Source organism: Solibacillus sp. FSL W7-1324 (genome assembly GCF_038008025.1).
GTDB lineage: Bacteria > Bacillota > Bacilli > Bacillales_A > Planococcaceae > Solibacillus.
This window is the reverse complement of record NZ_JBBOYH010000001.1, coordinates 934,045-991,715: the sequence shown is the minus strand read 5'-3', so window position 1 is coordinate 991,715 and position 57,671 is coordinate 934,045. Positions and strand designations below refer to the sequence as shown.

Sequence of the window (57,671 nt, the reverse complement as noted above, 5' to 3'; positions counted from 1 at the left end):
GCGTCAGCAGAGCGTCGTAACGCTTGACCAACGTAATTTATACCAAGCATCATTACTAAGATTAATATTGATGCAGGCAACCATACCCACCATTTACTCGATAAAATTATCGGGTTCATAGCATAACTTACTAAAGTTCCTAAACTTGGTGTTGACGGTGGTAAACCGAAACCTAAGAATGAAAGACCTGTTTCGATCCCAACATTCCCTGCAAAGCTTAATGTCACTTCCACAATAAGCAGTGAGCTTAAGTTTGGCAATAAACCTTTAAACATGATCGCGAAATCACTTGTACCCATTGTTTTAGAGGCACTAATGTAATCGCGTCGTGCTTCAGATAGCGCTTTGGAACGCACAAGTCTGGCCGTCGACATCCACTGAAATGCTGCAATAATTAAGATTAAATCTACTATTCCGTATGATGGAATGATTGTTACGACTACGATGATAATCATTGTAGTTGGTAGAGTGATAAAGAAATCAATAATACGCATGAAGAAATTATCGATGAAACCACCGTAATATCCCATAATAATACCAAGACCGATACCGACTACGTTTGCGATAATTGTGATCGCAATGGCAATCAGTATAGAGTTTTTCGCGCCAATGATTAGCTGGCCGAACATATCACGTCCGGCTTCATCGGCCCCAAGGATATATCCTCGGACACCTGGTTCAGTGAAACGCTCCAATAATTGGATTTTCATTACTTCCGTTTGATCAATAGTGAAGAATGCCATAATCATAATCGCGATCATTAGCAGGATACTTCCTATTAATGAGAACATTGCTAATTTATCTTTTTTAAACTCTCGCCATATTACTTGAATACCAGTTGGTGGAGAGCTTTGAGATTCTAATTTTTCTACTGTCTGTTCATTTTTGTTTTCCATGATTAAAATCACCTCTCCTTAGTCATTATTAATTGATTAGTCTATGCGAATTCGCGGATCCACTATACTTAAGATAATATCGGATAATAGACTACCTAATAATGCTAAGAAGCCATATAACATTACTAATGCCGTTATTACACTGTAGTCACGACTTGAAATGGACTCGACAAATAATTTACCCATTCCAGGATAAGCGAATACAGTTTCAATGAAAATTGATCCACCAAGTAAACCGGTAATTGTGAATCCTAAGAACGCTGCAATCGGTAACAGAGAGTTACGGAAGATATGACGGGAATACACTTTCTTCATCGGTATCCCTTTACTGCGTGCTGTTTTAACATAATCCATTGTTTTTGCATCAATAATTTCCGAACGTAAATATTGAATAACACCTGTCGTACCTAGCAGTGCATAGCTGGCTGCCGGTAACAGTAAATGGTAGAATTTACTCCAATAATAACTCCAGGTTCCCGGATCCATTCCTATTTCCACCGTACCACTTGTCGGGAACCACATAAGCCGGTAACCAAACACGAATACAAAAATTAAATACAGTACGAATGCAGGAATTGCATATGAGATAAAGCTGTAAAGTACAATCGATTTATCCAAGAATGAATCGTGGTAACGTCCAGCCAAAACCCCTAGAGGAATTGCCAGCACATAAAGGAAGAATACACTCAGCAATGAAAGTAATAATGTATTCATTGCACGGTCACCAATAATATCTGCAACCGGCTTTTTAAATGTATAACTCTGACCGAAGTCACCTTGTGCTGCATTTGCAATCCAGTTGTAGTATTGTACATACCATGGATCATAGAAGCCTGATTTAACACGTAATTCTTCAATTACACTCGGATCTGTTTCCGGTGTAATTAACCCTGTAAATGGATCACCAGGCATTTGTTTCGCTAATATGAAAATTAGGAGACTTAAAATAAATAGCTGCGGAATCATTATTAATACACGGCGAACTATCGTTTTCCACATACTATACACGCTCCTTTTCATCTTCAGACATTGCTACTCGATGTGAGTCTGAAATCGATTTTAAAGGATATACTTTTCCATCCTTGTCGTAATATTTATGTTGTTCCTGACGGTATGCTGCTTCAACTTTTTGACGCTCAACCTTACGTTCAATTCGCGTTTCAGGCTCGATATCAGGAATTGCAGAAAGCAGGCGATTTGTATAAATATGCTGCGGATTTGTGTAAATATCTTCTCGCTTACCTGTTTCTACGAATCTGCCTTTATACATGATAGAGATATGATCACACATATGGCGAACAACACCTAAATCGTGAGAGATGAATAAATAACTAATTCCATATTGTTCCTGAATATCCTTCATAAAGTTTAAAACTTGTGCCTGAACGGATAAATCAAGTGCCGAAACCGGCTCATCCGCGATAATCATTTTTGGGTTACATGCAACTGCACGGGCAATCCCTAGACGTTGCTTTTGCCCCCCAGAGAATTCGTGCGGATATTTAAGAAGTACGTCCTCTGACATCCCTACAATTGCGAGTAGCTCATTGATACGTTTGCGCTCTTCTTGCGGAGATAACTTCAAAAAATTACGAATTGGCTCTGCTAAAATATCCAATACACGTTTACGCGGGTTCATACTTGAATGTGAATCCTGGAAAATCATCTGTATATCACGGTTATATGCTGAATCACGTTTACGGCGGGAATTTGTTACATCTTCACCCTCGTAAAGAATACGGCCTGATGTAATTTTCTCCAGTCCGATAATTGCTTTACCGGTTGTCGATTTACCTGAGCCTGATTCACCTACAAGACCGTAAGTTTTTCCGCGCTCAAATTCCATCGTTACACCATCTACTGCATAAACATGATCAACTATTGTGTTAAAAAATCCACCTCGGATCGGATAGTGAACTTTTAAATCTTCTACTTGCATGAAACTCATTGATTTACGCTCCCTTCCTCATCCTCAAAATGGAATTCTTTCCAGCAAGTACAGCGTACAAGATGGCCAGGAGCAACTTCATGAAGCTGTGGGTTTTCTTCATGTGCTGATTGCGGAATCCAAGGAATACGTGATGAGAAACGGCAGCCTTGGCGAGGTAACTTCATTAAAGAAGGAACCATTCCTTGAATTATTTCTAATTTTTCTTCCTCACTGTTTGTTTGAGGAATTGATTTTAATAACGATCTTGTGTATGGATGCTTCGGATTTCTGAATAGCTCTACAACCGGCGCTTCCTCTATTACTTCACCGGCATACATTACAGCTACACGGTCTGCTACTTCAGCAACAACACCTAAGTCATGCGTAATTAAAATAATGCCTGATTGTATTTCGTCTTGCAGTGACTTTAATAAGTCTAAAATTTGTGCTTGGATTGTTACATCAAGTGCTGTTGTCGGTTCGTCCGCAATAATGATTGCAGGCTTTCCTGATAATGCGATCGCGATCATAACACGCTGACGCATACCACCCGATAACTGATGCGGGAATTGTTGTGCAACACGCTGCATATTCGGAATCCCTACTTGATCCAGTAACTCAATAACTCGTTTTTGACGTTGTTCTTTAGTTAATTTCGTATGATAAATTAACCCTTCCTCAATTTGCTCACCGATACGCATTAATGGGTTTAATGCAGAAAGTGGATCTTGGAAAATGAACCCGATGTCATTTCCTCTTAACTTATTAAACTGATCATCTGTCAATTTAACTAAGTTTTGATTGTTGTAAAGAATTTCCCCTTCAACTTTTGTAGTAACAGAATTGTGCAACCCGACTACTGATGTTGCCAAAGTACTTTTCCCGCAACCTGATTCACCAACAATTGCTAAAATCTCATTTTTGCGAAGCGTTAACGAAACATTGTCTACAGCTGGGTAGTATGTATCTTTAATTCGGAAACTCGTACGTAAATTTCGGATTTCTAATAATTCATTCGTAGACATTAAATAACCGCTCCTTTCTTCTTAAACATACAATCGACTCTGCTAAACTCGCTCTATATTAAATTTTTCCAAATAGATTAAAATACCCTTATCGAAAAAATTTAAACCTTGCTAATACTCAGTCTTTTTAAAATATTAACGTTTTGTTAATTTTTTGTACTACTTCGTAAATTATCCATAAAATTTATTTGCATGTCAATTATTAAACTTTCTAACTATTCTAATTTAACATTTTAAATTTATCAATAGCAAACTATTCTTTTAAATTTAAATTTTCCGATAATTACGCTCAAAAATTAACGCTTAGTGATTATAATTATGTCTTTTCAACATAAAAACATCTAGAAATACTTTTTTATGTAGTTTAATAAAATTCACTCTCATTAAACTTCAATATTAAAAAAACTGATAATTTGCATATTGGAATTATATAACTATAACAAAAACGTGTAAAGTATATTTTTGATAACTTCACACGTTTTTGAATATTTTTAATATTTTTTTATTTTATAAAAGCCCGAATGACGCGACTAAAAACCCGTGAAAGCCGATTCTCCCACGGATTAAAGTTTTACTTTATTTTAATTTTCCCGCTTTTAAGTCTTGATGCCAATTTTTCAGGAAAGGAATATCCTGTTCCTGAATTGCAGATGCTTCTTTTGCTGCGTCGATTAAGTAGTCGAAATTTGTCAATGAAACAAATTTAACGCCAGCTTCATTAAACACCTGATCCGCTTTAGGCAAATTATATGTATATACACATACGACACCTAACACTTCGCATCCTGCATTGCGTAATGCTTCAACGGCTGTAATGGACGAACCTCCTGTTGAGATAATATCCTCAATGACAACGACCTTTTGACCTTTTGCATATTTACCTTCAATCTGGTTTCCACGCCCGTGCTCTTTCGCTTTTGAACGCACATATACCATCGGCAACTGCATAATATCCGCAACCCACGCAGCATGGGGAATTCCAGCTGTAGCTGTTCCTGCCACTACTTCACAGTCTGAAAAATGCTCCTTGATTAATGATGACAGTCCATTGGCAAGCTGTTTTCGAATAACTGGATCCGAAATTGTTAAACGTGTATCACAATAAATCGGTGACTTAATTCCTGAAGCCCATGTAAATAAATCGGTTGGATTTAATTCCACCGCTCCTACTTTCAGCATTGCATGTGCAATTTCATTTTGTAATGTCATTTTAGTTAGCCTCCCATAAGTTACAAACTTCTTGATACGCTTTTACCGGATTGACGGCACCTGTAATGGCACGGCCTACAACAATCAGTGATGAGCCGTCCTTTTTCGCTCCATCAGGGGTTGCGATACGCTGCTGATCATGCGCTTCCCCACCAAGCATACGAATACCCGGTGTCACCCGTAAAAAGTCATCTCCGCATGCTTCACGGATTGCCTTTGCCTCATGAACAGAGCAGACTACGCCCTGGAGGCCCGCTTGTTTTGTCAGCTGTGCATAGTGTAAAACGGATTCTTTTAAAGATAGGGCAATTTTCTGCTCATCTTGCATTTGCTGTTCTGTCGTCGACGTCAGTTGTGTGACAGCAATTAATGCAGCTCTTTTAGCTCCGGCTGGTGTACCGGCCTCCAAACCTTCCAATGCACCTTCCATCATCTTAAGGCCACCTGCTGCATGCACATTCACTAAATCCACACCAAGCCCTGCTAAACCCTTCATCGCCGATTTCACCGTGTTCGGGATGTCATGAAGCTTTAAATCTAAAAATATATCATGTCCTTGATCTTTTACTTTACGTACAATACTAGGGCCTTCCTGCATATACAGTTCCATTCCGATTTTAACGAAAAGTTTCTCTTCGAATTGCCCTAAAAAGCCCATAACTTCTTTTTCACCGGGGAAATCTAATGCAATAATAGGTTTTGTATTCATATTAACGGTGGCTCCTTCCGATAAGTTCAGATATATGGTTCACATTTAACGTGTCCAGCAAGTCCGGTAATTCTTCAATAATGGTCGGGCATACGAAATGATCTACAAAGTTTGCTGTCCCGACTGCTACAGCCGATGCACCGGCAGACATGAAGTCGATTACATCCTGTGCACACGTAACCCCGCCCATACCGATAATGGGAATGTTCACCGCTTTATACACGTCATACACCATACGTATAGCTACCGGTTTAATGGCTGGACCTGATAAGCCACCTGTCCCGTTTGCAATGACAGGTTTTCCAGTACGCTCGTCCAAACGCATTCCCACAAGAGTATTAATCATTGTGATGCCGTCCGCTCCACCTGCTTCAACCGCTTTGGCAATGTCTACAATATTTGTCACGTTCGGAGAGAGTTTCACATAGACAGGGACACTTGAAACCGCCTTTACAGCCGCAGTCAACTGTCCAGCTGTTTCCGGATCTGTCCCGAATTGAATTCCGCCGCACTTTACATTCGGACAAGAAATATTCAATTCTAACGCTTTCACATTAGTGGCCTTTGAAATACGCTCTGCCACTTCCACATAATCCGCAACTTCCGTGCCGGCAACATTGGCAATAACCGGAACATCATAGCCTTCCAAAAACTTCAGCTCTTCTGCCATTACCTTTTCAATCCCCGGATTTTGCAGGCCGATCGCATTTAGCATTCCGGCCGATGTTTCGGCAACACGCGGTGTCGGATTTCCTTTACGCGTTTCCACCGTTGTTGCTTTGATCATGATGGCCCCAAGCTTTGATAAGTCATAAAGCTGGGCGTATTCGCGTCCAAAGCCAAAGCAGCCTGACGCGGGCATAATCGGGTTTTTCAATTCCAAACCTGGCAATTGCAAGTTTAAACGGCTCATAGTGCCACAACTCCTTTCGGGAAAACTGGCCCGTCCGAGCACACTTTCACATAATCTTTTCCGTATCCTTCAGTCGTATCGCATACACACGCAAAGCATGCTCCGATACCACAGCCCATCCGTTCCTCAAAAGATAAGTACCCTTCTTTTTCCGGGTAATAGCCTTCCAAAGCACGAAGCATCGGCAATGGCCCACATGAATAAAACAGATCGAATTCAGGCTTCACTTCATCAAATACTGTTGTAACAAACCCTTTCGTTCCTTTCGACCCGTCAACTGTTGCATAATACGTATCGCCCAGAGCATTGAACTGTTCCTCGTAGAAGCATACATCCTCTGATTGGAAACCTAGAACATGAATTGTTTTCACGCCGCGCGCATTCAGTTGTTTCGCTAATTCATGAAGTGGCGGTACACCAATTCCTCCTCCAACTAAAAGCGCTGTCTGGCCTGGTTTTGCCGCTTCAACAGGAAACCCGTTCCCTAACGGACCTAAAACATCCACGATTTCATTTTCACGGTTTGTTGCCAGAAATTTTGTACCACGACCTTCAGCACGGTAAATCATCGTAAATTCATTTTTTTCCTTATCTACATTGGCAATACTGATTGGTCGACGCAACAACGGTTCGAATGTATTTGACACTTTTACATGAACAAACTGGCCAGGCGACATGTCCTGAACCAGTTGTCCTTGTAGTGTCAATTCGAAAATGTTCGTCGCAATTTGCTTTTGTGCTACAACTGTCATCTTCTCTTGACGAATCATTTTAGTGTACAACCTCCGCTTTCGGCATTTCTTCTGCTGTAAATGTCATTGATTCAATTACACGCAGCATTGCTTCTGCTGTATCCAGTGAAGTTAGACATGGTACGCCGTTTTCTACCGATTCACGGCGGATACGGAAACCATCACGTGCCGGCTGTTTCCCTTTAGTCAATGTATTGACAACTAATTGGGCTTCACCATTTTGAATCATATCGATCAATGTTTTGCCTTTACCGCCGATTTTTTCTACGATGTCTGTTTTAATACCATTTGCTTCAAATGTTTTTGCTGTACCTTCTGTTGCAACGATGCGATAGCCGACCGTTGAGAAGCGTTTCGCCAGGCTGATCGCTTCCTGCTTATCTTTATCCGATACAGTGAACAGGATGGTACCATGTGTTTTAATTTCCATACCTGCTGCTACGAAGCCTTTATATAATGCTTTTTCGTATGTTGCATCTTTCCCCATTACTTCCCCTGTTGATTTCATTTCAGGTCCTAATGTAATGTCGACACGGCGTAATTTCGCGAATGAGAATACCGGTACTTTTACGAATACACCTTGCTGTTCTTTTGCAAGTCCAGTTGGGTAGCCTTGTTCAATGATCGATTGACCAAGAATCGCTTTTGTTGCGATATTTGCCATTGGAATGTTTGTAATTTTACTTAAAAACGGTACTGTACGGCTTGAGCGCGGATTTACTTCGATAACGTAAATTTCACCTTCGCTCATTACATATTGGATATTCATTAAACCGACAATGCCAAGACCTTTTGCAAGGCGAGTCGTATAGTCTACTAATGTTTCTTTCTGAGCATCCGTTAATTTTTGTGGAGGATATACACTGATTGAGTCACCTGAGTGTACCCCTGCGCGCTCAATATGCTCCATGATTCCCGGAATCAGCACATTCTCCCCGTCACAGATGGCATCAACTTCAATTTCCTGCCCTGTTAAATAACGGTCTACCAATACAGGGTGGTCCGGTGATGCTTCTACCGCATTCTCCATATAGTGTGCAAGCTCTTCCATGTTATAAACAATTTCCATTGCACGTCCGCCAAGTACATATGATGGGCGAACTAATACAGGGAAACCTAAACCTTCCGCAATTTTCATTGCACCTTCAGCAGATGTGGCTGTATCGCCAGGAGGCTGCGGAATTTTCAGTTCTTGTAATGCCGCTTCGAATTTATTGCGGTTTTCCGCACGGTCAATATCTTCAAGTGTCGTTCCTAAAATTTTCACGCCATTCGCTTCCAGCTTATCCGCTAGATTGATCGCTGTTTGCCCGCCGAACTGTACAACGACACCGATTGGCTGCTCCAGATCGATAATGTGCATTACATCTTCAATTGTTAATGGCTCAAAGTATAATTTATCCGAAATCGAGAAGTCAGTCGAAACCGTTTCTGGATTCGAGTTAATGATGATCGCTTCATAGCCCGCTTCTTGAATCGCCCATACAGAGTGAACTGTTGCGTAGTCGAACTCTACCCCTTGACCGATACGGATCGGACCTGAGCCAAGTACGACAACAGATGGTTTGTCAGTGCGGATGGACTCATTTTCCTCCTCGTATGTTCCGTAGAAGTATGGTGTATTCGATTCAAATTCTGCAGCACATGTATCAACCATTTTATATACTGGAATAATACCATGCTCTTTACGGAATTCATAAACCGCCTGCTCTTTCATTTCCCAAAGCTGTGCAATTTTTTTATCCGCAAAGCCTAGACGTTTCGCTGTACGTAAAATCTCTTTATTGCCTTTGTTTTCTGCCAATGTCGTTTCCATATCCACAATCTTTTTCAGCTTTGTTAAGAAGAACAGATCAATTGCAGACCATTCATGGATTTTTTCCACTGTTACGCCACGGCGCAATGCTTCACCGATAAAGAACAGACGCTCATCCCCTGCTTTTTTAATACGCTTTTCAATCCATGAATCGGTTAAATCTTCCGCATGTTTCATTTCAATATGCACATGGCCCGTTTCCAATGAACGGACTGCCTTTAAGATCGCTTCTTCAAATGTACGACCAAGTGCCATTACTTCCCCAGTCGCTTTCATTTGTGTACCTAGGTTACGTTTTGCCGATTCGAACTTATCAAATGGCCAGCGTGGAATTTTTGCGACAATATAGTCCAGTGCCGGCTCGAAGCATGCGAATGTTGAACCTGTAACTGGGTTTTTAATTTCATCGAGTGTAAGACCTACTGCAATTTTTGCTGCTAGCTTTGCGATCGGATAGCCTGTCGCTTTTGATGCTAATGCAGATGAACGCGATACACGCGGGTTTACTTCAATTACATAGTACTGGAATGAGTAAGGATCTAATGCCAGCTGAACGTTACAGCCACCTTCGATTTTCAGTGCGCGAATAATATCGAGTGAAATGTTACGCAGCATTTGGTTTTCACGATCCGATAATGTTTGTGTTGGTGCTACAACGATCGAGTCACCTGTGTGAATTCCTACCGGGTCAAAGTTTTCCATATTACATACAACGATTGCATTATCCGCCGCATCACGCATTACTTCGTATTCAATCTCTTTAAAGCCTGCGATTGATTTTTCCAGTAAACATTGTGTTACAGGCGAGTATTTTAAACCAGATGTTACAATTTCCTGTAAGTCCTGATCGTTATAGCAAATTCCGCCGCCAGTTCCGCCAAGCGTAAATGCCGGACGGACGATTACCGGATAACCGATTTTTGCAACGAATGCTTTTGCTTCTTTCATGTTATGAATAATATCTGATTCCGGGACCGGTGCTCCTAGCTCATACATTAAGTTACGGAACAAGTCACGGTCCTCGGCTTTATGAATCGCATCCAGTTTCGTACCTAAGATTTCGATTCCCAGTTCATCTAAAATGCCGGATTCATCAAGTTCGATTGCCATATTTAATCCTGTTTGACCACCTAAAGTAGAAAGAATGGCATCCGGACGCTCTTTACGTAAAATACGTGATACAAATTCAAGGCTGATAGGCTCGATGTATACTTTATCTGCGATTTCAGTATCCGTCATAATTGTTGCCGGGTTCGAGTTGATTAAAATAACTTTATAACCCTCTTCTTTTAATGATAGACAAGCTTGTGTCCCTGCATAGTCAAATTCCGCTGCTTGACCGATTACGATCGGACCTGAGCCGATTACTAAAATTGTATTTATATCTGTACGTTTAGGCATATTGGTTCTCCTTTGCTGCTTCGATTTCCATCATTTCGATAAATTCATCAAATAGGTAGTTTGAATCTTCAGGACCCGGTGATGCTTCCGGGTGATACTGCACAGTGAAGATCGGATATTTCTTATGGCGTACCCCTTCACATGTTCCATCATTTAAAGCGACATGCGTTAACTCCAGATCAGTGTCTTTTAATGACTCGATATCAATTGCATAGCCATGGTTTTGGCTCGTTAAATCCGTACGACCCGTACGCAGATTTTTTACCGGGTGATTTCCGCCTCGATGACCGAATGGCAATTTGAACGATTTCGCGCCACAAGCTAGTGAAAACAGCTGGTGCCCTAGACAAATACCGAAGATTGGCACTTTTCCGATTAGTCCTTTAATCGTTTCGATTCCTTCTGTTACATCTTCCGGGTTCCCTGGACCATTTGAAAGCATGATACCATCCGGATGCATTGCTAAAATTTGTTCGGCAGTTGTATTGTAAGGTACGACAAGTACATCACAGTCACGTTTGTTCAGTTCGCGTAAAATGCCGTGTTTCATTCCAAAATCGATCAGCACAACACGTTTCCCGCGTCCTGGTGAAGGGTATGCCGCTTTTGGCGATACTTCGCGGACATGATGTGTAATATAAGGTGTTTCCTGTAATTGAGCGACGATTTGTGTGATATCCACTTCAGCGTCTGCTTCCGTTAAGATTGCGCGTACAGCCCCTTTTGTACGAATAATGCGCGTTAATTTTCTTGTATCGATTCCCTCAATGCCAGGGATATTTTGTGAGGCCAAGTATTCCCCTAAAGACATATCCGAGCGCCAGTTTGATGGCTGCTCTGCCAATTCGCGTACGACAAAACCGCGGATTGCAGGAGTAATCGCTTCAAAGTCATCACGGTTGATGCCGTAATTTCCGACTAACGGGTATGTTAATGTAACAATTTGCCCGTAAAATGACGGATCTGAAATTGTTTCCTGATAGCCTGTCATCCCTGTTGTAAATACAACTTCTCCTTGACTTGCTTTGTCGCTTCCAAATGCAGTGCCTGTAAATACAGTGCCATCTTCTAAAATTAATAAACGCTTTTTCATTATTCTGCCTCCTGATATACAATATTGCCTTCAAACATCGTTACTACCGGCCATCCTTTTGCTGTCCATCCGTTAAATGGTGTATTGCGTCCTTTAGAAACAAAACCATCTGCATCGATTGCCTGTTCTTTATCCAAATCAATTAGTACAAGATCTGCTGATGCGCCTACTTCCAATGTTCCGTATGGAAGATCGAAAATTTGGGCTGCTTTTACACTCATCCAGTCGACTAATTGTTTTAATGTCCATTTTCCTGTCGCTACAAAATTTGTATACAACAATGGGAATGCTGTTTCAAAACCGACGATTCCAAATGGTGCCCCAACCATACCGCAGCATTTTTCCTCTTCTGTATGCGGTGCATGGTCTGTCGCGATACAGTCGATCGTACCGTCCAAAAGTGCTGCATGCAGTGAATCTTTATCGTCTGCAGCTCGTAATGGAGGATTCATCTTCCAGTTCGCATCATCTGATGGAATGTCCATTTCTTCTAATAATAAGTGGTGAGGACAAACTTCCGCAGTCACTTTAATACCTGCCGCTTTCGCATCTCTTACAGCACGTACGGATTCTTTCGTCGATACGTGGCAAACATGGTAGCGTGCACCGGCCGCTTCTGCGAGCAGTACATCACGAGCGATCTGTACTGATTCGCAAATCGAAGGAATCCCTGGTAATCCAAGTTCTTTATTGCGTTTTCCTTCATGCATAACCCCCTCGTAAATAAGTGAATTATCTTCACAGTGTGCAACAACTACCGCATCGATTTTTGCTGCCTGCTGCATTTGCTCATACATAGTCGACGCTAACTGTATTCCGATCCCGTCATCCGAGAAAGCGACTGCACCTTGTTCTTTCAACTCTTGCATATTTGTACGAACTTCACCTGAAATGTCTTTCGTTAATGAACCGTATGGTAAAACCCGAATTACTGCACTTTCTTTGATCAATCCGTTAATGAGCTGCATATTTTCTACCGAATCCGGTACCGGCTTCGTATTTGGCATCGCACAAATTGTTGTAAAACCGCCTTTTGCTGCAGATGCCGAACCTGTTGCAATCGTTTCTTTATGTTCAAAGCCAGGCTCACGTAAATGTGTATGTACATCGACAAAACCTGGTGATGCGAAATAGCCTTTACCGTCAATCAGTTTAGCGCCAGTTGGAATGTCTCCATTAATCGAAGCGATTTTGCCGTTTTCTATTACAATAGTAGATACTACTAATTCGCCTTCCTCATTGAGTAGTTTCACATTTTGTATAACTGTTGTCATATTGATCTCTTCCTTTCAAAATCGTTTCTAAAATGGCCATTCGAGTAAATACTCCGTTTCGCACTTGTTCAAAAATGCGGGAACGACTGCATTCAACAAGGGCATCCGCAATTTCCACATCGCGGTTCACCGGTGCCGGGTGCATAATGATAGCTCGCTCTTTCATCCGCTGTTCACGTTCAATTGTTAAGCCGTATTCTGCATGGTAGCTTTCTTTTGAAAAGTTCTTGCTTACAGAATGACGTTCATGCTGGATGCGCAGCAACATGATGACATCGCTGTCTTCAAGTACTTCATCCCAGCTATGTGCCGCTTCAAAATTTCCTGCCCATGCCGGCGGACAAAGGAATCGGACATTCGCCCCTAAACGAGTAAGTGCTGTCGCATTTGATTTTGCGACACGGCTATGTGAAATATCTCCGACGATTGTAATATTCAAATCTTCAAATCGCCCGAACTCTTTCTGGATCGTATATAAATCCAGCAATGACTGTGAAGGATGCTGGCCAGCGCCGTCTCCTGCATTGATGACTGCACACCCGATTCCTTCTAAAAGCTCGTTATAATATTCATCTTCCTTATCCCGAATTACGACCGCATCAATGCCGATCATTTCCAATGTTTTGACTGTGTCGTACAGTGTTTCTCCTTTTGTTGTACTGGAGAATTCAGCATCAAACGGAATCACTGTACACCCTAGTCGACGCTCCGCCATTTCAAAGCTCGTTTTTGTACGTGTACTTGGCTCAAAGAAAAGGTTTGCTACATGAAAGTCACGTGGTAACACAGGTTTTTCTCCATCTTCGAAATGCTGTGCTCGATTTAAAATCATCATTATTTCTTCATTTGACAAATGTTCCATCGATAATAAGTTTTTCATGTGAGTACCTCCGCTTATATCAATTACGCCCCGGCGCAAATGCTAGCTTGATATTATTTTATTACATTATGAATATTTAATCTACTTTTTGTTTAAATATACAATATCTCGTCATAAATAAGCCTCGCTATGATCATTAGCGAGGCTTGGAGGGTGTGACAAGGTAAGGCATCATCCTTTTCGGTGATCCTTTCATGCATGTCATACCCTTCCTTGCCTCTCTGGACAATCTTTAAAAGGTATTATTTTATTCTTCTGTTTCGTAAATATCTTTTTCTGTTACTTCACGGCCCGGCAATACAAGGTTCAAGATGACACCGATAATCGATGCTAATGCCATGCCTTCAATCGCAAAGCTTTCTGTAAAGCGCATTGCTGCTCCGCCGATTCCGACTACCAGTATGACAGATGCGATGACCATGTTTCGGTTATTTCCAAAGTCCACTTTACTTTCCACTAACATACGTAAACCACTTGCTGCGATAATCCCGAATAACAGGATTGAAATACCGCCAAGTACCGCTGTCGGAATCGTTTCAATCAGTGCCATCAGCTGACCTGAAAACGATACGATGATAGCAACGACTGCTGCTCCCATGATTACATACACTGAATATACACGTGTGATTGCTAGAACCCCGATGTTTTCGCCATATGTTGTTTTTGGCGGACCACCGATCAGTGCTGAAGCAAATGTTCCAAGACCGTCACCTAACAGCGAACGATGTAAGCCCGGGTCTTTAATATAGTTGCGGTTTACAACTTTCCCCAACACTAGCTGGTGACCGATATGTTCTGAAATCGTCACAATGACGATCGGCACCATCCCGATAAAGATAGCTCCAGTAAGTTGGAACTCATAATCTACACCAGGGATTAAGAAGTCCGGCAAAGCGAAGAACTTCGCATTTTTTACTGCCGTGAAGTCAACGATCCCGACGATGACTGAATATATATAGCCGACTACAATTCCCATAAGAATCGGCATTGCACTTAAAATGTTTTTAAAGAATACAGTGAAAATAATCGCCGTCGCTAATGTTACTAATGCTGCCGAGAAATGAAGGCCGCTATATTCCCCGTTCACATTCATCGCCATATCTACTGCCGTGCCTGACAAGCCTAATCCGATTACGATGATTACCGGTGCAACAACGATTGGCGGTAAAATATTCATCAGCCATTTGTAGCCTGTTTTCCAAATTAATAATGCTACGATTGCGTATACAACCCCGACCATCATTGCCCCGATCATTGCATTTCCCGGGTTGATGGAAACTCCTGCTTCCGTCATTCCTGCTACTAAGATAATAGGAGAGATGAAGGCGAACGATGAACCTAAGTAAGCCGGTACTTTAAACTGTGTAATGAACAAAAAGATGATTGTGGCGATTCCGCTTGTTAAAAGTGCTATCGCTGGGCTCAGCCCGACTAATTTTGGTACTAAAATTGTTGATCCGAACATGGCAAACATATGCTGGAAACTAAATGTAATCAGCTGCCCTGCTGTAGGTTTTTCATGAATATCCAATACTGCTTTCGTCATGATGTTCTCTCCCCGTGTTCACTTATTCCTCAAATTTATGAATTGTTACGATATCTTCTTTGTCTGTTTCTACAAGATTGACGACAATACGTTCAACGCTTGATGTTGGAATATTTTTCCCTACATAATCTGCACGGATCGGCAATTCGCGGTGGCCCCGGTCAACGAGAACCCCAAGCTGAATTTGTGCCGGTCTGCCCAAGTCCATAATGGCATCGAGTGCTGCACGAACTGTTCTTCCTGTATAAAGAACGTCATCGATCAGTACGACTTTCTGATCCTTTACTTGGTGCTCAATATCGACTTGCTTTACTTGTGCCTGATCATGCTTAGGAGATAAATCATCACGGTACAATGTAATGTCAAGCTCTCCTGTTCGAATCGCTTTCCCTTCAATCGTTTCGATTCTTTCTGCAAGGCGTCTTGCCAAATAGGCACCGCGTGTTTTAATCCCGACTAAAATCACTTCGTCAATGCCTTTGTTACGTTCAATAATTTCGTGGGCGATTCTTGTAATCGCACGGTTCATCGATGGTCCATCAAGTAATACTGTAAAATTTTCCATGTTTTTTGCTCCTTTCGTTTTTTCCGTGTTCACAGGGTATGATCAATGTAAGTTTCAAACAAAAAACCCTCTAGAAAGTTCTAGAGGGTTTGAAAAGTCATGTTGAAAAACTGCACACGGGTATTTTTGCGCACAAAAATTCCGTTGCTTCACATTATCCCTTCTCAGCCTCTCTGGACTGCCATTAAAGGTGAACAATATTCAGATTGATTTGATTTGTTGTGACTACCTGCTTGCTCTCGTCAAGTTCTGTAGCTCACTGTTGTCAGTATAGGCTTGATTAATTTATAAGTCAATAAACTTTGCGAAGGTCAGACAACTGAAAATAGATGTTTGAATAGTGTGAATTTTATTTTAATTGTGAGCATGGTGGGGATTTTCTAATAAGTGTGCTGAATGTTCTAATATATTTTGAAATCTTCTAATAAAAGTTTGATCTTCTAATATAATGGCCGATTGTTCAAATAAGTATTCGTGATCTTCTAATAAAGCTTCCCAATGTGCTAATATCTCCTGAACTTTTTCTAATATCCCACTCAAATGTTCTAATAAAATTATTGTCAAGCTGTCAGAACCCATCTCCAGCCAGAAAATTCATCACTAACCGCAACCATTTCCACCCGTTTTCTAATAAAAGCTCCAGAACTTCTAATATCCTCGCAACTTTTTCTAATATCCCACTCAAATGTTCTAATAAAATTATTTTCAGCTGTCAGAACACCTCTCCAGCCAGAAAATTCATCACTAACTGAATCCATTTCCACCCGTTTTCCAATAAAAGCTCCAGAACTTCTAATATCCCCGCAACTTCTTCTAATATCCCCTTCAAATGTTCTAATAAAATTACTCCAAGTAACCTGAATGCCATAACTCCTGAAACCAAAAAAACCGCCCCCAAAAAGGAGACGGCCATTCGCGATTACCCGCGTAATTCTTCTAATAACTGTTTGAAATCTTCCGGTAGTGGTGATTCAAACTCTAAATATTCTTTCGTTACAGGGTGGATAAAGCCTAAAACACCTGCATGTAATACTTGGCCGCCGAAATCGATTGTTTTTCTTGGACCATATTTCGGATCGCCTGCCAATGGGAAACCAATATAGTTCATATGCACACGAATTTGGTGGGTACGGCCTGTTTCAAGACGGCACTCCACTAAAGTAAAGTCACCAAAACGCTCGATTACTTGGAAATGTGTAACCGCATGCTTGCCTTTATCGACAACTGCCTGCTTTTGACGGTCTTTCTGGTCACGGCCGATCGGTGCATCAATTGTGCCTTTTTCATGCGCAATATGACCATGTACTAAAGCCGTATACTTACGTGTTACCGACTTCTCAACAAGCTGATTAACAAGACTTTCATGGGCAACATCATTTTTAGCAACCATTAATAAGCCGGACGTATCCTTATCTATACGGTGTACGATACCTGGACGTGCCACACCGTTAATGCCTGATAAGTCTTTGCAGTGATGCATTAAACCATTTACTAATGTGCCTGAAGTATGGCCTGGTGCCGGGTGAACGACCATTCCACGCGGTTTATTCACGACTAATACGTCGGCATCTTCATAAACGATTTCCAAATTTAAATCTTCTGGAATGATTTCCAAATCTTCCACTTCAGGAACCGTTACTTCAATAACGTCCCCTTGTTTTACTTTATATTTTGCTTTTACGGCTGCACCGTTCACTAAAATACGCTCTTCATCCAGCCAGTTACCAATTTGCGAACGTGACCAAGATTCTTCCATTTGTGAAAGTGCCTTATCGATACGTTCTCCTGCAAATTCTTCTATTGTTAATGTGACTACTGTCATTATTTCACCTTTTTCTTATCCTTTTTTTCTTCTAGTATGATCGTAATGAAAAGCATTACAACAGCAATTGTTAAAGCTGCGTCTGCAATATTAAAGATCGGGAAATGATAATTGATTACCGGTATAAAAACATCGACAAAATCAACTACTTCTCCTCGGAATAAACGGTCAATAAAGTTACCGACCGCACCACCTAACAACAGCATTAAGCTTGCATGAAAAAGTGGCTTACCTTTTGCTTCTGTATGATTAAAATAAATAATTGCGATAATGACAGCTACTGTTACGAGTGAGAACAACCACATTTGTCCTTCTAACATGCCCCAAGCCGCACCACGGTTACGATGCGATAAGATGCCAAACCAAGGATCCCATACACTGATGCGTTCCCCTAATTCCATATTTTTAACAATGAGCCATTTTGTCCATTGATCCAAAATGACTGCAATTATTGCGATTCCGTAATATTTATACACAGCAGATCCTCCGTTTACGATATATCTTACCTATTTTAACATAAATATCAGACCATCTGATATTTTTAATACGCGAAAAGTGACAAGAAAGGAAAATAAAACACTCTTCATTACTCGAAAAGTTCTACAAAAAAAGCTTGTTTAGTCACATTCAACTAAACAAGCCTTAAACCTTCAACCGAATAATAACCGCAGTCCCGCCATTGTCACGACACCGGCAACTACGGTTTTTGATAAACTTTTTGTAAGTAAAGCAATAAATAGTGTTGGAATAAACGCTATTACATTTAGCCACTGAACCGTAACGAATGCTTCTTCTTTCTCGAAGAAACCTTCAATTACGAGGGCGGACAATATACAAACCGGTATGTAGGCAAGCCATCGCAGAACAATTTTCGGCATTTTCATATTTTTCACTAATATAAACGGCATTATTCTAGGAATCCATGTTACTAAGGCACATCCTAAAATTAATAATACCATCGCTAACGAGGTTGTCATTTTTCCAATACCACCCCAATCGTCGCAACAACCATTGTTGATAACAGAACAGCTAAATGCCCCGGCATGAAGTAAAGCATCCCGTACATGCTGATCACCATAATGGCAATCAGTTTTATGTAATGCATTAATTTTTCTTTTGGAATGCTCGCAAGTGTCAAAACAAGCAGCGCAACAAACATTGCCACTAAAGCATAATCCAGGCCCCATTTTTCCGGATCCGGCAGCCATTGCCCGATAATGCCCCCAACTGTACACGCCGCAATCCAGCTTGTATAGGCCGTTATATTTAACCCATCCATCCACCTTCCGCCAAGACGCCCTTCTTTTCCGGCAGCAACGATGGAGACACCGAATGTTTCATCTGTCAGCAATGTCCCGAACCCGATATTACGCAGCGTCGAATACTTGGTGAAGTACGGTGCAATTGTCAAAGACATGAGCAAGTGCCGTAAATTGACGATAAAGATTGTGACAATGACCGCTGTTACAGGAGCTCCTGCTAAATACAATCCACAAAAGATAAACTGGGCGGAACCGGCATATACAAGCACCGACAGTAAAAATACTTCCAATACCGAGATGCCTGATGCAATTCCGACCACACCAAATGCAAGACCGATGCTAATATACCCGAGTAATGTTGGTACACAATCTTTTATCCCCTGCATAAACGTATCAGGAGTCAATGGCTTTTGTTCGATTTGTTCCAAAATATACAACTCCTAAATATTTTATTTTTTCGGAAAAATAAAAAAGGTAATCGAGTAGGAGGCTAGCCATTAATTGGCTAGCCGACCTCTCACACCACCGTACGTACGGTTCCGTATACGGCGGTTCAATCTTTTGAGTATCTTTGCTCGTAAAATTGGGACAGGTCTTTCAGTCCCCATTTTACGAGCCTTTTATTTGGAATGGCTTGGTGTAGAACCTCGCTTCGTGATATTCGCCAGTACCCTTTTCTTGAATGCGCCGTTTTCATCGCTTCATCATGTTGGATTCCGTATTGGCGTAATTTCACATATTTAGTTCGTGGTAGCTTCCACCGTTTCCATATTAATTGACGTAAGCGATGGTTTAACCATCCCTGTAATTCTTGGATGAAAGTTTTCATGTTGGAAACTCCGTAGTAATTAATCCAACCAACCGTTGTTTGATTGATTCTTTTCACAATCTCACTAAATGTCCCTGTTCGTTTACGACTCGTCAGTATTCTTAGCTTATCTTTTAGTCGTTTCTTGGCGGACTTGATTGGTCGGTATCCCACTTTCCCGACAGATTTTGTAGATGAAACCCTAAGAATGTAGCTGCTGTTGCGCCACATACTTTACTTTTCTGCTCATTGATTGTGAGACCCAGTTCATCTTCGATAAAATTCTTGACACTGGTCATGACGCGTTCACCTGCTCTTGGTGACTTTACATAAATCACAAAATCATCCGCATAGCGAATGAATCGGTGTCCTCGTTTTTCTAACTCTCTATCTAGCTTGTTTAAATACACGTTTGCTAGAATTGGAGAGAGTGGACCCCCTTGGGGTGTACCTTCTGTCGTTTCAATGAGGATGTCCTTGTCCAATATGCCTGAGCGTAAGAATTTCCATATTAGCTTAAGTACTATTTTATCTGTTATGAATTCTTCCAAATAAGCTCGTAGTCGCTGGTGATGAATCGTATCGAAGTAACTTTTCAAGTCACAATCGACCACTGTTCGATAACCTTCCTCGTAATATTTCTTAGCGAGGGCAATTGCCTGGTGTTGGTTTCGACCTTTTCGGAAGCCAAAACTTTTGTCTGAAAAGTGTGGATCAATTATTGGTTGGATGACTTGTAGAATGGCTTGTTGAACAACTCTGTCCAATACACATGGTATACCTAGATATCGTTTGGAGCCATTCGCTTTTGGGATAGCTACTCGTTTCACTGGTTGAGGTTGGTAGGAACCATCTTTTAATTTCCTTTTCAATGGTTCCTCGTATTTTATTAAATGCGCCTTCAGTCCATCAACCGTGATACCGTCGATTCCAGGTGCTCCTCCATTTCCTTTTACTTTCTTATATGCATTCCATAGGTTTCTATGGGACGCAATTCTGTCAATTAAATTGATACTTTCTTGTTTCTTCATTTCCATGTTTACATCCCTACACGCTCTTATATACTCTTTCGCTTCCAGCTTATCCCTCTATAAGTAGCCATCTATTCGGTCTATACCTTGATGTTTTCTGTGTTTTGGCGGGATGTCTCCACCTCCTTGTTTCTTTCAAGATTTAAAAGATTGTTCGGCCCTTCATCTTCGGTCGAAGACTACTATGGCTTCTGCTGACTTCTCTTGATTCATCCATTTATCACTAAACAAATTGTTAATTGAATAACCCTCAAGAGACCTCCCCGGGTAAGCACAACCGCCTTCCTCTCATGTAACTGCCAGATTTACTGTATGGGATTTGGGCAGTATTGGACTTCGCTTTGTTTAGCAAGCTCATCCGTCCCAAGTCAGCCTTTTATCTGATTTCTGTTCGTCAGTTCGAGAGTTTGCGTCCGACTTCCTTCAGATTCCACGTCACCATGGACACCCTTGTCTTTCGCTAACAGTTCCTACTGCCAAGCCTGTAGTGGACTTTCACCACCAGGCTGTTGTGCATGCCGGGCACACTAAAGGAACGCCATTGCCAAATTGGCAACAGCGTTCAAAGTTTTTATACGTAATAGTTTTCTACAACATCCGCACAACGTTTACATAGTGTTGGGTGGTTTTCGCTTGCGCCGACTGTTTCTGAAATTGTCCAGCAACGCTCACATTTTTCACCATCTGCTTTTTCAACAACTAACGCTGTTTTATCAAGTGCTAATGCTTCTACAGGTGCATTTTCCTTACTTCCTGCGATGAAGAATTGAGATACGATTGAAAGCTGTGCAAAATCGATGTTTGCATCATTTAAAAGCTCGATTGTTTCACTGTCTGCATAAACCGAGATTTTCGCTTCCAGTGATTTACCGATTGTTTTAGCATTACGCGCTTCTTCCAATGCTTTTAACACTTCGTTGCGTACTGCAATTACTTTTACCCATTTCGCACGTAGATCCGCAAAGTTTGCTTGTTCCACTACTTCTGGGAAATCTGTTAATTGTACAGATTGTGGCTTGCCATCAAATTCGATGTAGCTCCATAACTCTTCTGTCGTATGTGGAATAATTGGCGTTAATAATTTCACTAATGCCATTAATGTATCATACATTACCGTTTGCATTGCACGGCGGTTTTTGTTGTCCGTTCCTTCGATATACACAACATCTTTTGCAATATCCAAGTAGAATGAAGAAAGCTCGATTGCTACGAAGTTATTTACAGTTGTGTAAACTGTTGAGAAGTCATAACGGTCATATGCTTCACGGATTGTTTTTACAACATCCTGTAAGCGCATGTACATATACTGATCCATTTCGCGTAACTCTTCATAAGCGACACGATCAGTCGTTTCGTTAAAGTCTGTCACATTTCCGTGCAGGAAGCGTAATGTGTTACGCACTTTACGGTATGTTTCAGAAACTTGCTTCAACATATCCATTGAAATACGAACATCCCCTGTATAGTCAACAGATGCTACCCACATACGGATAATGTCGGCACCGTATTGGTTCATCACTTTGATCGGGTCAATCGTGTTACCAAGAGATTTGGACATTTTGCGTCCTTCGCCGTCCAATACGAAACCATGTGTTAATAAACCTTTGTATGGTGCATGCCCATTAATCGCAACAGATGTGATTAATGATGAGTTGAACCAGCCACGGTGTTGGTCAGAACCTTCAAGATAAAGGTCAGCAGGGTATTTCAGTCCGCGTTCCGCTAATACACCTTGGTGAGATGATCCAGAGTCGAACCATACATCCATAATATCGTTTTCTTTTGTAAACTTGCCGTTCGGGCTGCCTTCATGAGTGAAGCCCTCCGGAAGCAAGTCTTTTGCTTCACGCTGGAACCAAATATTCGAACCGTGTTCACGGAATAATTTTGAAATATGCGCAATTGTTTCTGATGTGATGATCGGTGTTTCATCTTCCGCATAGAAAATCGGAATTGGTACACCCCATGCACGCTGACGGGAAATTACCCAGTCACCACGGTCACGAATCATATTGTAAAGACGTGTTTCGCCCCAGCTTGGTGTAAATTCTGTCGCTGTTACTGCATCTAATAATTCACTACGGAACATTTCAACAGATGCGAACCATTGCGGTGTTGCACGGTAAATTACCGGTTTTTTCGTACGCCAGTCATGCGGGTATGAGTGTGTAAATTTAGAAACATTCAATAAAGCATTTTCTTCTTTTAATTTTTCAATGACAACCGGATTTGCTTTTTCATAGAATAATCCTTCAAAACCAGGTGCTTCATTTGTGTAGCAGCCACCGTTATCAACAGGTGATAAAATGTCCAGACCATAGCGTTTACCGATCTGATAGTCGTCCTCACCATGACCAGGTGCTGTGTGTACACAACCAGTACCAGCGTCAGCAGTAACGTGGTCACCTACCATCACTAATGAATCACGTTTGTAGATTGGATGTTCTGCAACGATCATATCAAGCTGTTCGCCTTGTACTTCCTGAACGATCTGAACATCTTCCCAGCCGAATGTCGCTGACAGTTTTTCCAGTAAATCTTTTGCAACAATATATTTGCTGCCGTTTGTTTCTACGACAACATATGTGAATTCAGGGTTAACCGAAATCCCTAAGTTTGCCGGAATTGTCCATGGCGTTGTTGTCCAGATGACAAATTTAGCATCTGCCGGTACTACGCCTTTGCTGTCTTTAATGCCGAATGCTACATAAATTGAATACGATTCAACATCTTTATATTCGATTTCCGCTTCTGCCAATGCAGATTCAGAAGATGGAGACCAATAAACCGGTTTTAAGCCTTTATAAATATAGCCTTTTTCCGCCATTTTCCCGAACACTTCAATTTGGCGTGCTTCGAATTCAGGTTTTAATGTGATATACGGATTTTCCCAGTCACCGCGTACACCTAGACGACGGAATTGGCTTTTTTGGTTTTCGATTTGTTCATAAGCGTATTTTTCGCAAAGCTCACGGAATTCTGCAACCGACATTTCTTTACGTTTAACACCTTTATTTGTTAATGCCTGCTCGATTGGTAAACCGTGTGTATCCCAGCCTGGAATATATGGCACGTGGAAACCTGACATCGATTTTTGTCGGTTAATCATATCTTTGATAACTTTGTTCAATGCGTGACCGATATGGATGTCTCCGTTTGCATATGGAGGACCATCATGCAGTAAATAGTGAGGACGGTCTTTCGTACGCTCCAGCACTAATTTGTTAATATCCATTTCATCCCATTGTGCCTGAACTTGTGGTTCTTTAGTTGGCAAACCGCCGCGCATAGGGAAGTCGGTTTTCGGCATTAATAATGTGTCTTTATACTCTACCATTGTAAATTCCTCCTAGTGTTCTTATCGATTGCTGATTATTGATTTCCATTCCGGGGATGGGGCCAACACGATGTTGTCACGAAAGCATTGTCACAGGAAGTGACGATTTTGGCATTCGTTCCATCCCCCCGTTTCTAATCAACAGCTTCAACAAATAATGCAGCTTCTAAAATAATCATGTTTTTAATGCTCTTAAGGATTTGGTAGCTTTTTATACAACAAAAAAGCCCCTCCATCCCTGTAAAAAAGGGACGAGGAGCATTAGTCTCGTGGTACCACCCTAAATTCGCTAAATACAATTAGCCTCATTAGACACTGTAACGTCGTGTGCTACGAAATAACTTACTCGAATTTCAGTTATTTAGCTCAGGAGTGATTTTCGATTTAACTTGCTTCGTTCGAGCTCTCACCGTCCTCGAATCGCTAAACCACAATGTTAAATTTACTGTCTCCGTCAAAGCCTGATGCAAGTGCATCCTATTCATTATTTTTCAGTATATGAAAAGGCTGTATAAAATGTCAAGTACCGTTGACTAATACACGGCATTTTCGTCATTTTGGTTCTCTTCTTTGATTTCTTTACGATTGTTTTCCTGGATTTCCGTTAAATCTACATCATATTCCAGTAATTGATCCCAATCGCCTGTATTCAGTAAATCAAGCTGTGCTTCCACTAACATTTTGAATCTGTTGCGGAACACTTTCGACTGTTTTTTCAATTCGTCAATCTCAATCGTCACTTTTCTCGCTTTTGCCAATGCGTCATTGACAATACGATCCGCATTTTTTTCAGCTTCTTTAACGATGAGCTTTGCTTCTTTTTCGGAATTGCGACGAACTTCGCCAGCTGCCTCTTGAGCAACAACAATTGATTTTTGTAATGTGTCTTCCAATGAATTGTAATGATTCATTTGTTCCGACATCATTTTAATCTTTTCCTCGAGCTCTTTTTTCTCGCGTAAAACAATCTCATAATCTTTAATAATCTGATCTAAAAATTCATTTACTTCGTCTTCTGCATAACCACGGAAACCACGTGTAAACTCCTTATTATGTATATCAAGAGGTGATAATGGCATATCGTTCTACTCTCCTTTTTTACGTGCATTCTTACAAGTATTATAAACGTTTCTTTTCGGAATAACATCATGTTTTCCTAAAAAACAGTTGAAAATTATACTTTTTGCTCTAAACGACCTACTTGTAATCGAATCTTATCTTTTTTTGTCCGTCCTTCTGTCATGATGACTTTTAACCGTCCATATCCCCGTGCAGAAATAATGTCCCCTTCCTGCAATTCAAAGGCAACAGCTTCTCTGACAGTCCAGTTAACCTTTACTTTTCCTGCATTGATCAGGCTTTGCGATTTTTGACGGGAAATATTTACGATTGTCGCCAAAACCACATCAAGACGCATGGAAGAAACCGTGTGCGAGCTTTCGACCCATTGCTCCTCGTTTTGAATATACGGTGTTGTCGCATCCATTTCCTCAGCGCTTACTTTCACCTTGCCGATACCTGTTAAATGCAAACGCACATAATCCGCGATTTCCGAAGCAATAGCAAATTGGACCGTATTATCGGCAAGCCGGATATCGCCAAACTTACTGCGGTCAAGTCCGATCGATAATAAGGCACCTAATACATCAGGATGGCGCAGCTGGACAAATTTTGTCGGGTAATTCAATGAGTATACAGCAATCTGAAAATCGGTTTCAACCGGCTCGTAATAGGAAGGAGCGATCAGCATACGTTTACGCTCTGCTTCTTCAAATACCCCTTCTGTAAACACGCGGAGATCATCGGATTGCTGAACAATGGACTCTACGATAAAACGCTGTCTCGGATCTAAAAAATCCGTCAATTTTGGAGCATAGCGATCTTCTACTTCACGCTGCCATCCAATAACTTGCTCAATGAAAGGTTGTTCATCTTTACGAAAATGCTGGATTAAATGCTCCATCATAATTCCTACTTTCTTTTAAACTGTGTTACTAATTTTTCCACTTTTCAATTAAATTAAACTTCTATTTTATGTATAGGTGTTCGGCTCATTCCGGAACCTTTCCCGATTGAAGGCTGGCCAGCTACAATCCGATAACACCGAAAACAGCCGGAAATAAAGAAAACTCCTACAATGGCAGGAGTTCAATTAGATTATAGGAAAAATGCTAGGACGCTATAGACGCCTCGCTCAATAAATACTAACGCGAATAAACCGACAATTGGTGAAATATCAATCATGCCAATCGGTGGAATAAATTTGCGGAAGAATCCTAAATACGGTTCACATACTGTTTCAAGGAAACGACCAACAGCCGATTCTTGCAGTGCCGGAACCCAAGACATTAATATGTATCCAATCAGCATAAAACGGTAAACAAGAAATGCTGTTGATACAATCGAAAATATGATCATGTTTTTACCTCACAAAATTTAATTACTCGAACGTTAAATTAGAAATTTCTCCAGTTACTTCAACATTTTCCGGTGTACATAGGAAAATATCATTTCCAATACGTTGAATATCTCCACCTAAAGCATACACTGTTCCACTAAGAAAATCGATTATTCGCTTCCCTTGATCTCGGTCGATGCGCTGTAAATTGACAACGGTAGCACGTTTATTTTTTAAATGTTCCGCTATGTCCTGCGCCTCTGCATATACACGTGGTTCTAATAATACTAACTTTGAATTCTTCGATGAAGACGCAGCTTGAAGGCTCACAACATTGTTATGATTTTGCATCACGACTTCATTGCGTGGTGGTTGCTGTTGCATTTTACGCTCCTTCTTCATTCGGTTTTGAATGAGTTGTGGTTGCTGCTTTTGGCCATAATCCTGATAAAATTGCTGTGGTTCATTTTGAACTGCTTTTGGTGCTTGTTTTTGCACTGTTTGATTCTTGGCAGGAGCATAATCTTCTTCTATTTCTTCTAAATAAAAGAACTTGTCAAAAATATTTTTAATGCTCATATTAATCCTCCTTAGCCAACAAGAGCTGTTCCAATTCTAACAAATGTTGCCCCTTCTTCAACTGCAATTTCGTAGTCATTTGACATGCCCATCGATAATTCAGTACAAGGTACATTTGGAATGTTCAATTGTGACACTTCTTGTTGCAATTGTTTTAACTGTTTAAACACTTGTCTAATCATCGTTTCATCTTCAGTAAAAGGAGCCATTGTCATTAAACCTACTACTTCAATTTTTGAAAATTGCTCAAGCTGCTTTACGAAATCCAGCGCTTGTTCTTTCGTTAAGCCATGTTTCGATTCTTCACCGGAAACATTGACTTGCAAGAAACATTTCACTCGTTTTGTTGCTCTTTTTTCAATCTCTTCTGCCAGGCTTAATCGATCAAGAGAATGTAAATAGTCAATTTGATCAATTACCTGCTTTACTTTTCTCGTCTGTAATGAACCAATATAATGCCATGAAACATCTGATTTAATCGAATCCAGCTTATTTAATAAGCCTTCAGGACGATTTTCTCCCATATGGACAAGACCTGCTTCGATTGCCTCTTCTGTCCGATTGACATCTACTTCTTTCGTCACAGCAATAATCTGAACTGCCTGTTTGGCATTGACACGTTGTTTTGCAATTTCTATTTGATGTTCAATCTGTTTTAAGTTTTCTATGATTTTCGTCACTTTTTTCCCAACTTTACAACAATAGTTTCTCTTATTGTATCAATTGATAGTTTAATTTTCAATGAATAGCGTGAACTATTCATCCGGTGATTTCACTAAAATGACATCTTTACCGACTGTGAGTATATTACTGAAAAGGATTTTCTTAACTAACTCTTCCCCTTGAAATAAATGGTAAAACTTTTTTGGCGGGGAAATTATAAATGCAATAATGGCGCCTTCTTTTTCGTCCACTTCCGCATCTACAATATAACCGATAAATTTCCCGCTGGATGCCTCAATGATTTCCTTTTCCTGAACGGATGAAAATCGCATTCCTCCATCCTCTCTGTATCATTAATTTATTTTTACCCCAATATAAGTATTCAAACATTGTGTAACTATGATGAAAGGGACAGCCCTACGTGTTGGACAGTCCCTCAGAATTTCTATCTATTTAACGGAAATCCCGCTTCATCAATTCTACCGCACTCTTTTCCAATCTCGATATTTGCGCTTGTGAAATACCTAAAGATTGTGCGATTTCAGTTTGAGTTTCTCCTAGGAAAAATCGCTTTTCTATAATCATTTTTTGTCTGCTATTCAGCTTTTTCATACTCTCTTGCAATGAAATCGAACCGACCCAATGCTCTTCTGTAACTTTATCTTTAATTTGGTCAATCATGAAGATTGCATCGCCACCATCGGAATAGATCGGTTCCTGCAGTGACATCGGGTCTTGAATTGCATCAAGAGCAAATAAAACATCTTCTTTTTTCATCTCGATTGCCTGTGCCAACTGTTCGATAGTGGGTTCTGTTAAATGTTCCGCAATAAACTGTTCTTTTGCTTTCATCGCTTTATATGCAATATCGCGCAATGAACGAGATACACGCAGTGCATGATGATCGCGCAGATGTCTGCGGATTTCTCCCATTATCATCGGTACAGCATATGTTGAAAATCGAACATTATGCTTCAAATCAAAATTATCAATCGCTTTTAATAAACCAATACATCCTACTTGGAATAAATCATCTGCCTGTTCGCCACGATAGGCATAACGGCCGACAATACTGAGCACTAACCGTAAATTACAGAAAACTAGCTGCTCACGAACAATCCATTCTCCTTGCTGTAATCGTATAAATAAATCTTTCATTTCATCTGGCTTCAGTACTGGTAATGTAGATGTATCCACACCACATAATTCCACTTTTGTACGCATCCAACTTCACCTTCCGAACTAGATTGTCTTTTGTCTTTTCAATCATTTTGTCCGAATTGGTCGTCGCTATGCGCGCCAAATTTAACCATCTTATGCAATTGGTTCGTTCAGGAATTCACGTAAATCCATAATAATTTTTTTCTCCAACCTTGAAATATAAGATTGTGAAATACCTAAATGATCCGCTACTTCTTTTTGCGTCATTTCTTCTTTTCCGTTTAGGCCAAAACGGCATTCCATAATATATTTTTCACGAGGTGTCAGCTGATTAATGGCATTAAACATATGCTGACGCTCAATTTTACGTTCTACATCAAGTGTTATGATATGTTCTTCTGTCCCTAATATGTCTGAAAGCAATAGCTCATTTCCGTCTGCATCCGCATTTAACGGTTCATCAAAGGATACTTCGCCCTTCATGCGGCTCGTCTTTCGTAAATGCATCAAGATTTCATTTTCGATGCAGCGGGATGCATACGTCGCTAATTTAATATTTTTATCCAAATTAAATGTTTCAATCGCTTTAATAAGGCCAATGGAACCGATGCTGATTAAATCCTCAATCGGCGTGCTCGTATTATCAAAACGTCTTGCAATATAAACAACTAAACGTAAATTTCTCTCAATTAACATATCTCTGGCATGCAAGTCACCATTCATAAATGCTTCGACTACGACAACTTCTTCTTCTCTAGTTAATGGAATAGGCAATGAATCATGTCCCCCTATATAGTATGTCCCTTTTTTTCTTCTAAAGTAGCTTAGTATGTTTAAAATTATCGATTGAATTTTTTTAAGCAATATCGATCCTCCCTTATGAATTCGTTAGGACAAACACATGTGCAATCATTTGTGCATTTTGCGGAAAGCGCGCATCATTTTTCGTAAATACAACATAGTGATTTGGATACGTCTTGTTCTGAATGACAATTGTGGCACGAAAGGCCGGTACGAGTAATGTGCCTTTTTGAACCGTTGTAATAGGAACAATACGTATTCTTTTCTGTATTTCCTTTGAAAACATTGTCAGTGAGTAAGGCTCCTGTTCATCCCATTTGAGCAGGCATTCACTAAATTCATCCGGTAACATCGATTGAACTGCTTTAAATGAAATAAAATGGACCGGCGCCTGACTTAAAGGTTCCGTGCATTCATTTCCGGTATCAATATATGTTACAAGCCCCATTTGTTGTTCGAACAGTTCCACTTTGCTTGTCGTGACATACCGACTTTGTGCAACATTCTGCAGTTTTTGAAACCAGCCTTGTTTCATCACTGTCAAACTAATACATACTATGCCGAAACATAAAAAAATATAAACGAAAAACGGAGATGCAAGCAAAAATGGTTGTAATGCTGTTATTAATCCACCTGCGAGCAAAGTAGCGACAACAATCCACTTCCCTTGCTCGTAAAATATTTTCCATTTAAATGAAAAGGCTATGCCCAATAGTACGATGAAACTTACAAGCAACATGAATATGTTTCCCATAAATAACACAGCGATCAGCGCACTACAAAAGGCTCCTAATAGTAATCTCCAAATTGGAATGATGGTATATGTTATGGTTGCGGTAAATTTTAGTAGTACGAGATTCATTAAAAAATTCATTAAAAGAATCCACTCTGCATACATGTATTGTCCTCCTGTAAATAAGATTATCAAACCCCCTCAGTGTATTTTGTCTAACTGTTGCATAAATCTGGAAGAATCGTATGACATATTGTTACGCTATTCAAATTCAATCGACAAAAAGTTGGCAGAGGGAAAGTTATAGAAACATAGGTGGAGAGGGGGACCTTTTTTGTAACGGGGAATCTGTTTTTCTACTTTTTCTTTGGAGCACATTGTATAGCAAGCTACTTTCCACAGCCTCTCTTAAACTAAAAAAAAACGATTATTCACATGTACATGTAAATAATCGTTTTTCATATTATGAAAATCTATAAGACTAGCGATTGCGACGATTGCGTAAAAATGTCGGAATATCCAATGCATCGTCCTGCTGATAGTTTGTTTGTTGTGTTTGACGCGGTGTTTCTTGTTGCACCTGTTCTTGCTGACGTACAGGCTGCTGTTGCTGCGGTTGAGATGCGCTTGTTGCAGCTTGTTGACGAACACCGATTGATGGACGTACTGGCTGCGGTTTTTGAATAATAAAGTCATCAGAGAAACCTGTTGCAATAACCGTTACGATAATTTCATCGTTTAAGTTATCGTTAATGACAGAACCGAAAATCATATTTACTTCTTCGTCTGAAGCAAGCTGTACAATATCGGCAGCTTCCTGAACTTCGAATAAACTTAAGTTCGTTCCGCCTGTAATATTCATAATGACACCTTTTGCTCCATCGATTGATGTTTCAAGTAATGGAGAAGAAATTGCTTTTTTAGCGGCTTCTACTGCACGGTTTTCACCAGCAGCAATCCCGATACCCATTAATGCAGAACCTTTATCGGACATGATTGTTTTTACATCGGCAAAGTCCAGGTTGATTAAACCAGGTGTTGCGATCAAGTCTGAAATACCTTGTACACCTTGACGTAATACATTGTCCGCTTCACGGAACGCTTCAAGCATTGGTGTTGATTTATCAACAATTTGAAGTAACTTATCGTTTGGAATGACGATTAAAGTATCAACCGCTTCCTTCATTGAAGTAATACCGCCGATTGCCTGTGTTTGGCGTTTACGGCCTTCAAATGTAAATGGACGTGTTACAACACCTACTGTCAATGCACCTAAATCACGTGCGATTGATGCGATTACTGGTGCTGCACCAGTACCAGTACCACCGCCCATACCGGCAGTTACGAATACCATATCGGCACCGCGTAATACTTCTTCCAACTGTTCGCGACTTTCTTCAGCAGCTTTTTTACCTACTTCAGGGTTTGCCCCTGCTCCAAGTCCACGTGTTAATTTACCGCCAATTTGTAGTTTATATTCAGCTTTTGACAGATTTAAAGCTTGCGCATCTGTATTTACAGCGATAAAGTCTACACCTTGTACACCATGTTCAATCATGCGGTTTACGGCATTGTTACCGCCTCCGCCAACGCCGATTACTTTAATAACGGCTAATTGTTCAACATCCGTTTCAAATTCTAACATACTCTTCTCCTCCTAATTGTTCACGTCATTCATTTTCGTATTAATCGAAAAATTTGTTTAATAAGTTTTTCGCGCGATCAATCACACTTACTTTACTTGCGCTTTCTACTCTCTCCGGCACATTTGATTGTTTTTTAGAAGGAGTTGGTTGAGTAGGATAAGGTGCTGCATATGAAGAAGCTGGTACCGGCTCGCTTCTTCCGTAAAATTCGTCTTCTGCATGTGCATATCGAATTAAACCTACTGACGTCGTAAAGGCCGGTTCACGTACACCGATGTAATCCGGTGTATAAATACGAACTCGTGTTAACATTACTTGTCGCGCCAGCTGAGCAATTCCTTCCAGCTGAGCTACCCCGCCGGAAATCACAACACCACCCGGTAAATCCTGTACCCCCATACGTGCTAATTCATCCAAAACTAATTCAAATAACTCTTCTAAACGCACTCCGATAATTTCTGATATAAAGCGTTGACTGTATTGATCTGTTGTATCAGTACCAACAACAGGAACATCAAACGTCTGTTCATCTGAAGCATCATCGTAAAAGGCATGTCCATACTGCTTTTTGATTTTTTCGGCTTGTTCAGTAGGAGTTTTCAATACGATCGATAAATCTTTCGTAATATGATCTCCGCCTACCGGGATAACAGCTGTATTTGTCAGCAGTCCATCCTGGAATACCGCAACAGTAGTTGAGCCGCCGCCTAAATCGATATAGGCAGTTCCTTGGTTTTTCTCATCTTCCGTCAGCGCAAAATACCCTGCTGCTAATGGTTGTAGATAGATTTCGCGAATTTGCAAGCCTGCACGTTCTACACATCTTAAAACATTATGTACAAGCGTCTTGGATGTCGTAATCATTGTCGCATCCATCTCTAAACGAATGCCAATCATACCACGCGGGTCTTTAATCTCATCTAGGTTGTCCACGATAAATTGTTTAGGAATCAAATTTACTAACTCTCGCTCTGGTGGAATCGACATTACCTGTGCAGAGTCTATTACTCTAGCTAAATCATCGTCCGTGATTTCCCGGTCTTCACCGTTTACCGCTACAACCCCTTTTACAGGCTGTAGAACTGTCTGGTTTGCAGGAACTCCAAGCACCACTTCCTCTATATTAATACCAGTCATTCGCTCTGCTTGGTCTACAGCTTTTTTAATGGACTGTACAGTTGCATCTATATCAACTATTGCACCTTTTCTTATTCCTGTTGATTTCACATGACCTACACCAATTACGTGCAATTGATCACCGTTCATCTCACCGATTAGGACCTTTATTGAAGATGATCCAATATCGAGTGAGACATAAATTTCTTGATGATTCAACTTTCTGCACCTCCTTCGATTACTCCTATAGTTCATTCTATTGTAATTTTCGTTGATTGTCTAAGTAAAACGATAATTTGTAATGATATTTTAACGTGATTGTTAAGAGTTTTCCTCCTTTTTCAACCTTCTGTTTTCATATTTTGTCAATAATAACCGACGAATGACTGCGATGTTCTGAAATAGTCGAACACCGAATGCAAAAATTGCGGCTAAATACAGATCGACACCTATATGAACTCCGAGAAAAGCCAATCCTGCTGCTAAAATTATATTAAAGAAAAACCCGGAAATAAATACTTTGTCGTCGTATACTTGCTGCAATAATGCACGGATACCGCCGACCATAGTATCGAGAGCCGCCAGTACAGCAATGGATAAATAGTTTTCATAAACAGATGGAATTTGAATATCTGTTAAAATCCCTAATACCACACCTAATACAAGACCTAAAAGTGGTAACCACATATTCGCATCCCCTTCTACTTTTCTGATAAATACTTACTTTTTTGTACAGGCACAACTGAGTCGATTTGTAGATTCTGCTCTGCTTCATGAATCGTCAATACTAGATTATCAATATAAAATTCATCCTGGAACGTAGATGCAAGCAAATGGTTTTTCATTTTTTCGGCCTGTTCATACGTAAATGTAATGATGTTTATTTCAATATCCGTATTTTGAATCGGCTCACTATTGATCGTCGTTTTTCCATTAATATCGCGAATGGCCGAGTTGTAGCTTAAACGTTTGTCATCCACTTCAATGGCCCGCGCGTTATAGCGGTTTAAATCATTGATAAGGCGGATTAACAGTTCAGGGGATACAGGCTTTATTTCATAGCCTAAAGCCATTAATTCAGGTGAAGCGCCAACCGTTAATGTTAACCCCGGTCCTTCAACCGGCAGGATTCCAGCACGTTCTTTAAGCTGATCAACCGTTTGCTGCAAGAGTACTTCCGGATTATCAAACTCTGCATCCTCATATTTATTTACTGTTTCGGTCAATTCACTTATTCCGGTCAGCAATTCTGAATGCCGCTCCTGCTCCGCAAATAATTGCTGACGAATTTCCCAAATATCGACCGTAGTTCTTTCTGCCGGTTTTTGAACAGTGTTGTACTGCACTGCAAGCATAAAGCCGATGATGAACGAGATGATTGTAATATTACGGTACATTTTTTTCGTCATCATCTTCCCTCCGATCTTATGCTTTACTCATCGCTGACTGTTTTCATCTCGATTAGGTCGTCTGTTTCCAAAGTAACGACAATTTGTTCATTTAATAATTGGTCAAATACTCCTCCTGCCAGTTCCAACGAAGAAATAAGTACATCCTGATTACCTACCGCCTCGATTACAAATGGTGCAGGGTATTGTTGTCCATCAATTGTAATGACAGGACCATTGCAGGCAATGTAGGAATTGGGTTTTAAACGTTGCCCGTTTATGGATATCGCTTCGGCACCTGCAATTTTTAATTCATTTAATACTTTAAATATGTGACTTTCGTGCACAATATACTCGTTCGGGTTGGTAGTATTCGGATTATAATCACCATCTTGCAATGTAATTCTAATCCCTTGTCCCATCCCATCAGTTAGGCCTAATAACAGCCGCAATTGCTCAGCATCCTGGCGATTCTGTTCATATTGCGATTCGTTTGAAGAAAACTGCTTTTCATAAGTACGAATTTTTTCCTCTAATTGGGCCAACTCATCTGCAAGCTCTTTGTTTCTTTCCTGCTTTTCAATCAAATCTTCCAAGTACTGATTTTCCTGCTCAAACTGGGGAGAGGCAGAACTTAATGTACGCTTGTCCTTTGATAAATTATAGGAAAAACCGATAATAAATCCTGTAATTACGCATACAATTAGTATGGCGCCATACTTTCCTGAAAATATGGTAGGTTTTTTCTTCGGCTGGCTGCTGCTATTATTCCGGCTCTTCTTCATTTTGTTCTTCCAGTTGCCCCCCTTCATCAGTTTCCGCATTTTCTGTTTCATCGGCTGTTTCATCTGTTGATTCTTCAGTTTTTTCAGTGTCTTCTTTTATCAATGAATATTCACCTGAAAAAGGTCGGTAATATGACCCGACTTCAATATCTACAATCCCTTTTTCAGAAACGTCCTCGCTTTCAATTTGCGCGATGATCGATGGATAGTAATTTAACTTTTCTGCTAAAGTATTCGCATCAGCGCGTACTTCATAGCCATCATTCATAAAAAGCGTAATTGAATACGGGTCCGCTTCTGTAGGATTTGCATTAATTTGTGAAATGAGCGACAGTACTTCCGGCTTTAAATTTGCAAGTTCCTTCAACAGCTTTTTTCGAAGATTCTCATTTTCAAAGTCCCGGAAAATCGGGGCATCGATCGGAACAATTTCATTGGATTCTTCAAAAACAATGCCATTATCAAGCATAGGGTAAAATTCCCCGTCTTGTGTGATGTAAGCTACTTTTTGCCATTCTTCAATTGTAATTTGAACTTCATTCAGGAATTTTCTTTCGACATTAACGGATTTTACCCATTCATGCTGAGCAATTGCCTGCTCCACTTCTGAAATTTTAAAGCCCCATAACGAATCATCAATTTTCAAATTTGACTGTTCGATATAGTACGTATCTTCCTTAAGGGCTGCCCCTTTAATATCAATTTTTTTTATATCACTATAAGGTAATTGAAAATAAAGAAGGATGATAATGATAAAAAGAAAAATCGTTACGAGTGCTAAAAATTTTAGATTTGTGCGACGTCTTCTGCGTTTTTTCATAGCGGGTACCCGCTCTGTAATATCGATTACTTTTTCCATTATCTCTACTCCTTCCTTCTTTCATAAGAGAAATTTAAAATAAGCGCTACTGTTACCCATACAACAACGAGCGATGTTCCGCCATAGCTTATAAATGGCAATGTTACACCTGTTACAGGAAGTAAATTAATAACTACCCCTATGTTCAGCGCTGCCTGTACAGCAATCATCGTTGTCAGTCCGCAAATAGCATAAAAATGAAATACATGTTTACATTGTAATGCCAAGCGATAGCCTAAAATTAAAAAGCACGCAAAAATAAGCAGCAGTCCCATTCCACCGACAAGTCCGATTTCCTCTAAAATGATTGCAAATATAAAATCGTTCTGCGGTTCCGGTAAGTATAAATACTTTTGTCTACTTTTTAATAATCCATGTCCAAACAAGCCAGCAGGACCTATCGCAAATAATGACTGAACCGCCTGGAAGCCGCTTCCTAACGGGTCTGCCCAAGGGTTGATAAATGCTTCAATCCGTTTAAGTCGATACGGGGCCGCGATAATTAACCCTGCAAGGCCACCTATACCTAATGTGATAAGAACAACATATAAACGCAACGGATATTGGGCAATAAAAAATATAATTAAAACAACCACTACTAAGATAAAGACAGCACCGAAATCAGGCTGAAGCATAATTAAGGCTGCGGGAAGAATCAGTATGAGAAAATGCTTCAGTTGTACAATTCGCTCATACGATTTCCGCTGTGTCAATAATGCACTAATATAAATAATTGTCGTTACTTTCGCAATCTCAGCCGGCTGTATCGTTAAAGGACCGATCCCAATCCAGCTTTGCGAACCATTTCGGACGATCCCGATACCCGGGATAAGAACAGCAACTAGTAAGCCAAGTGAGATGATATAAAATGTCTTCCACACTTTCGGTTGCTGCAAAAACTCCCAGTTCATAATCGCTGCACAAATGATAAGTGCAACGATGAAATAAATTGCCTGTTTCAGGTAAAACGGGGTTTGTCCATTATAGTGAACATTCCCCCAATATGTACCTGCAGAAAAAATAAAGAGAATGCCAATAAGCGACAATGCAATCGCACTGATCATAAAATACTGTTGATTTTTTTGCGACAGTGTAACTATCCTTTCTTATGAAAGTTTCATAACACGATCAATAAATAAGTCGCCTCGAATTTCAAAGCTCGCATGTTGATCCCAGCTTGCACATGCAGGCGACAGTAAAATGATGTCACCTTGTTCAGACATTTTTGCTCCGTAACCGACTGCATCTTCTACATCTATTGCACGCACAATATTCGTAATGCCACATGATTTTGCAAATTCGATAAAGCGAAGTGCAGTCTCGCCAAACGCGACTACTGCTTTTACACGTGTCATTTCTTTACGAAGCTCTTCAAATGAATGCCCGCGATCTAATCCGCCGGCCAATAATACAATCGGTTGCTCAAATGCAGCCAAGGCACTTTTCGTTGCCAGTACATTTGTTGCTTTTGAATCATTGTAAATTTTGCGTCCTTGCCATTCTCTGACAAACTGCGTACGGTGACGTACCCCTGCAAATGTTGATAAAACTTCTTCAATTGCTTCAATAGGACATTGCTGCAGTAGCGCTGCTGCTACAGCACATAAAATGTTTTCTAAATTATGCTCACCCGGCAATACAATAGTATCACGTTTTAAGACCGCATCGCCTTGCCAATAAATGTTTTCTTTATCGGCACTGATCCCTTGTTTTGCATGGCCTTTTGTCGTAAATGGAATGAGTTGGGCGTTTGATTTTTGAGCATATTTCGCCACAACTTCCTGATCGGCATTATAAATAAAATAATCTTCGGCTGTCTGGTTGCGTGTGACCCCAAATTTAGCCTCTGCATATTCTTCAAACGTCCCATGGTAATCTAAATGGGCTTCATACAGATTTGTCAAAATTGCAATATGTGGTCTGAATTCACGTGTCCCCATTAACTGAAACGATGATAACTCGGTAACGATAATCTCATCAGCTTTTGCTTCTGCTGCAACACCACAAGCAACGGTTCCAATATTCCCGGCGATTAACGGTTTTAAACGGCCTGCTTTTAGCATTTCGTAAAGTAAAGTTGTCGTAGTTGTTTTACCATTCGAACCAGTAATACCGATAAATGGCGCTTCACTTACTAAATAAGCAAGTTCCATTTCTGTAATGACAGGAAGACCTTTGGCAATCGCATCAGCAACAATCGGATTTGTGTATGGAATCCCAGGGTTTTTTACGACCATCTCAAAACCTTCATCAAGCAAATCTTCCGGATGTCGGCCACAAATTACGGTAATTCCTTTAGATAAAAGCTCCTGCGCTTCAGGATTTGCATCAAATGGCTTTGCATCATTGACTGTTACAAATGCACCTAACTGATGCAAAAGCTCTGCAGCCGCAACACCACTTTTAGCCAATCCTAAAACGAGTACTTTTTTAGATTGTAATCCTTCATATTCCATCATAATAACGCCTCCGCTAATACTGCTATAAGTGCTACGATACAACCTGTTGACCAAAATACTAGTACGACTTTCCATTCTGACCACCCAGATAATTCAAAATGGTGGTGAATCGGACTCATTTTAAATATACGCTTTTTACGCAGTTTATAGCTTCCTACTTGTAAAATAACGGATAATGTTTCAATAACAAATACGAGACCGATCAATAGTAACAGCAATTCTTGTTTTACGAGTACTGAAATCATCGCCAATGCACCGCCAAGTGCCAGGGAACCTGTATCTCCCATAAACACTTTAGCCGGGTTTGCATTAAAGATAAGGAAACCAAGTAATGCACCAGTTACAGCAAATGCAAATAGTGCAATATCGGCCTGCTCATTGAATAATGCAATGACCCCGAATGCAGCAAATGCGATTGAAGCCGTTCCTGATACGAGTCCATCCAAACCATCTGTTAAATTGACCGCATTTGAAAAACCTACGAGCCAGAAAATTAAAAACCCAACATACAGAATTCCTAAATCAATCGATAAATCCGTATACGGAATCCCTACAGATGTATCAAATGAACCTAAACGTAATAGTAAAAACGCGGCAATTGCAATTGCGATTTGCCCAATCAATTTTTGCAGGGAAGTTAATCCTAAGTTACGTTTAAAAATAACTTTTAACCCATCATCTAAAAAGCCAATTACGCCAAATCCAACTAAAACAAGTAATAATACAATCGTTTGTGTTGTAAACAAGTCGAAAATCATTGCGACGATAATTGTCGAAATAATAATGGCTAACAAGAAAATTAAACCACCCATTGTAGGTGTGCCCGCTTTTTTCATATGAGATTGAGGGCCTTCTTCACGTATGCTTTGCCCGAATTTCAATCGGCGTAAAAGAGGGATTCCTACTGGTGCTAAAATGACCGTTACTAAAAATGATGAAAAGAGTATGGTCAATGTTGTTGATAATGTCATAATATATCTCCTTTAAAACTTCTGTCTGAATATGGTGGAACGTTTGATTTTCAACGGTTACAACGCCTAGTTATTATTGTGAAAAAACGTCCTTCACTATAATAGTTGTTTTAGTTGCATTTTGAAAGATGGAAATTCAAATTAATCTCCTAAATATAAATGAACACTACCACTTTGGAGAATAAGGCTGTCAGCTGACGGTACTTGCTGAATTACCTTTTCGCCTTCTCCGTGCCATTCAATCTTATAAGGATATAAATGTGGTATTACTTCTTCTTTAGTCATTCCAATAAAGTTTGGTGTACGCTCAGTCAATTCATCGCCCCACACGTAATCCCGTTCTATCTGATCTTTTTGCTTTTCGATATTGTACAGCGGTGCTGCATCTTCAATAATACGTCCTACAATCGGTGCTGCAATAACACTTCCGAATTGCAGAGAACTTTTCGGATTATCAATCGCAACATAAACGATAATTTCCGGGTCATTGGCCGGCGCAAACCCGATGAACGATACAATATAGTCGCCGTCTTTATAGCGGCCATTTTCCACCTTTTGCGCAGTCCCTGTTTTACCCCCGATGCGTAAGCCATCACGAAATGCCTGACGACCGGAACCTTTTGCAACGACAAGCTCCAATGCATGACGCACTTTTTCGGATGTTTCCTCACTGACAACCTGCGCTTTCGCTTCCGGATTTTGCTCCATAATGACTTCGTTTGTTTTAGAGTCCAATATTTTTGAAACTGTATACGGTGTATATAATGTACCGCCATTAATAGCTGCTGAGACCGCCTGCATCTGCTGGATCGGTGTTACAGAAACACCTTGACCGAAAGAGGTCGTTGCATGCTCTACAGGACCAAACGCTTCTTTGGAAAACAATATACCTGTCGATTCTCCGGCAATGTTCGAGCCTGTTTTTTTCCCGAATCCGAATTTGTGAATATACTCAAGCAGCTTTGTTGAACCAACTCGTTGCCCCAGCTCTACAAATCCAGGGTTACAGGAATTTTGCACAACTTCGTAAAACGTCTGGTCTTTATGTCCTTCCCGTTTCCAGCAGCGCAATCGTGCTCCCTCGACCATTGTATAGCCATGATCATGAAAGTGTTCTTCCTCCATGTTGACTACACCTTCTTCAATTGCGGCACTGAGCGTAATAATTTTGAATGTGGAACCCGGCTCATAAGACATAAATACTGGAAGGTTCCGGTTGTAGATACTTGGCTCTACTTCCGAAAATTTCGTCGGATCATATGTCGGGAATGATGCAAGCGCCAATATTTCACCACTGTTTGGATTCATGGCAATGGCCAATGCCTGATCTGCATCATACTCCAGCATAGCCTGTGATAATTCCCGTTCAACGATTTTCTGAAGCTTTAAATCAATTGTCAGTTGAATTGTAGCTCCGTCTTTTCCGTCTTTCCATTCATCATCTACATGTTCGAGTGCATTCCCTTTCGCATCTGTAAATAGCCGAATGGCTGCATCCGAGCTTTTTAATAATTCATCATACTCGTATTCAATTCCTGCCAAGCCTTGGTTATCTGCACCTGTAAACCCTAAAAAGCGTGCGAGCAAATTACCATGCGGATAAGACCTTACATAATCGACACCACTGTACAATCCCGGAATTTGGAGCTGCTGAATTTTTTCCGCTTGCTCATACGTAATATTTTTCGCTTCAGGAGCAATTTTTACTAGGGATACGCGCTGCTGCAGTCTTTCCAATATTTTGGCACGATCTTTATTGAGTACATTTGCAATGGCGTCTGCTGCTTGTTCTTTATCTTCGTTTTGTGAAGGCATGAAGTACAAAGTCGGGGCTAGTTTATTCGTTACAATTACTTCATTGTTCCGGTCAGTAATTTCGCCTCGCTGTGTATGGAACGGTATTTCCCTGTCCCAGTTTTCTTTTGCCTTTGTCGAAAGCTCATCATACTGAATAATTTGAACGGATACTAATTTAACAAAAATCGCCACGCCGTATAGTCCAAGTGCGATGGCGATCCATGTTAAACGCTTTTTAGATTTTGTAGTTACCCATTTCATAATATGACACCTCACCTAAAACAACGTATGTTAAAGATGAAGTTTGTATTCAAATCTCTCTAATCTTGTGGAAGTTCTTCAAGAAATTCTTCGTCTTCCTCTTTTTCTTCAAGCTCCATATCCTCTGCCGGAGGGGTCAAATGCTTTTCCTCAGGAGTTTTGAGCTTGACGACGATCGGTGAAGCATCTGTTATCGGCGTCCCTTCGGAAACACTCTGGCTTTCAACATAGCCTTCCCCGACAATTTCAATCGGGAGTTTGGATAGTGACTTATAAACAAGTAAATTACGTAATGACCAATCACTAAACGAAGGTAATGTAATTTCTCCATCCGTCTTTAAGAAAACGATGCTCCCGCTTGTTAATGATGCATCTGCTGCAGGGAACTGTTCTGTAATCTCTCCGCCTTGACCAATTATTACCGGTACCAGTCCCTCTGCTTCCAGTTGAGTCATAACTGTATCTGTCTGGTTCCCTACATAATCCTCAACTTTTGTCGTTTCGACTTCCGCTACGTCCGACGGATTGATATTCATATACTTTAAACTGTTCAGTACAACTGAATTGAAAACTTGTGAAACCGGGTCAGAACCTATTTCGGTTGCCCCTAGTTTTGGTTTTGCAACGCCAATAAATACAGCGAGCTGCGGATCTTCTGCTGGAGCCATTCCTAAAAATGAATAAAGGAACTCATTTTTCCCCCAGTCATAACCAACTCCATTTGCTTTCGGCATTTGGGCAGTTCCCGTTTTACCGGCCACTTTATAACCGTCAATTTGGAACCGTTTCGCATTCCCAGCTTCCCCGTAAATAGTTGAAGCTAGCACTTCACGTGTTTTCTCGGCTGTCTCTGCCGAAATCGGCTCACCTTTTATAGTAGGTTTTGAATCTACTATAATTTCACCTGTGTTCGGGTTGACAATTTTATCAATTACGTATGGCTGCATCATTTTCCCGTCATTCGCAACGGCCGTTACCCCTTGTATTAACTGAATCGGTGTAACAGTCGAACCTTGACCGAATGTCGTCGTATACTTTTCCAAAGGATAGCGCGAGTTAATAATGCCGCTCGCTTCATTCGGTAAATCAATGCCTGTTTTTTGACCGAAACCAAACTCCTTTAAATAGCTTTCATACGTTTCCCAGCCCATAATATCAAGCAAGTTCGTCATCGCCGTATTTGAAGAGCGTTGAATACCTTGTAAATAGGAAATCGGGCCCCAACCGTATCTATTGTGATCCCGTATTGTATCGTTATAAACTTTATACTGCCCTGACTGGTACGTTGCATTCGGATGCCAATTCCCTGAATCGATTGCGGCTGCAACCGTAAATGTTTTAAATGTGGAACCCGGTTCAATCGTATTTTCCACGACATCATTTAACCAGTTACCATCTAACCCCGCACGCGTGTCAGGATTGAATGTCGGTCGTTGTGACATCGCCAAAATTTCACCCGTTTTCGGATTTGCCACGATAGCAACCATAGACTGTGGATTATATTGATCATTGACCCGTGACATTGCTTCTTCCAGGAAGTTTTGGATTGTTTTATCGATTGTCAAATAAATATCGTTCCCGTCCTGCGCTTCCTGAACCACTTTATCGCTGCTAGGCAATAAATAGTTACGGGCGTCGCGCTGATAGGTTAACTTTCCGTCAGTTCCGGTCAATTGCTTATCATAAATGTATTCAAGTCCCATTTTACCGACAACCGACGAATTCCCGTCATCATCGGTTTCACGCAGTGCAAAACCTATAAGATGAGAGGCAAAAGCGCCGTTCGGATAATAGCGTTTTTTGTCGCTATATAATAGAATGCCAGGCAATTTCAGCTCTTCAATCTTCTTTTTCACTTCATGACTGATGCCGCGCCCTGCCAGTCCAAACTCGACTTGATACAAATCTTTCGAAGGGTTTAGCCGTTCATAAATTTTTTCTTCTTCCATTGGAATGTATTGCGCCAATAATTTAGCTGTTTCTGCTTTATCGACGACATGCCTTGGATTTTTTTTGCTTTCTGTTGCCGACTCTTTAATTACCGCTACAAGACGGTAGCTTAACGTATCTTCGGCAATCACATTAGCATTGCGGTCCAGAATCTTCCCACGGTCTGCTGATAACACATATCCAGTTTCGTACCTTGATAATGCTTCTTCTTCCAATTCATGCCCTTTTACCATTCCTGTCGCCTGAATCGATGCAAAACGCCAATATAATAGTAAAAAGAGCCCTCCAAAGAAAATAAACATTAGAAAGGCTCCTATCTGGTAACGAAATCTTCTCTTTTTCATTCTCCCGGCACTACTTTCACATTTTTCTCATTTAGTGTTAATCCGAGTTCTTTCGCTTTTTCCCAAATACGTTGGTGAGTGGAGCGTTCACTTACTTGTACTTTTAAATCTGTATTATTGTTATTGACTTCAGTTATGTCGCGTTCGATTTTTTGGATTTCCATACTGAGCGTTTGGATTTCTCCTTGAGTATGTAATATGGAAATAGCGAAAGATGCTACTACGATTGCAAATACTAGGAACAAAAACTTTTCCTGTGCCGAAAAATACTTTGCTTTGCGTTTTTTAGGCTGGACCGGCAGTCTTTGTTCCTGCTGCTGATGTTGAGGTAGTTCTGGCTGCTGTTGTATATAAGTTTGTCTTGCTCTTACTGCCATTTTTTACCCACGTCCTTTATCGTTAATTTTTTCAGCGATGCGCAATTTTGCTGAACGTGAACGATTATTCGCAGCTAACTCCTCGTCTGATGGTAAAATCGGTTTTCTTGACACTAACTTAAGGATTGGTTTCATATGCTCTGGAATTACCGGTAAACCTGGAGGTAAATCAGGCAATGATGAAGCCTCTTTAAATAGTGTTTTCGTCAAGCGGTCTTCTAATGAGTGGAATGTAATCACACTTATACGACCACCAATTTTCAATAAATCGATTGCATCTACTAAAGAATCTTCCGCTGCTCCTAATTCATCATTTACAGCAATCCGAATAGCCTGGAAAATTCGTTTGGCAGGATGTCCACCTTTGCGACGTGCTGGGGCTGGAATACCATCTTTTATAAGCTCTACTAATTGACCTGTCGTTTCAACAGGAGCAATTTCACGGGCTTGTTCAATTTTGCGCGCAACTTGTTTCGAAAATTTTTCTTCGCCATAACGGAAGAAAATACGTACTAGATTTTCGTATGACCATTCATTCACAACATGATAGGCGCTAAGTTCTGCAGTCTGATCCATCCGCATATCGAGCGGTGCATCGTGATGATAACTAAATCCTCGTTCAGGTGTATCAAGTTGTGGTGATGAAACACCTAAATCGTATAAAATTCCATCTATTTGATGAATGTTCAGTTTGTATAATTCTTCTTTTAAATAGCGGAAATTTGAGTGTACGAAAATAACGCGATCCAAATAATCGGCTAATCGTACTTTTGCGTTTTCAATAGCCGTTGTATCCTGGTCAAAGCAAATTAAACGGCCTTTTTCTGACAATTGTTTCACAAGGTATTCACTGTGGCCTGCACCACCTAATGTACAGTCTACATAAATACCATCCGGATTGATGTTCAACCCATCAACAGTTTCTTTCAATAATACGGTTGTATGATCGAACATAGTTTAAAGCACCTCTTAAATATTAATTCAATTTCATTTCGGTACTATTACACCCGGATTAAAAGTTCGTGTCGGCTCTGTAATAGTGACCATTGCTTTAAATTTCCCCAACTTCTACTGAAAAAGTTTAAAAATCAAAGCCAATCAGATTTTCTGCGATTTCATCAAATGATTCTGCCGATTGCTCGAAGTATTGCTGCCAAGATTCTTTCGCCCAAATTTCAATTTTGCTCGATACACCTAAGATCACGCATTCTTTTTCAAGATTAGCGTACCCAATCAGTGTAGATGGAATATTAATTCGGCCTTGCTTGTCCACTTCTACTTCTGTAGCCCCAGAAAAGAAGAACCGCGCAAATGCACGTGCATCTTTTTTGGTCATCGGTAAATCCTTTAATTTATCTTCGAGTTTTCGCCATTCATCCATAGGATATCCAAAAATGCATTGATCTAGCCCGCGTGTTATTACAAAGTGTTCTCCAAGTGATTCTCGAAACTTTGCAGGGACGATCATACGGCCTTTTGCATCAATAGAATGTTGATATTCTCCCATGAACATGCTACTCACCCCACTTTACTAAATAATGTACCACATCCCCCCACTTTCCACCACCAATTTCCTTGCTTCTCATACCAATAAAATGAAATTGCGTAAATGAGCATATTCTCACACATACGTTCGGTGCCAAAAGACACAAAAAAGAGTTATCTGCATGTGAGATAACTCTTGTTTTTTATAAGGTAATAAGTTGGTGTTTCATGGAAATACTCATAGGTAATTCCAATAAATCATCAATCAACTTCTCCCCATAGGTATTTAGAAATAAATACGGGTTATATAACCGCTCTTGATAACTATCATTCGGATATAATAGTGACTGGATCGTTTTATATTGGCGAATCGCAACTTCATGCTTTTCTATATTTTGCTGTTCCAGTTTTGAGCGTAAATAATGGAATTGGCGTTCGTGGTAATTTTTATTCTTCTCCAATAAATCTTCTACATGATAGTTACCATGCTGAAGATAGCTCGTCAGCTGTTCGTATTGTTCTTCCATCTGTTTTTGCATCTGCTCAATTGCGCGAGTTACTTGCTCGTCTCTCACACTTTCTACAAATTGTGCTAAATGCTCATCGACCTTGCCTGTCAGCACATCCGTTACAGATAGTTCTTTCTGTTCCAATAATGCATCTACTTGACGGGTTACAAGCGTAATGCTGAGTCTAGGCGCAAATATCGGCATTTGCAGCTGCAGTGTATCAAAAGCAGGCTTTAACGTAGCCCAATAAGCAAGCTCACCAGGACCGCCGACAAAAGCGAGTACCGGCAGTGCCATTTCCTGCATTAATGGTCGGGTTACAACATTATTGCTTAAACTTTCAGGAGACTCATTCGCTATAGCCAATAGTTCCTCTTTTGAAAAATTCGCATGTGCCGTTCCATTTTTATAATGGCCGCCACTTCTTTCCAGCAGAAAACGCTCGCCTTCTTTAATGTAAAATAAATTCGCATTTTGCTCCGTCGCTTCGATTGGCATTGTATAGCCATTCTCCGCAAGCTTTCTTTCCTGCGCTACAACACCCGTTGCAATTGATTCGTTCTTTTCAATCAATTGGACAAAATAGTTTTTTTCATATTGTCTGAACGGTCCATATGTTGCATCCAACATTAATAAACCATGTTTTTTAAATAAATCATTCATCAGTAGCGTAAAGAAATCCGTAAATGTTTCACTATTTTCTGCATGGCTCAAAACATTTTTCAGCAAGTCTGCTGTATGTTCTGTTTCTCCGAAATCTTTAAATACATTTAAAATAAACTGTTGTAGTGCTTCTTTATTCAATTCTGTAGTCGAGGCCATTTTCTTCAGCTTAGAACGTTCACTGTAACCACGTTTTTTCACTTCGCCGTTTGCCATTGTATACGTATGATTGATCTCTTCAATATCGTGATCTTCACCCGCAACCCAAAACATTGGTACGACTGGTGCATTTAGTTTTTCTCTTTGTTGTTCCGCCAGCAGAATAACCGTAATCGCTTTATGAACAGAATAGAGAGGACCTGTCAGCAATCCAGCCTGCTGACCACCCACTACCACTACCGCACCTTGTTCAAGCTCATCTAAGTGATGCGCCGTTTTTTCCGAGATGCCATACCGCTCCATATAACTACGAATAATTTGAGCCAGCTCTTTCGAACGATATGCACGATTTTTCAAATATGCAAATCGTTGATCAAAAGCTCCCTCATTATATTTATATTCAAAAAACGAATGGATATCTGCATTCTCCGACCAATAGTCCGCTAATAGCTTATTCGTTACTGGTGAATTTATTTGTTCTAGCTCCATGAAAAATTCTCCTCTACTTCTCTTTACTCAATTTTAAATTTACCTTTATCATTGTTTTGCCTCTTGTTTTCCGGATACTAGTTTATAGTAAAAGAAAAGTCCAGCCACCTAATCAACCATCATAAACATCATAACTGAATGGGTAATTCCAACAATCCAAATTATAAAATAAGTGATGCTGAACAATAAAAAGTAAAAGCGCCATATTTTTTTCATTAATGGCTTTACTTCAAGTTCTTTTTTCGTTCGCCAATCAACATATGTAAAAACAATCGCAATTACAAGTACGACAATTAGCATCGGCATTAATATACCAATATTCCATACTGCTTGTAACGCAATTGGTATCGAAAATAACAAAAGAAATGTTGTAATATCCGCTGCCAAGCCAATCGCTTTATATTTATTCATCCGAAGCTTACGGCATATGAGCAGCATAGTGATAAAAACAATAATCGGGCACACAATAATTGTCGCCACTAAATATTGAAAAAATAATATCACAGTTGTTCACCGCTCTCTTCAAATGCTTTCACTAGTTGATAAAGTGTTTGTAACACAGGTAATTCTTTCCCGTTTTGCTCCGCCTTTTTCAAAATTGCTCCCGCTATCGTATCAATTTCGGTTTTGCGATTTGCGAGACGATCTGCCAGCATAGACGAAGTATTTTCTGCGGTCTTTTCACAAAGCGCAACCACTTGTTCAAATTGGAACGTTTCTTTAAAATGCGGAAATGCCGTCATGAGTTCGTTATATAATTTGTTTAATAATTGTAATGTATAGCTCTGTGAAATCAGCTGTCCATTTTTCACTTGCAATATCGCGGTTAATGGATTGATAAAACAATTCAGCAGCGCTTTCTCCATCAGCATCATTTCGGCATCCTGTTCAAATACGATCGGCAATTTTGACGATGAAAGTTCAAGCAGGAAATCAAACTTGCTGTGGTCCCCTTTTGCAACAGCAATCTTCATCACGCCTTCCCCTTTATGGGCGATATGATACTGCGACAGTTTTAGAGCCCCGAATTGGATCGAGCTAAATGCAATATGGGCTTTACTTAATGCAAGTGCTTCCTCATAATGCGCTAAACCATTTTGCAAAAATAATAACGGAATAGATTCTTTTATCTGCTCCATACTTGCATACACTTCATGAAGTTGTCCATATTTTACTGCTATGATGATTAAATCCGCTCCATTTGAAAGTGCCGAAATATATTTAACATTGACGGTCACGACAGATTGATTCAAATTCGTCCTAGCAATCTGAATATCCCTACATACAGTTTTTTCAGCAGGTTTTCCGACAATATATATGTCCATATTCTTTTCAGCAAAATAGCTTGCTACTAATAAACCAACTGCACCTGCCCCAATGATTTCAATTCGCATTATATTATACCTCAAATTTATTTCGAATTAAAAAGGTCTGCCTTCAAGACAGACCTTTAGGTAAATTTATTATACTGGATATACCGGATGTTTTCGATAAGGTAAGACAATTTGTTTTGAATTATAGTAATTAAAGCGTTGAATTAATGTATGTCGAAGTTGATTTGGTGCGACAATATCATCAATCACCATTTCGGAAGCCAATTTGTATAAATCAATTTCTTCCTTGTATTCTTCGATTTTTTGTTTCACAAACTGTATCCGCTCTTTCGGATCTTCAATCGCCTCGATTTTATTTGAATAAACAGCATTCACAGCCGCTTCAGGACCCATAACCGCGATTTGGGCTGTCGGCAATGCAATGACTGCATCCGGTTCAAATGCCGGTCCGCACATTGCATATAGGCCAGCTCCATAAGCTTTACGAACGATAACCGAAATTTTCGGTACTGTTGCGGAACTCATCGCTGATATAAATTTCGCCCCATGCCGAATAATGCCTGCCTTTTCTACTTTTGTACCGATCATAAAGCCCGGTACATCCGCTAAAAATAGCAGCGGAATGGAGAAGGCATCACATAGCGTAATGAACTTCGCTGCTTTGTCGGCAGAATCGATAAACAATACGCCGCCTTTTACTTTCGGCTGATTGGCGATGATCCCTACAACTTGCCCATCGATGCGGGCTAGCCCTGTGATCAGTTCAGAAGCGAAAAGCTTTTTAATTTCAAAGAAGCTGTCTTCATCAATGAGCTGTTCAATGCATTCATACATATCAAACGGCGCATTCTGATTTTCCGGAATAATCTCTTCCAGTGTTCTCCCGCTTTTCGGTGCCTTTGTTTCATCAATCGGCGGGAATTCTGCAAAGTTCGCAGGGAAATAACTGATATAACGTCTCGCCTCACGGATTGCCTCTTCTTCGTTTGCAGCCAATACATCCCCACAGCCGCTAACGGTACAGTGCATACGCGCTCCACCCATTTCTTCCAGCGAAACTTTTTCACCGATAACTTTTTCAGCCATTCTCGGTGATCCTAAGTACATTGAAGCATTTCCGTCCACCATTATTACAATGTCACAAAAGGCCGGAATATAGGCTCCTCCTGCAGCAGATGGACCGAATAAAATACATATTTGAGGAATCATTCCGCTCATACGTACTTGATTATGGAAAATACGACCTGCTCCTCGTCGACCAGGGAACATTTCCAGCTGATCTGTAATGCGCGCTCCTGCAGAATCGACTAGGTAAAGCATTGGTACTTGCATCTTTTCAGCAGTTTCTTGAATACGGATTATTTTTTCAACTGTTCGCGATCCCCATGATCCAGCTTTGACAGTAGAATCATTCGCCATAACGCATACCGTTTGCCCGTCAATTTGCCCAACAGCTGTTACAACACCATCTGCAGGCAAATCACCGGCATCAACGTTAGCGAAACGGGCATCTTCCTCATAAATTCCATCATCAAATAGTTGTTTCAAGCGATCCCGGACAAAAAGTTTATTTGTTTCTTTTAACTTTTCATGATATTTTGGTTGCCCGCCTGCATATATTTCTTCTATTTTTTGCTGTAAGTGTTCGTTATAAGTAGGCTGTGTCATTATCTTTCCTCCATCACTTAAGCTAATTCTACTAAAATATCATTCTCTTCAACGAAATCTCCTTCAGCAACAGTAATTTTTGCTACTGTCCCATCCAATTCTGCTTCATGCGGGATTTCCATTTTCATTGATTCCAAAATGATGAGTGTTTGCCCCTTTGTCACACTGTCCCCTTCTTTAACACTTACTTCGAATACTGTTCCTGCCATCTGTGCTTTTACTTCTGCCATGCAAAAGGCCCCCTTGTTAGAAGATATTTGCGCTACTTGCGCTATGTTTCTACCTCTATTGTAAGTAGCCTTAAAATTAATTACAATTATTTTCTCGAAAAATTATTTTATTTCTATTTATAACTCATTTTTCTTCAACTAGGTTTCCCTTTAGTTAAGGCTACACCTTGCTGTAACCACTTCGTAATTTTGTCGTACTCTGATTGCAATTCCGAATATTTCATTTCTAGTTCGTTATATGCTTCTGTCAATTCTTCAAAACTAGATAACGCCAGCTTTAAGTGACTGCGCATCAACTGCTTCGGGCGCTTTCTGACACTGTTCAACACCTGTCCATACTGCGCTCGCAATGTTTTATTCCAGCGAAAGCCGCAAGCTTGCTTTGTCCGGTTTAATTCCTGTGCTGCCTGTTCAAAAGCTTCTAGTTGTGTACGTCCATTTTGAACTGTCTGAATCACAATTTCCGCTAACTTTTCATCGTCTGCAATTGTCCATTGATCTTTCCTTCTTTTTTGCTCCACAGTTGCACCACCTCATATTTTTTACTACTATATGCCATGATGAACAAAATAGACTTAAAAACAAAAAAAGTTACGAGAAAAATAGTTTTCATCGTAACTAGGGATCGTTAAGCAATTTGTTAACGGATTATTTTTTCTTCTCAAGGAAGTTCTGCACTGCTTTATGATGAGCTTCAGACTCCCACAGCTTTGCACATAGTCGGATTTCTTCCATCACCCGCTCATACATATTGCGTTCACGCCATTTTCTTAATTCAATTTCTTTATATGCCTGGTGCACGGAAGGATGAACCTTCACCATATGCTCAATGAAATCGGCAAGCGCCTGCTCTTTTGTTCCTTCGATATAGACGCGCATTGCCCAGCCAATCTCATATAACGTTTGCGCGTCATATGGTTTTGCATCTACGAGCATTTTTAATGCACGATCATGGCGAAGGCCACGCTCAAATAAATAAGTTCCTCCACCCCATCCGGACGTAATCGCCAATGTCCCTTGAATAAAACCGGCTTTGGCATGTGAGGAAATCAGGCGGAAATCACAAGCTGTCGCAATTTCACAACCGCCGCCAACAGCCGTCCCATTAATTAAAGCAATTGTCGGTACAGGCAATGTCGCTAAGTCATATAAAATATTGCCCATTTTACTCAGCATGCCAAACGCTTCTTCTTCTGTTTCCAAACTATGAAACTCTGACAAATCCCCACCCGAGCAAAACGACTTCTCTCCAGCACCTGTAATAACTAAAAAGCGCACATCATTATGTTCTTTTATGTAAGCAATAACTTCTTTTAAACCATCCATCACCGCATAGTTTATCGCATTTCTTTTTTCTTCTCGGTTAATCGTAAATGTTAAAATCCCATCTTCATTCTGAATTAAATAATCCACTTTCCCATCCCCTTTAGTAATTATTTCGATATATCAAACTATTCTAATAATAGTAGAGCGCTATTGTTTTGACAATGCTTCTATCGAAAAACAGAAAAAAGACTAGTTAAGAGCCATGGTCTCTTAACTAGTCTTTATATAGCGTAAATACTGAATTATTTCGCTACTACTTCTTTACCTTTGTATTGTCCGCAAGCTTTGCAAACGCGGTGAGATAGTTTAGCTTCTCCACAGTTTGGGCAAGCTACCATACCAGGTACAGATAGTTTGAAATGCGTACGACGCTTTCTTTTTGCAGTTTTAGAAGTTCTTCTAAATGGTACAGCCATTGATGGCACCTCCTTACAGATATTTATTCATCTGTTTGATCAAAATACTTAGCTAAAGCAGCCAGTCTTGGATCCAATTTTGGTTCGTCAACTTCCTTAGCTTTTTCTACATCTTCATCCGTTGAATAGTCCCAGCCTTTACCGCCATGCACTTGTCCTTCGGTATTCTCTTTGAATACTTGCATCGGTACTTCCAGAAGAATTAATTCCTCCAGGACTGGTTTCATATCAACAACGTCACCATCAACATAATGGATATCGTCCTCAACATCCCCGCGATTTCTCTCATCGGTCCAGCTGAAAACCTCTACCGTTTCAATGTTCACAGGATATTCAACATCTTCCCACGTGCGTGCACATGGAAGCGTCAACGTAGTGCTAATCGTTAATTGACAAGTCATTTGCGATGCACCAAAAGTACAAAGCCCTTTTACATGAACGGGTGAAACGTTTCGAATATCGGGGTTACGAGTTTTTACTTCATCCAACTGAACAACTGTATCAATCGGCATTCCGTCTTTTCGAAACTTTGATAATTGATGAATTGACCATTTCATTCGTTAATCACCTCGAGACAACACTGTTTATTATATAGCCCATAAAAAAAGATGTCAAGATAATTTCTTGTCACTATTACAAAACGTGCTTATAATCAAATTAATTCTAACATATTGCATAGATACATTCATTTCGAATGTATTGATGCGAACAAAAAACTATTTTAGCGTAAGGGGGAAGTTTATGCAAGCCGTCGGTATAGTTGTTGAATATAATCCGTTTCACAATGGCCATCTGCATCACGTAAACGAAGCAAAACGTACAACGAACAGTGATATTGCGGTTGCTGTTATGAGCGGTCAGTTTTTACAGCGAGGAGAGCCAGCACTCGTCGACAAATGGCATCGGACAAAAATGGCACTCGCAAGCGGGGTCGACGTCGTAATCGAGCTTCCCTATATTTTCAGTACCGCTCAGGCAACTGATTTTGCTTCAGGTGCCGTACAGCTACTGGAAGCAATGCAATGTACAACATTAGCATTTGGGAGCGAACAAGGAAGCATCACGCCCTTTCTGAACACCTATCACTTAATCGAAAGCAATCGTACACTTTATAATTCCATCATTAAAGAAACAATCCAGCAAGGCAAAAGCTACCCGCAAGCTCTTTTTACGGCATATGAACAGCTTAAACAACTTTCCCCGGATGCATACATTGATTTAGGGCAACCAAATAATATATTAGGCTTCCATTACGTCGAAGCAATCGAGAAGAATCAGACTATTATGCGGCCCGCTACTATTCAGCGAATTGCTGCAGGTTATCATGATGCGATTGATACAGACAGTGAAATTGCCAGTGCAACCGGGATTCGACAGGCATTGTTCAGCGGTAAGTCTCTAAAACAGGTTACACAATATTTACCTGAGTCAAGTATCGATCAACTTGTTCACTGGCAGGAAAATCATGGTCTCTTTGCCAGCTGGCATGGTTTCTGGCCACTTTTACAATATGCTATTTTAAGACATACCCCTCAGCAGTTAAAACAGTATGCAGACGTATCAGAAGGGCTTGAAAACTCACTTATTAAATATGCAAGAACAAGTTCGGATTTTGAGGAGTTTATGAATGCGTTGAAATCGAAGCGTTATACATGGACAAGACTGCAGCGAATGCTGACACATATTTATACAGGAATCACAAAAGAACAGTTACATGCCTATTCAAGCCCTACTTATATTCGGATATTGGGCATGACAGCAGCGGGACAGCAATATATTTCAAAAATTAAAAAGTCCCTTTCACTGCCGCTCATCAGCCGGGTTGCAGCTGTCAATGATCCAATCCTGGCGATCGATCTGCACGCGACCCAGATGTATCAATTAGGCATTCAGCAGTTTTCAAATAAAAAAATAGACGAAGATTATAAAACTCCGCCTATTCGCTATTAATTTTTCGGTTTCAGTTGTTTTAAATAATTCAGGGCATCATCGATCGTTTTTACAGGAACGACTTTCATATCGGACTCAATGTCCTTAGCTGTTTCGGCTGCCACCTCATAATTTGAAGTAATGCTTGGGTTATACTCAAGCATTTCTTTTGTTATTTCATCATCAGGCGCAAAGAAAATATCGACGCCTTCTTTATCCGCAGAAACAACTTTTTTCTCAATACCGCCGATTCGGCCTACTGTTCCATCCTCCAGCATTTCACCGGTACCTGCAATTTCATAGCCTCTTGTTAAATCTTCATCGATCAGCTGATTTAACAACTCTAAAGTAAACATTAAACCGGCAGACGGTCCGCCGATATCCTCTGTTTTAACGGTCACTTTCGGGTCTGTTTTGATTGACTTACTTTCTGAATAGGTAATACCGATCCCGATACGCCCTTCAGAACCTGGAATTTCTTTAATCTCCAATGTTTCATCAATCAGTTTTCCATCACGTTTTACAACTAGGTTAATCTTATCCCCTTTTACTTTCGGTGTAATCAGCGTCAAAAACGTATCCAAACTGTCAATACGCTCATTATCCACTTCAACAATTTCGTCTCCCGGTTTTAAATGACCGTCTGCAGCACCATCTGCAAGGACATTCAACACATAAAGCCCTTTGTATGTCACCTGATAATCAAGCCCCGCTCGATTGAACGCTACATACGTTGCATTAAACTGGGAGTCCGTCATATATTTCAACTGACGAACATTATACTCTTCGTCATCTTCTTCCTCTTGTCGCACATCTGATAATTTTACAATATCATAATAATCCGCGACGGCTGCCAGTGCATACGTTAGCGGAGTTGCCTGCCCCATTGCAACGGTCGTCATATAAAATGAACCTTCATCGTCCTGGTCCCCATTTTGAATAGCCAAAAATTCGCTTACATTATATGTACCACCCGGTTTTGTAATATAGTAATCCAACCGATAAAATGACAAACCCATTAATATAATTAAAAACAGGCCAAATGCTATTTTCCCTTTATTCCCCATTTATTTGAACTCCTCTATAATTAATCACTTTCACATCATCGTAATTGTATCCGGACCAATATTTGTAAGCTGTTAACAAATAGTAAGACGATTCCTCAACAAAAATCGTTCCTTGAAAATTACGTTCTGACTACTTGAAATACTAATTTAATCTTCAATTGCATACAATTAGTGTAGCATTTGAACGAGCGAATGACAAAATATTGAAAAGGATGAAAAATATTTGGACAATCCTTTTATGTATTACATTAATTAGTTTATTATTGTTCTTCCCGGAAATGACACATGTTGGCGCAGACATTGGTGTTTCACTTTTTATGGAAGCTTTATTTCCATACTTACTGCCGTATTTAGTGTTAACAACTTGGCTTTTAAAATTGACCCATTCCTATAATAACTCACCGTTTTTCGTTTTTTTGCAAACCTACGGAATTAGTGCAATCGGGGGGTACCCTACAGGTGCTGCTACAATTACGCAACTCGTGAAACGTAATTCGATCACAAAGCAGCAAGCTGCCTATTTACTAGGTATTTGCCATTGTCCAAGCCCGCTATTTTTATTCGGCTTTGTCGGAAGTGATTTATTAAATTCCACATCATTCAGCTGGCAATATTTAATTTTATTACATAGCTTCTCACTCATTTTACTCATTGCCGTATATAAATTATCTCCTCCGCTTTCGAAGGAAGTGCATAGAGCACCAAAAGACCCGACACCGTTTACGTCAAGTATCAAGGAAAGTGCCCCGACGATATTAATTGTGGCAACAACGATCATCTTCTTTACGACGATTTATCAAGTGTTTCTACATAGTGTCGAAATGGTTTTCAAATCAATTCCTACCTATTTAGAAATTGGAATTGCCAGCTTTCTCGAAGTTACGAACGGGTTACATTTACTGCACCAGCAACTATATGGCGACATGCTCATATTTTTCACTGTCGTATTTTTGACAACTCAAAGTCTAAGTATTCATCTTCAGGTAATCGTAATTGCCCGATCGGCAAACATTGCGATTCGACCATATATTTTCACACGTCTGATTTACAGCATTGTCATTCCGATCTTATTTTTCCTGCTGTTTCTATAAGAAGTTTTTTAATGGAGTCCATTGATTTCCGTTGCGGCGGACGCTTTTTTGCGGGTACAGCCAGCTCCATTGCGAAAACAAAAGAACTTCTGTGTAAGGGATCATCCTTCACAGAAGTTCTTTTTTATTTGGAGAATTTTTCGTTTAATGCGTGTTCAACATGTGCTGGAACAAGTTCACTTACATTCCCGCCATATTTGGCTACTTCTTTTACAATGCTTGAACTTAAAAATGAATACTGATTTTTTGACATGATGAAAAATGTTTCAATATTTTCATCAAGCACTCGGTTCATCGAAGTAATCTGCATTTCATATTCAAAGTCGGAAACTGCACGTAAACCACGGACAATGGCTTTCGCTTTCTTTTCACGGGCATAATCGATCAGTAATCCCGAAGAGGTTTCGATTCGAATATTCGGCAAATCTTTTGTCACTTCTTTAATTAAGGCTGTACGTTCTTCTATTGAGAACAATGGTTTTTTTGCTGAGTTATTTAATACTGCGACATATACTGTGTCAAAAACATCGGCTGCCCGACGAATGATATCTATATGACCATTCGTAATCGGATCAAAACTTCCAGGTACTACTGCGATTTTTTCTGTCAAACGATTTCTCCCTCTTCCTCTTCATGACGATAAATAGAAATGATCGTACTGCCGTATTCTTCTTGTCTTACAAGGTTAAAGCTGCCGTAGTTTTCCGGCAGCGTGACTTCTGTTGAATGCTCGCACATAATGATTGCA

At 40.2% G+C, this 57,671-nt stretch carries 60 protein-coding genes and 1 other annotated feature (2 of these 61 only partly in view); of the genes, 2 read left to right on the top strand and 58 right to left on the bottom strand.

What is annotated here, in order from left to right:
* The 55 genes from MKY71_RS04675 to MKY71_RS04405 all read right to left on the bottom strand — a co-directional run.
* Positions 1-896: the 5' portion of an ABC transporter permease gene (locus MKY71_RS04675; protein WP_339175491.1), read on the bottom strand. It extends 19 nt beyond the left edge of the window; 896 of the gene's 915 nt are visible here — the first part of the coding sequence; the start codon lies at positions 894-896; the stop codon falls past the left edge of the window.
* 36 nt (positions 897-932) lie between these two features.
* Positions 933-1,895 carry an oligopeptide ABC transporter permease gene (gene opp4B / locus MKY71_RS04670; protein WP_339175490.1) on the bottom strand — a complete coding sequence of 321 codons (963 nt, stop codon included), beginning with the start codon at positions 1,893-1,895 and terminating at the stop codon, positions 933-935.
* A 1-nt stretch (position 1,896) separates the two neighbouring features.
* Positions 1,897-2,844, bottom strand: a complete 948-nt coding sequence (locus tag MKY71_RS04665; RefSeq protein WP_339175489.1) for an ATP-binding cassette domain-containing protein — start codon at positions 2,842-2,844, stop codon at positions 1,897-1,899.
* Complete coding sequence (locus tag MKY71_RS04660; protein ID WP_339175488.1) at positions 2,841-3,851, bottom strand: ABC transporter ATP-binding protein; 1,011 nt, start codon at positions 3,849-3,851, stop codon at positions 2,841-2,843. Before MKY71_RS04660 ends, MKY71_RS04665 begins: the two co-directional genes overlap by 4 nt.
* 576 nt (positions 3,852-4,427) lie before the next feature.
* Positions 4,428-5,060 carry an orotate phosphoribosyltransferase gene (gene pyrE, locus MKY71_RS04655; RefSeq protein WP_339175487.1) on the bottom strand — a complete coding sequence of 211 codons (633 nt, stop codon included), beginning with the start codon at positions 5,058-5,060 and terminating at the stop codon, positions 4,428-4,430.
* Between the two features lies 1 nt (position 5,061).
* Entirely contained in the window at positions 5,062-5,769 is a 708-nt protein-coding gene (gene pyrF / locus MKY71_RS04650; protein ID WP_340731732.1) for an orotidine-5'-phosphate decarboxylase, read from the bottom strand.
* Position 5,770: 1 nt separating this feature from the next.
* The gene (locus MKY71_RS04645; protein WP_339198056.1) at positions 5,771-6,682 is read right to left on the bottom strand and encodes a dihydroorotate dehydrogenase; all 912 of its coding nucleotides are present in this window, start codon (positions 6,680-6,682) and stop codon (positions 5,771-5,773) included.
* Positions 6,679-7,452, bottom strand: a complete 774-nt coding sequence (locus MKY71_RS04640; protein ID WP_339175481.1) for a dihydroorotate dehydrogenase electron transfer subunit — start codon at positions 7,450-7,452, stop codon at positions 6,679-6,681. The genes MKY71_RS04645 and MKY71_RS04640 overlap by 4 nt, the downstream gene beginning before the upstream one ends.
* 1 nt (position 7,453) lies before the next feature.
* Positions 7,454-10,651: a carbamoyl-phosphate synthase large subunit gene (gene carB / locus MKY71_RS04635; RefSeq protein WP_340731731.1), complete on the bottom strand. Its 3,198-nt coding sequence runs from the start codon at positions 10,649-10,651 to the stop codon at positions 7,454-7,456.
* Positions 10,644-11,744 (bottom strand): carbamoyl phosphate synthase small subunit, encoded by a 1,101-nt coding sequence (locus tag MKY71_RS04630; protein WP_340731730.1) that lies wholly within the window; start codon positions 11,742-11,744, stop codon positions 10,644-10,646. The genes carB and MKY71_RS04630 overlap by 8 nt, the downstream gene beginning before the upstream one ends.
* The gene (locus MKY71_RS04625; RefSeq protein ID WP_340731729.1) at positions 11,744-13,018 is read right to left on the bottom strand and encodes a dihydroorotase; all 1,275 of its coding nucleotides are present in this window, start codon (positions 13,016-13,018) and stop codon (positions 11,744-11,746) included. Before MKY71_RS04625 ends, MKY71_RS04630 begins: the two co-directional genes overlap by 1 nt.
* A complete protein-coding gene (locus MKY71_RS04620; RefSeq protein ID WP_339198049.1) occupies positions 12,981-13,898 on the bottom strand; it encodes an aspartate carbamoyltransferase catalytic subunit in 918 nt (305 codons plus the stop codon). The genes MKY71_RS04625 and MKY71_RS04620 overlap by 38 nt, the downstream gene beginning before the upstream one ends.
* A gap of 247 nt (positions 13,899-14,145) precedes the next feature.
* A complete protein-coding gene (locus tag MKY71_RS04615; RefSeq protein ID WP_339198046.1) occupies positions 14,146-15,444 on the bottom strand; it encodes a solute carrier family 23 protein in 1,299 nt (432 codons plus the stop codon).
* Positions 15,445-15,466: 22 nt separating this feature from the next.
* A complete protein-coding gene (gene pyrR / locus MKY71_RS04610; RefSeq protein WP_339175475.1) occupies positions 15,467-16,009 on the bottom strand; it encodes a bifunctional pyr operon transcriptional regulator/uracil phosphoribosyltransferase PyrR in 543 nt (180 codons plus the stop codon).
* Between the two features lie 354 nt (positions 16,010-16,363).
* On the bottom strand, positions 16,364-16,573 hold the full coding sequence (locus MKY71_RS04605; RefSeq protein ID WP_340731728.1) for a hypothetical protein: 210 nt from the start codon (positions 16,571-16,573) through the stop codon (positions 16,364-16,366).
* Positions 16,570-16,767, bottom strand: coding sequence for a hypothetical protein (locus MKY71_RS04600; RefSeq protein WP_340731727.1), 198 nt, complete (start codon positions 16,765-16,767; stop codon positions 16,570-16,572). Before MKY71_RS04600 ends, MKY71_RS04605 begins: the two co-directional genes overlap by 4 nt.
* 161 nt (positions 16,768-16,928) lie before the next feature.
* Entirely contained in the window at positions 16,929-17,831 is a 903-nt protein-coding gene (locus MKY71_RS04595) for an RluA family pseudouridine synthase (protein ID WP_340731726.1), read from the bottom strand.
* The gene (gene lspA / locus MKY71_RS04590) at positions 17,831-18,307 is read right to left on the bottom strand and encodes a signal peptidase II (protein WP_339175471.1); all 477 of its coding nucleotides are present in this window, start codon (positions 18,305-18,307) and stop codon (positions 17,831-17,833) included. Before lspA ends, MKY71_RS04595 begins: the two co-directional genes overlap by 1 nt.
* A 174-nt stretch (positions 18,308-18,481) precedes the next feature.
* Positions 18,482-18,808, bottom strand: a complete 327-nt coding sequence (locus MKY71_RS04585) for an AzlD domain-containing protein (RefSeq protein WP_339175470.1) — start codon at positions 18,806-18,808, stop codon at positions 18,482-18,484.
* Positions 18,805-19,479: an AzlC family ABC transporter permease gene (locus MKY71_RS04580; RefSeq protein WP_340733614.1), complete on the bottom strand. Its 675-nt coding sequence runs from the start codon at positions 19,477-19,479 to the stop codon at positions 18,805-18,807. The genes MKY71_RS04585 and MKY71_RS04580 overlap by 4 nt, the downstream gene beginning before the upstream one ends.
* 167 nt (positions 19,480-19,646) lie before the next feature.
* Entirely contained in the window at positions 19,647-20,132 is a 486-nt protein-coding gene (locus MKY71_RS04575) for a group II intron maturase-specific domain-containing protein (RefSeq protein ID WP_339171587.1), read from the bottom strand.
* Entirely contained in the window at positions 20,036-20,932 is an 897-nt protein-coding gene (gene ltrA / locus MKY71_RS04570; RefSeq protein ID WP_339171590.1) for a group II intron reverse transcriptase/maturase, read from the bottom strand. The genes MKY71_RS04575 and ltrA overlap by 97 nt, the downstream gene beginning before the upstream one ends.
* A gap of 571 nt (positions 20,933-21,503) precedes the next feature.
* Positions 21,504-24,269: an isoleucine--tRNA ligase gene (ileS, locus tag MKY71_RS04565; protein ID WP_339175469.1), complete on the bottom strand. Its 2,766-nt coding sequence runs from the start codon at positions 24,267-24,269 to the stop codon at positions 21,504-21,506.
* 244 nt (positions 24,270-24,513) lie between these two features.
* Positions 24,514-24,736: a binding site (T-box leader), on the bottom strand.
* Between the two features lie 66 nt (positions 24,737-24,802).
* Entirely contained in the window at positions 24,803-25,348 is a 546-nt protein-coding gene (locus MKY71_RS04560) for a DivIVA domain-containing protein (protein WP_251689476.1), read from the bottom strand.
* 95 nt (positions 25,349-25,443) lie between these two features.
* On the bottom strand, positions 25,444-26,232 hold the full coding sequence (locus tag MKY71_RS04555; protein ID WP_340731725.1) for a YlmH family RNA-binding protein: 789 nt from the start codon (positions 26,230-26,232) through the stop codon (positions 25,444-25,446).
* A 194-nt stretch (positions 26,233-26,426) separates the two neighbouring features.
* Positions 26,427-26,687 (bottom strand): YggT family protein, encoded by a 261-nt coding sequence (locus MKY71_RS04550; protein WP_339175467.1) that lies wholly within the window; start codon positions 26,685-26,687, stop codon positions 26,427-26,429.
* Between the two features lie 22 nt (positions 26,688-26,709).
* Positions 26,710-27,246, bottom strand: a complete 537-nt coding sequence (locus MKY71_RS04545) for a cell division protein SepF (protein ID WP_339175466.1) — start codon at positions 27,244-27,246, stop codon at positions 26,710-26,712.
* Between the two features lie 11 nt (positions 27,247-27,257).
* Entirely contained in the window at positions 27,258-27,926 is a 669-nt protein-coding gene (locus tag MKY71_RS04540; protein ID WP_339175465.1) for a YggS family pyridoxal phosphate-dependent enzyme, read from the bottom strand.
* A 75-nt stretch (positions 27,927-28,001) separates the two neighbouring features.
* The gene (locus tag MKY71_RS04535; protein WP_339175464.1) at positions 28,002-28,241 is read right to left on the bottom strand and encodes a PRC-barrel domain-containing protein; all 240 of its coding nucleotides are present in this window, start codon (positions 28,239-28,241) and stop codon (positions 28,002-28,004) included.
* 121 nt (positions 28,242-28,362) lie between these two features.
* Positions 28,363-29,133 carry an RNA polymerase sporulation sigma factor SigG gene (sigG, locus tag MKY71_RS04530; protein WP_008403388.1) on the bottom strand — a complete coding sequence of 257 codons (771 nt, stop codon included), beginning with the start codon at positions 29,131-29,133 and terminating at the stop codon, positions 28,363-28,365.
* 90 nt (positions 29,134-29,223) lie between these two features.
* On the bottom strand, positions 29,224-29,934 hold the full coding sequence (gene sigE, locus MKY71_RS04525) for an RNA polymerase sporulation sigma factor SigE (RefSeq protein ID WP_079525036.1): 711 nt from the start codon (positions 29,932-29,934) through the stop codon (positions 29,224-29,226).
* Between the two features lie 13 nt (positions 29,935-29,947).
* Positions 29,948-30,769 (bottom strand): sigma-E processing peptidase SpoIIGA, encoded by an 822-nt coding sequence (locus MKY71_RS04520; RefSeq protein ID WP_340731724.1) that lies wholly within the window; start codon positions 30,767-30,769, stop codon positions 29,948-29,950.
* A gap of 316 nt (positions 30,770-31,085) precedes the next feature.
* Complete coding sequence (gene ftsZ / locus MKY71_RS04515) at positions 31,086-32,249, bottom strand: cell division protein FtsZ (protein ID WP_340731723.1); 1,164 nt, start codon at positions 32,247-32,249, stop codon at positions 31,086-31,088.
* A gap of 40 nt (positions 32,250-32,289) precedes the next feature.
* A complete protein-coding gene (gene ftsA, locus MKY71_RS04510) occupies positions 32,290-33,585 on the bottom strand; it encodes a cell division protein FtsA (RefSeq protein WP_339175461.1) in 1,296 nt (431 codons plus the stop codon).
* A gap of 102 nt (positions 33,586-33,687) precedes the next feature.
* A complete protein-coding gene (locus MKY71_RS04505; protein WP_339175460.1) occupies positions 33,688-34,053 on the bottom strand; it encodes a small basic family protein in 366 nt (121 codons plus the stop codon).
* Between the two features lie 14 nt (positions 34,054-34,067).
* Positions 34,068-34,775 (bottom strand): DUF881 domain-containing protein, encoded by a 708-nt coding sequence (locus MKY71_RS04500; protein ID WP_339175458.1) that lies wholly within the window; start codon positions 34,773-34,775, stop codon positions 34,068-34,070.
* 23 nt (positions 34,776-34,798) lie between these two features.
* The gene (locus MKY71_RS04495; protein WP_339199632.1) at positions 34,799-35,539 is read right to left on the bottom strand and encodes a DUF881 domain-containing protein; all 741 of its coding nucleotides are present in this window, start codon (positions 35,537-35,539) and stop codon (positions 34,799-34,801) included.
* Positions 35,520-36,398: a cell division protein FtsQ/DivIB gene (locus tag MKY71_RS04490; RefSeq protein WP_340731722.1), complete on the bottom strand. Its 879-nt coding sequence runs from the start codon at positions 36,396-36,398 to the stop codon at positions 35,520-35,522. The genes MKY71_RS04495 and MKY71_RS04490 overlap by 20 nt, the downstream gene beginning before the upstream one ends.
* Positions 36,399-36,403: 5 nt before the next feature.
* Complete coding sequence (locus tag MKY71_RS04485; protein ID WP_339175455.1) at positions 36,404-37,462, bottom strand: FtsW/RodA/SpoVE family cell cycle protein; 1,059 nt, start codon at positions 37,460-37,462, stop codon at positions 36,404-36,406.
* Between the two features lie 42 nt (positions 37,463-37,504).
* On the bottom strand, positions 37,505-38,857 hold the full coding sequence (gene murD, locus MKY71_RS04480; protein ID WP_340731721.1) for a UDP-N-acetylmuramoyl-L-alanine--D-glutamate ligase: 1,353 nt from the start codon (positions 38,855-38,857) through the stop codon (positions 37,505-37,507).
* Positions 38,854-39,828: a phospho-N-acetylmuramoyl-pentapeptide-transferase gene (mraY, locus tag MKY71_RS04475; RefSeq protein WP_339175453.1), complete on the bottom strand. Its 975-nt coding sequence runs from the start codon at positions 39,826-39,828 to the stop codon at positions 38,854-38,856. The genes murD and mraY overlap by 4 nt, the downstream gene beginning before the upstream one ends.
* 141 nt (positions 39,829-39,969) lie before the next feature.
* Positions 39,970-41,886 carry a penicillin-binding transpeptidase domain-containing protein gene (locus MKY71_RS04470; protein WP_340731720.1) on the bottom strand — a complete coding sequence of 639 codons (1,917 nt, stop codon included), beginning with the start codon at positions 41,884-41,886 and terminating at the stop codon, positions 39,970-39,972.
* A gap of 59 nt (positions 41,887-41,945) precedes the next feature.
* Positions 41,946-44,138: a penicillin-binding protein gene (locus MKY71_RS04465; protein WP_340731719.1), complete on the bottom strand. Its 2,193-nt coding sequence runs from the start codon at positions 44,136-44,138 to the stop codon at positions 41,946-41,948.
* Positions 44,139-44,176: 38 nt separating this feature from the next.
* The gene (gene ftsL / locus MKY71_RS04460) at positions 44,177-44,557 is read right to left on the bottom strand and encodes a cell division protein FtsL (RefSeq protein ID WP_008403403.1); all 381 of its coding nucleotides are present in this window, start codon (positions 44,555-44,557) and stop codon (positions 44,177-44,179) included.
* 3 nt (positions 44,558-44,560) lie between these two features.
* Positions 44,561-45,511 (bottom strand): 16S rRNA (cytosine(1402)-N(4))-methyltransferase RsmH, encoded by a 951-nt coding sequence (gene rsmH, locus MKY71_RS04455; protein WP_339175449.1) that lies wholly within the window; start codon positions 45,509-45,511, stop codon positions 44,561-44,563.
* 127 nt (positions 45,512-45,638) lie between these two features.
* Positions 45,639-46,070, bottom strand: coding sequence for a division/cell wall cluster transcriptional repressor MraZ (gene mraZ, locus MKY71_RS04450; RefSeq protein WP_014824545.1), 432 nt, complete (start codon positions 46,068-46,070; stop codon positions 45,639-45,641).
* Positions 46,071-46,245: 175 nt separating this feature from the next.
* Positions 46,246-47,862, bottom strand: a complete 1,617-nt coding sequence (gene bshC, locus MKY71_RS04445) for a bacillithiol biosynthesis cysteine-adding enzyme BshC (RefSeq protein ID WP_340731718.1) — start codon at positions 47,860-47,862, stop codon at positions 46,246-46,248.
* A gap of 108 nt (positions 47,863-47,970) precedes the next feature.
* On the bottom strand, positions 47,971-48,366 hold the full coding sequence (locus MKY71_RS04440; RefSeq protein ID WP_339198012.1) for a DUF3397 domain-containing protein: 396 nt from the start codon (positions 48,364-48,366) through the stop codon (positions 47,971-47,973).
* On the bottom strand, positions 48,363-49,256 hold the full coding sequence (locus MKY71_RS04435; RefSeq protein ID WP_340731717.1) for a ketopantoate reductase family protein: 894 nt from the start codon (positions 49,254-49,256) through the stop codon (positions 48,363-48,365). The genes MKY71_RS04440 and MKY71_RS04435 overlap by 4 nt, the downstream gene beginning before the upstream one ends.
* Positions 49,257-49,325: 69 nt before the next feature.
* Entirely contained in the window at positions 49,326-50,864 is a 1,539-nt protein-coding gene (locus MKY71_RS04430; protein WP_340731716.1) for an acyl-CoA carboxylase subunit beta, read from the bottom strand.
* A gap of 17 nt (positions 50,865-50,881) precedes the next feature.
* A complete protein-coding gene (locus MKY71_RS04425; protein ID WP_340731715.1) occupies positions 50,882-51,094 on the bottom strand; it encodes an acetyl-CoA carboxylase biotin carboxyl carrier protein subunit in 213 nt (70 codons plus the stop codon).
* A 134-nt stretch (positions 51,095-51,228) separates the two neighbouring features.
* Positions 51,229-51,615, bottom strand: coding sequence for a transcriptional regulator (locus tag MKY71_RS04420; RefSeq protein WP_339175443.1), 387 nt, complete (start codon positions 51,613-51,615; stop codon positions 51,229-51,231).
* Between the two features lie 127 nt (positions 51,616-51,742).
* Positions 51,743-52,507, bottom strand: coding sequence for an enoyl-CoA hydratase/isomerase family protein (locus MKY71_RS04415; RefSeq protein ID WP_340731714.1), 765 nt, complete (start codon positions 52,505-52,507; stop codon positions 51,743-51,745).
* A gap of 155 nt (positions 52,508-52,662) precedes the next feature.
* Positions 52,663-52,836: a 50S ribosomal protein L32 gene (rpmF, locus tag MKY71_RS04410; protein ID WP_008403415.1), complete on the bottom strand. Its 174-nt coding sequence runs from the start codon at positions 52,834-52,836 to the stop codon at positions 52,663-52,665.
* Positions 52,837-52,859: 23 nt separating this feature from the next.
* Entirely contained in the window at positions 52,860-53,393 is a 534-nt protein-coding gene (locus tag MKY71_RS04405; RefSeq protein ID WP_339175441.1) for a YceD family protein, read from the bottom strand.
* Between the two features lie 184 nt (positions 53,394-53,577).
* Between MKY71_RS04405 and MKY71_RS04400 the strand changes: the two genes are divergently transcribed.
* A complete protein-coding gene (locus tag MKY71_RS04400; protein WP_340731713.1) occupies positions 53,578-54,786 on the top strand; it encodes a nucleotidyltransferase in 1,209 nt (402 codons plus the stop codon).
* Here MKY71_RS04400 and MKY71_RS04395 read toward each other — a convergent pair.
* A complete protein-coding gene (locus tag MKY71_RS04395; RefSeq protein ID WP_340731712.1) occupies positions 54,783-55,832 on the bottom strand; it encodes a SepM family pheromone-processing serine protease in 1,050 nt (349 codons plus the stop codon). The two genes, MKY71_RS04400 and MKY71_RS04395, sit on opposite strands and share 4 nt — an antisense overlap.
* 212 nt (positions 55,833-56,044) lie before the next feature.
* Here MKY71_RS04395 and MKY71_RS04390 point away from each other — a divergent pair, with 212 nt between their 5' ends.
* On the top strand, positions 56,045-56,923 hold the full coding sequence (locus MKY71_RS04390) for a hypothetical protein (RefSeq protein WP_339176573.1): 879 nt from the start codon (positions 56,045-56,047) through the stop codon (positions 56,921-56,923).
* Between the two features lie 124 nt (positions 56,924-57,047).
* Here the strand turns inward: MKY71_RS04390 and coaD are convergent, their stop codons facing one another.
* Both coaD and rsmD read right to left on the bottom strand, forming a co-directional pair.
* The gene (coaD, locus tag MKY71_RS04385; protein ID WP_339198003.1) at positions 57,048-57,533 is read right to left on the bottom strand and encodes a pantetheine-phosphate adenylyltransferase; all 486 of its coding nucleotides are present in this window, start codon (positions 57,531-57,533) and stop codon (positions 57,048-57,050) included.
* Positions 57,530-57,671, bottom strand: the final stretch of a protein-coding gene (rsmD, locus tag MKY71_RS04380; protein WP_339175434.1) for a 16S rRNA (guanine(966)-N(2))-methyltransferase RsmD. Its footprint extends 431 nt past the window's final position; the window shows 142 of its 573 coding nt (coding positions 432-573); its start codon lies off the right edge, out of view; its stop codon occupies positions 57,530-57,532. The genes coaD and rsmD overlap by 4 nt, the downstream gene beginning before the upstream one ends.

Excerpts from the sequence above, each read along its gene's own strand:
- pyrF (WP_340731732.1), bottom strand. The coding sequence starts at position 5,769 with ATGAATACAAAACCTATTATTGCATTAGATTTCCCCGGTGAAAAAGAA.
- MKY71_RS04465 (WP_340731719.1), bottom strand. The coding sequence starts at position 44,138 with ATGTTTATTTTCTTTGGAGGGCTCTTTTTACTATTATATTGGCGTTTT.
- MKY71_RS04490 (WP_340731722.1), bottom strand. The coding sequence starts at position 36,398 with ATGGAAAAAGTAATCGATATTACAGAGCGGGTACCCGCTATGAAAAAA.
- rsmH (WP_339175449.1), bottom strand. The coding sequence starts at position 45,511 with ATGTTCGATCATACAACCGTATTATTGAAAGAAACTGTTGATGGGTTG.
- MKY71_RS04575 (WP_339171587.1), bottom strand. The coding sequence starts at position 20,132 with ATGTGGCGCAACAGCAGCTACATTCTTAGGGTTTCATCTACAAAATCT.
- ltrA (WP_339171590.1), bottom strand. The coding sequence starts at position 20,932 with ATGAAGAAACAAGAAAGTATCAATTTAATTGACAGAATTGCGTCCCAT.
- MKY71_RS04550 (WP_339175467.1), bottom strand. The coding sequence starts at position 26,687 with ATGATCATATTTTCGATTGTATCAACAGCATTTCTTGTTTACCGTTTT.
- MKY71_RS04535 (WP_339175464.1), bottom strand. The coding sequence starts at position 28,241 with ATGCGATTTTCATCCGTTCAGGAAAAGGAAATCATTGAGGCATCCAGC.
- MKY71_RS04485 (WP_339175455.1), bottom strand. The coding sequence starts at position 37,462 with ATGATCAGTGCGATTGCATTGTCGCTTATTGGCATTCTCTTTATTTTT.
- carB (WP_340731731.1), bottom strand. The coding sequence starts at position 10,651 with ATGCCTAAACGTACAGATATAAATACAATTTTAGTAATCGGCTCAGGT.
- ileS (WP_339175469.1), bottom strand. The coding sequence starts at position 24,269 with ATGGTAGAGTATAAAGACACATTATTAATGCCGAAAACCGACTTCCCT.
- MKY71_RS04425 (WP_340731715.1), bottom strand. The coding sequence starts at position 51,094 with ATGGCAGAAGTAAAAGCACAGATGGCAGGAACAGTATTCGAAGTAAGT.
- ftsL (WP_008403403.1), bottom strand. The coding sequence starts at position 44,557 with ATGGCAGTAAGAGCAAGACAAACTTATATACAACAGCAGCCAGAACTA.
- MKY71_RS04615 (WP_339198046.1), bottom strand. The coding sequence starts at position 15,444 with ATGACGAAAGCAGTATTGGATATTCATGAAAAACCTACAGCAGGGCAG.
- MKY71_RS04560 (WP_251689476.1), bottom strand. The coding sequence starts at position 25,348 with ATGCCATTATCACCTCTTGATATACATAATAAGGAGTTTACACGTGGT.
- MKY71_RS04580 (WP_340733614.1), bottom strand. The coding sequence starts at position 19,479 with ATGCAGGGGATAAAAGATTGTGTACCAACATTACTCGGGTATATTAGC.
- MKY71_RS04665 (WP_339175489.1), bottom strand. The coding sequence starts at position 2,844 with ATGAGTTTCATGCAAGTAGAAGATTTAAAAGTTCACTATCCGATCCGA.
- MKY71_RS04430 (WP_340731716.1), bottom strand. The coding sequence starts at position 50,864 with ATGACACAGCCTACTTATAACGAACACTTACAGCAAAAAATAGAAGAA.
- mraY (WP_339175453.1), bottom strand. The coding sequence starts at position 39,828 with ATGACATTATCAACAACATTGACCATACTCTTTTCATCATTTTTAGTA.
- MKY71_RS04630 (WP_340731730.1), bottom strand. The coding sequence starts at position 11,744 with ATGAAAAAGCGTTTATTAATTTTAGAAGATGGCACTGTATTTACAGGC.
- MKY71_RS04405 (WP_339175441.1), bottom strand. The coding sequence starts at position 53,393 with ATGAAATGGTCAATTCATCAATTATCAAAGTTTCGAAAAGACGGAATG.
- MKY71_RS04660 (WP_339175488.1), bottom strand. The coding sequence starts at position 3,851 with ATGTCTACGAATGAATTATTAGAAATCCGAAATTTACGTACGAGTTTC.
- MKY71_RS04545 (WP_339175466.1), bottom strand. The coding sequence starts at position 27,246 with ATGAGCATTAAAAATATTTTTGACAAGTTCTTTTATTTAGAAGAAATA.
- murD (WP_340731721.1), bottom strand. The coding sequence starts at position 38,857 with ATGATGGAATATGAAGGATTACAATCTAAAAAAGTACTCGTTTTAGGA.
- MKY71_RS04625 (WP_340731729.1), bottom strand. The coding sequence starts at position 13,018 with ATGACAACAGTTATACAAAATGTGAAACTACTCAATGAGGAAGGCGAA.
- bshC (WP_340731718.1), bottom strand. The coding sequence starts at position 47,862 with ATGGAGCTAGAACAAATAAATTCACCAGTAACGAATAAGCTATTAGCG.
- pyrR (WP_339175475.1), bottom strand. The coding sequence starts at position 16,009 with ATGGAAAATTTTACAGTATTACTTGATGGACCATCGATGAACCGTGCG.
- sigG (WP_008403388.1), bottom strand. The coding sequence starts at position 29,133 with ATGCGTACAAAAGTGGAATTATGTGGTGTGGATACATCTACATTACCA.
- MKY71_RS04645 (WP_339198056.1), bottom strand. The coding sequence starts at position 6,682 with ATGAGCCGTTTAAACTTGCAATTGCCAGGTTTGGAATTGAAAAACCCG.
- MKY71_RS04495 (WP_339199632.1), bottom strand. The coding sequence starts at position 35,539 with ATGAAGAAGAGCCGGAATAATAGCAGCAGCCAGCCGAAGAAAAAACCT.
- MKY71_RS04470 (WP_340731720.1), bottom strand. The coding sequence starts at position 41,886 with ATGAAATGGGTAACTACAAAATCTAAAAAGCGTTTAACATGGATCGCC.
- rpmF (WP_008403415.1), bottom strand. The coding sequence starts at position 52,836 with ATGGCTGTACCATTTAGAAGAACTTCTAAAACTGCAAAAAGAAAGCGT.
- pyrE (WP_339175487.1), bottom strand. The coding sequence starts at position 5,060 with ATGACATTACAAAATGAAATTGCACATGCAATGCTGAAAGTAGGAGCG.
- MKY71_RS04395 (WP_340731712.1), bottom strand. The coding sequence starts at position 55,832 with ATGGGGAATAAAGGGAAAATAGCATTTGGCCTGTTTTTAATTATATTA.
- MKY71_RS04555 (WP_340731725.1), bottom strand. The coding sequence starts at position 26,232 with ATGGAGCATTTAATCCAGCATTTTCGTAAAGATGAACAACCTTTCATT.
- MKY71_RS04500 (WP_339175458.1), bottom strand. The coding sequence starts at position 34,775 with ATGACGAAAAAAATGTACCGTAATATTACAATCATCTCGTTCATCATC.
- MKY71_RS04585 (WP_339175470.1), bottom strand. The coding sequence starts at position 18,808 with ATGACAACCTCGTTAGCGATGGTATTATTAATTTTAGGATGTGCCTTA.
- MKY71_RS04390 (WP_339176573.1), top strand. The coding sequence starts at position 56,045 with ATGAAAAATATTTGGACAATCCTTTTATGTATTACATTAATTAGTTTA.
- MKY71_RS04435 (WP_340731717.1), bottom strand. The coding sequence starts at position 49,256 with ATGCGAATTGAAATCATTGGGGCAGGTGCAGTTGGTTTATTAGTAGCA.
- MKY71_RS04505 (WP_339175460.1), bottom strand. The coding sequence starts at position 34,053 with ATGTGGTTACCACTTTTAGGTCTTGTATTAGGTGTGGTATTAGGGATT.
- MKY71_RS04595 (WP_340731726.1), bottom strand. The coding sequence starts at position 17,831 with ATGACAGTAGTCACATTAACAATAGAAGAATTTGCAGGAGAACGTATC.
- MKY71_RS04620 (WP_339198049.1), bottom strand. The coding sequence starts at position 13,898 with ATGAAAAACTTATTATCGATGGAACATTTGTCAAATGAAGAAATAATG.
- mraZ (WP_014824545.1), bottom strand. The coding sequence starts at position 46,070 with ATGTTCATGGGAGAATATCAACATTCTATTGATGCAAAAGGCCGTATG.
- MKY71_RS04400 (WP_340731713.1), top strand. The coding sequence starts at position 53,578 with ATGCAAGCCGTCGGTATAGTTGTTGAATATAATCCGTTTCACAATGGC.
- MKY71_RS04520 (WP_340731724.1), bottom strand. The coding sequence starts at position 30,769 with ATGTATGCAGAGTGGATTCTTTTAATGAATTTTTTAATGAATCTCGTA.
- MKY71_RS04600 (WP_340731727.1), bottom strand. The coding sequence starts at position 16,767 with ATGGATTCAGTTAGTGATGAATTTTCTGGCTGGAGAGGTGTTCTGACA.
- opp4B (WP_339175490.1), bottom strand. The coding sequence starts at position 1,895 with ATGTGGAAAACGATAGTTCGCCGTGTATTAATAATGATTCCGCAGCTA.
- MKY71_RS04640 (WP_339175481.1), bottom strand. The coding sequence starts at position 7,452 with ATGATTCGTCAAGAGAAGATGACAGTTGTAGCACAAAAGCAAATTGCG.
- ftsZ (WP_340731723.1), bottom strand. The coding sequence starts at position 32,249 with ATGTTAGAATTTGAAACGGATGTTGAACAATTAGCCGTTATTAAAGTA.